The sequence below is a fragment of the Amycolatopsis thailandensis genome (assembly GCF_002234405.1).
GTDB classification, from domain to species: domain Bacteria; phylum Actinomycetota; class Actinomycetes; order Mycobacteriales; family Pseudonocardiaceae; genus Amycolatopsis; species Amycolatopsis thailandensis.
Genome location: NZ_NMQT01000046.1, coordinates 1 through 57,671, shown reverse-complemented (window position 1 = coordinate 57,671; position 57,671 = coordinate 1). Strand labels below are relative to the sequence as shown.

Sequence of the window (57,671 nt, the reverse complement as noted above, 5' to 3'; positions counted from 1 at the left end):
CGGCCGCGTCGATCGCGCAGGTCTACCGGGCGAAGCTGCGCGACGGGCAGGACGTCGTCGTCAAGGTCCAGCGGCCCGGCATACAGGCACTGGTCGAACGGGACCTCGACATCGTCCGCCGGGTCGCGGCCGCGCTCGACCAGCGCGCGGACTGGGCCCGCTCGCTCGGCGTCGTCGACCTCGCCGAGGGATTCGCCGACGCCCTGGTCGAAGAGCTCGATTTCCGCACCGAGGCCAGGAACATCGAAGCGGTCGCCGCGGCCTACCCCGGTACCGAGATCGCGCTTCCGACCGTCCACAAAGCACTGTCCACCGAACGCGTGCTGGTGATGCGGCGCCTCGACGGCAAACCGCTCGCCGCCGCCAAGGAGCAGGTCCCGGTCGCGGAACGGGCGAACCTCGCGCGGTCGATGCTGCGCTGTGTGCTCGGCCAGGTGATGGGCAGCGGCGTCTTCCACGCCGACCCGCATCCCGGCAACGTCCTGCTGCTCACCGACGGCAGGCTGGGCTTGCTCGACTTCGGCTCCGTCGGACGGCTCGACTCGGGTCTGCGCGCCGGGTTGCAGAACCTCATCCTCGCCCTCGACCGCGGCGACCCGGCCGCGTTGCGCGACGGCCTGCTGGAGATCGTCGACCGGCCGGACGAGATCGAGGAGCGGCGGCTGGAGCGGGCGCTGGGTGCCTTGGTGGCCAAGCACTTCAACCACGGGCAGGCCCCGGATCTGGACATGTTCACCGACCTGTTCCGGGTGATCGCCGACTTCCGGCTCAGCGTGCCCCCGCCGATCGCCGCGGTGTTCCGCGCCCTGGCCACTTTGGAGGGAACTCTCGCCGCGCTGGCGCCGGGGTTCAACATCGTCGTCGAATCCCGTGCCTACGCCGCCGAGCAGGTCGGCGCCGGGTTGCGGCCGGAATCGCTGCGCTCCACGGCCACCAACGAACTGATGGCGCTCCTGCCGGTGCTGCGCCGCCTGCCCCGCCGCGTCGACCGGATCGGCGACGCGCTGGAGCAGGGCAGGCTTTCGGTCAACGTCCGGCTGTTCTCCGACGAACGCGACCGCGACGTGGTCACCGGGCTGGTGCACGAGGTCCTGCTGGCGTTCGTCGGCGCGGCCACCGGGCTGATGGCCGTGCTGTTGCTGGGCAGCGCGACCGGCCCGGAGGTGCTGCCGGGGGTCACGCTGCATCAGCTGTTCGGCTACAACCTGCTGGTGGTCAGCGCGCTGGTGGGATTGCGGCTGCTCTTCGTCGTTTTCCGGCGGACCGGACAACGGTCACGATCGTCCCGATGACGCCGAGGACGACGAGCCCGGCTCCGCCGAACATCAGCAGACGCGAAGTACGGAACCCGGTGTCGGACACGGGATCTCCCGGAAGCCCGGCCTCGACGAAAGCGGTGGTCTGCGGAAAGGGCTCGGCGGAGAAAGGGCTCCCCAGTCCGACGACGATTCCGCTCAGCTTCGCCAGGGGAACGGCGCCGTTGCCGGGCTCCTCGGTGTAGATACGCGAGTCCCGGGAATTGTTCCGCAGGTCACCGGCGACGAACACCGTGCCCGGCGGCACCTGGACGCTGAACGGCCGGTATTCCTTGCGGCCGTACCCGTTGTCGTCCTCGGTGTACGGCTCCTTGACCGGCTTCCCGTTCACGGTGATCAGGTTGTCCTTCGTACAGCAGACGACCTGATCACCACCGATGCCGATCACCCGCTTGACGGCCCGGCCCTCGCCGGGTCCCGCGTCCGGGAACGCCGAAAGGTCCATGAGGACGACCGCGCCGCGCGGAATCTCGGGGAGTTCCGCCCAGCGATACAGCACGACCTCGCCCGGCTGGATCGTGGGCGTCATCGCTTCGCCGGGGACACTCACCATCCGATAGCCCATCAGGGTCCAGAACCCGTATCCCCCGATGCCCACGCCGACGATCGCCACGAGGATCATCACGAGCAGGAGCGGGGAGAATCTTCGCTTCGGCCCGGGTCTGTCGGCGGGCGGAGCGGGGAAGTCCGTTTCGGTCACAGCGCACGATAGCGCCGGTGACCGACAGTTTTCCGGCGAACGCTCAACCTCGGGGCGCGTACATGATGACGCCGACCCCGGCCAGGCAGATCAAAGCGCCGATCACGTCGTAGCGGTCCGGCCGGTAGCCGTCGGCGACCATTCCCCAAGCCAGCGAACCCGCGACGAAGACGCCACCGTACGCGGCGAGGATGCGCCCGAAGTTCGCGTCGGGTTGCAGTGTCGCGACGAAGCCGTAGAGGCCGAGCGCGACGACGCCCGCGCCGATCCAGAGGTAGCCGCGGTGTTCCCGGACGCCCTGCCAGATCAGCCAGGCGCCGCCGATCTCCAGGAGGGCGGCGAGCGCGAAGAGCGCGATGGACCGGATCATCCGAGCAGTTCCTGAATCGCCTGGCGCGCGTCGTGCACCTGCGACTTCACCGTGCCGACCGGGGCTTCCAGCTCTTCGGCGATCTCGGCGTAGGTCAGCTGGGAGATGTCGCGCAGGATGAACGGGCGGTGTTTGAGCGAGCGGTACGTGCTGAGCGCGCTGTTGGACACGACGCCATGCAACCAGGTGCCGAACTTCGACCGCCACTCGAACGCGGGCAACTTCGCCGCGACCTTGTCCAGGACCTCCTGGCACACTTCCTCTGCGCCCTGGTGGCGGGGCAGGAACCGTCCACATCGGCGCAATACCTCTGGCGCGATCCGGCGAAGCATTCTGTCCAGTGCAGCGGCGTCGACCCCGGTCAGCTGACCTACGACTGATCACAGCGACGCCGTATAGATCATTATACGCCGCAATTCGCATTCAGTGGACCAAATGCGAGATGACCGAGGGGTGCGGGGCTCGGCTGGAGTCCGTGAAGGCCTCCTTCACTACCTTCAGGGTAGGCAAGGAGCCCTTCACGGACTTCGTCGCGGCCACCGCAACGACTGCCGACGGTAGTGCTCAAGTACATGAAGGCCCCCTTGCTTGCGCCTAAGTACGTGAAGGGGGCCTTCACGTACTTCGCCACCCTCCCGAACGCCATGAACGGTCCTTTCCTTGCGAAATTCGCAAGGAAAGGACCGTTCATGGCGCGCGTGAGCGCAAAAGCTGGGATCAGACGGTGAAGCCGAGGGCGCGCAGCTGTTCGCGGCCGTCCTCGGTGATCTTCTCCGGGCCCCACGGCGGCATCCAGACCCAGTTGATCCGGAAGTCCTTGACCAGTCCCGTTCCCCCGCCGACGAGCGCGGCACCGGTCTGGTCCTCGATGACGTCGGTGAGCGGGCAGGCCGCGGACGTCAGGGTCATGTCGATGGTGGCCGTGTTGTCCGGCTCGACGTGGATGCCGTAGACGAGCCCGAGGTCGACGACGTTGATGCCGAGTTCGGGGTCGACGACGTCGCGCATCGCCTCTTCGACGTCCTCGACCTTCGCCACGTCGGCGGTGTCCGGGGCGGCGGCGGTCTCGGCGTCGAGGTCGGCGGCCGTGCGCCCCTCGCGGGTTTCGGTCTGCTGTTCGGTCATGCCGTCTCAACTCCGTTGGTCGTGCGGGCGACGGCGTCCTTGAACGCCATCCATCCGAGCAGGGCGCATTTGACGCGGGCCGGGTACTTGGCCACGCCGGCGAAGGCGATGCCGTCCTCCAGCACGTCCTCGTCGGGTTCGATCTGGCCCTTGCCCTGCATCAGCTCGACGAAGGCGTCCATGGTGGTGAACGCCTCCTCCACGGTGTGCCCGACGACGAGATCCGTCAAGACCGACGTGGAGGCCTGGCTGATCGAGCAGCCCTGACCGTCGTAGGAGACGTCGGCGACCTTCCCGTCGTCGACCTTCACCCGCAGTGTCACCTCGTCGCCGCAGGTCGGGTTGACCTGGAACGACTCACCGTCGAACGGCTCGCGCAGGCCGCGGCCGTGCGGGTTCTTGTAGTGGTCCAGGATGATCTCCTGGTACATGCTCTCCAGGTTCATCACGCCACCCCGAAGAACTTCTGCGCCTCGCGCACACCGTTCACCAAAGCGTCCACTTCGGACAGGGTGTTGTAGACGTAGAACGACGCGCGCACGGTCGCCGGGACCGAGCAGGCCCGGTGCAGCGGCCACGCGCAGTGGTGCCCGACGCGGACGGCGACGCCGAGGCTGTCCAGCACCTGGCCCGAGTCGTGCGGGTGGACGCCGTCGATGACGAACGACACCAGTCCGCCGCGGTCGGCCATGTCGGTGGGGCCGATGATCCGCACGCCGGGGATCTCGCCGAGTCCGGTCAGCGCGGCCTCGGTGAGGAGGTGTTCGTGCGCGGCGACCCGGTCCATGCCGATCGCCGACAGGTAGTCGGCGGCCGCGCCGAGGCCGACGGCCTGCGACGTCATCGGGGTGCCCGCCTCGAACCGCTGCGGCGGCGCGGCGAACGTGGTCTGCTCCATGCGGACCATCTCGATCATCGAACCGCCGGTCAGGAACGGCGGCATCGCTTCGAGCAGCTCGCGACGTCCGTAGAGGACACCGATGCCGTACGGGCCGACCATCTTGTGCCCGGCGAAAGCGGCGAAGTCGACGTCCAGCTTGTGGAGGTCCACCGGGAAGTGCGGCACCGACTGGCAGGCGTCCAGCACGACCAGCGCGCCGACCTTGCGGGCCTTCTTCACCAGGAACTCGACCGGGTTGATCGTGCCGAGCACGTTGGACTGGTGCGTGAACGCGAGCACCTTGGTCCGCTCGGTGATCAGCTCGTCCACATTGGACAGATCGAGACGACCGTCCGCGGTGACGGAGAACCACTTCAGCGTCGCGCCGGTGCGCTGGCAGAGCTGCTGCCACGGCACCAGGTTCGCGTGGTGCTCCATCTCGGTGATGACGATCTCGTCGCCGGGTCCGATCTTGAACCGCTCGGCCTCGGGACCGGCCGTGGCGGCGTTGCTCATCGCGTAGGCGACGAGGTTGATGCCCTCGGTGGCGTTCTTGGTGAACACCAGCTCGTGCGGGGAGGCGCCGACGAACTCCGCGATCCGCACGCGGGCGGACTCGTAGGCGTCGGTCGCCTCCTCGGCGAGCTGGTGCGCGCCGCGGTGCACCGCGGCGTTCGAGGTCTCCAGGAACCGGCGCTCGGCTTCGAGCACCTGCGCCGGTTTCTGGGACGTCGCACCGGAATCCAGATACACCAAGGGTTTCCCGTCCCGCACCGTGCGGGTCAGGATCGGGAAGTCGGCCCTGATGGCCGCTACGTCCAGCGGTACAGAGTTAGCCGTGGTGGTGGTCATCGGGCCAACTCCTCTCGGTGTAGTCGTGAAGTTCAGTGATCAGACAGCGGCGGTCTCGGCGGAGCCGGTGTACTTGACGTACCCGTTCTCCTCGAGCTCGTCCGCGAGTTCACGGCCGCCGGACTCGACGATCTTGCCGCCGGCGAACACGTGCACGAAGTCGGGCGTGATGTGCCGCAGGATCCGCGTGTAGTGCGTGATCAGCATGACGCCCGCGTCGTTGTTGGCCTTGAACTCGTTGACGCCCTCGGACACGACGCGCAGCGCGTCGACGTCGAGGCCGGAGTCGGTCTCGTCGAGGATGGCGATCTTCGGCTTGAGCAGCGCCAGCTGCAGGATCTCGTGGCGCTTCTTCTCGCCGCCGGAGAAGCCCTCGTTCACCGAACGCTCGGCGAACTCGGACGAGATCTCCAGCTTGCCCATCTCCTCCTTGACCTCCTTGACCCAGTGGCGCAGCTTGGGGGCCTCGCCACGGACCGCGGTGGCCGCGGTGCGGAGGAAGTTGGACATGGACACGCCCGGCACCTCGACCGGGTACTGCATGGCGAGGAACAGGCCCGCGCGGGCGCGCTCGTCGACGCTCATCTCCAGCACGTCCTCACCGTCGAGCAGGACCTGCCCGGAGGTGACTTCGTACTTGGGGTGGCCGGCGATGGCGTACGACAGCGTGGACTTGCCCGAACCGTTGGGGCCCATGATCGCGTGGGTCTCGCCCGACTTGATGGTCAGGTTGACGCCCTTGAGGATCTCCTTGGGGCCCTCCTCGGTCGTGACCGAGGCGTGCAGATCCTTGATTTCCAGCGTAGGCATTTCTTTCCTAAAGTCTGATGTGGACGGACGAGGGCTTAGACGCCCACGGCTTCGAGCTCGGCTTCGATCGCGGCTTCGAGACGCTCGCGCACCTCGGGAACGCCGATCTTGACCAGGATCTCGTGGAAGAACCCGCGCACGACCAACCGGCGCGCGGCGTCTTCGCCGATTCCGCGCGACTGGAGGTAGAACAACTGCTCGTCGTCGAACCTTCCCGTCGCGCTCGCGTGGCCGGCGCCTTCGATCTCGCCGGTCTCGATCTCCAGGTTCGGGATCGAGTCCGCCCGCGCGCCCGGCGTCAGCACCAGGTTGCGGTTGAGCTCGTAGGTGTCGGTCGCTTCGGCGGCCGCGCGGATCAGCACGTCGCCGACCCACACGGTGTGCGCGCCGTCGCCCTGCAACGCGCCCTTGTACATCACCCGCGACTTGCAGTTCGGCACCGCGTGGTCGACGAAGAGCCGGTGCTCCTGGTGCTGCCCTTCGTCCGCGAAGTACAGGCCGAGCATTTCGACGTCGCCGCCCTTGTCGGCGAAGGTCGCCGTCGGCGAGACGCGGACCAGGTCACCGCCCAGCGTGATCACGATGTGCTTGAGCGTGGCGTCGCGGCCGAGCTTGAGGTGCTGCTCGGAGACGTGCACCGCGTCGTCGGCCCAGTCCTGGACGCTGACCACGGTCACGTTCGCCGAATCGCCGATGACGAACTCGACGTTGTCGGCGTAGGTGCCGGAGCCGACGTGATCGAGGACGATGACGGCCTCGGAGAACTGCTCGGCGCGGACCTGCACGTGCCCGTAGGCGACCTCGCCCTCGCCGGGGCCGGTGATCTTCACCGTCGACGGCTTCGACGTCTTCGTCTCCTTGGGCACCGTGATGACGGTGGCCTCGGTGAACGAGGAGTAGGCCTGCGCGGCGATCCGGTCGCTCGGGACACCCGCGACGCCGAGGCGCTCGTCGTCCCGGCCGACCTTCTCGATCTTCAGTTCAGGGGCGGCGTCGGCGTCCACGGTGGCCGAACCCGAAGCGGTGGCGGACCCGTCGTGCAGGCCGCGCAGCCGCTTCATCGGCGTGAAACGCCAGTTCTCCTCGCGACCGCCGGGGACCTCGAAGGCCTCGACGTCGTGCGAGGTGAAGCGCTCCGCGCGAGAGGTGGCCGGGATGACCACCCCTTCGCGCATCGCTTCGGAAACGTTGTTCTCGGTAACCGACATGACTAGCCGACGGACCCTTCCATCTGAAGCTCGATCAGGCGGTTCAGCTCGAGCGCGTACTCCATCGGCAGCTCACGCGCGATGGGCTCGACGAACCCGCGCACGATCATCGCCATGGCCTCGGCCTCGTCGAGACCGCGCGACATGAGGTAGAACATCTGGTCTTCGCTGACCTTCGAGACGGTCGCCTCGTGGCCCATCGACACCTCGTCGTTGCGGATGTCGACGTACGGGTACGTGTCCGACCGCGAGATCGTGTCGACCAGCAGCGCGTCACAGACCACGCTGGACCGTGAGTGGTGCGCCCGCTTCGCGACCTTGACCAGGCCGCGGTAGGAGGTGCGGCCACCGCCGCGCGCCACCGACTTCGACACGATGGTCGAGGAGGTGTGCGGCGCCAGGTGCTCCATCTTCGCGCCGGCGTCCTGGTGCTGGCCCTCGCCCGCGAACGCGACCGAGAGGACCTCGCCCTTGGCGTGCTCGCCCATGAGGAACACGGACGGGTACTTCATCGTGACCTTGGAACCGATGTTGCCGTCGATCCACTCCATGGTCGCGCCCTCTTCGCACTTGGCGCGCTTGGTGACCAGGTTGTAGACGTTGTTCGACCAGTTCTGGATGGTCGTGTACCGGCAGCGGGCGCCCTTCTTCACGATGATCTCCACGACCGCCGAGTGCAGCGAGTCGGACTGGTAGATCGGCGCGGTGCAACCCTCGACGTAGTGCACGTAGGCGTCTTCGTCGACGATGATCAGGGTCCGCTCGAACTGACCCATGTTCTCGGTGTTGATCCGGAAGTAGGCCTGCAGCGGGATGTCCACCTTGACGCCCTTGGGGACGTAGATGAACGAGCCGCCGGACCACACCGCGGTGTTCAGCGCGGAGAACTTGTTGTCCCCGGCCGGGATCACGGAGCCGAAGTACTCCTTGAAGATCTCCGGGTGCTCCTTGAGCGCGGTGTCGGTGTCCAGGAACAGGACGCCCTGCGCCTCCAGATCCTCACGGATCGAGTGGTAGACGACCTCGGACTCGTACTGCGCGGCGACACCGGCGACGAGGCGCTGCTTCTCCGCCTCGGGGATGCCGAGCTTGTCGTACGTGTTCTTGATGTCCTCGGGCAGGTCTTCCCAGGAAGTGGCCTGCTTCTCACTGGACCGCACGAAGTACTTGATGTTGTCGAAGTCGATCCCGGAGAGGTCCGCACCCCAGTTGGGCATGGGCTTCAGATCGAAGAGCTTGAGCGCCTTCAGTCGCGCTTCGCGCATCCACTCCGGCTCCGACTTCTTCGAGGAGATGTCGGTGACGACGTCCTCGTTCAGTCCTCGGCGGGCGCTGGCGCCCGCCTCGTCGGAGTCCGCCCAGCCGAACGCGTACTTGCCAAGGGACTCGATGGTCTCTTCCTGGCTCATGGGCGCGGTGGTGGGAGTGCGCTGCTCGGCAGCGGCAGTCATGCGGGTTTCCCTCCATTCGGGATCCGTGCTGTGCGCCCTGGGGAGGGCGCCGTGCTTCCCGGCGCGGGTGTGGCCGGGTGACCCGCCGAAACGACGGGTACGTGGGTGGTGCACACGTTGTCACCGCGTGCGATGGTCGCCAGTCGTTGCACGTGAGTACCCAGAAGTTCCGCGAAAGCCTCTGTCTCGGCTTCACACAACTGAGGGAACTCGGCGGCGACGTGGGCGACCGGGCAATGGTGCTGGCAGAGCTGTTCGCCGACACCGACCTGACGGGTCGACGCAGCGTAACCCTCCCTGGTCAGCGCCGCAGCGAGGGCCTCGGCGCGGGTGGCAGGGTCGGTGTGCTTGGTGATCGCGTCCTGGTGCGGGCCGACCAGCGAAGCGACACGGGCCTCCGCGAAGGCCTTCACGGCGTCTTCCCCGGCGTGTTCGGAGAGGAACCGGATGGCCGAGGACGCGAGGTCGTCGTAGGCGTGCCCGAACCGGGCGCGGCCGGCTTCGGTGAGCAGGAAGTTCTTGGCGGGACGTCCTCGGCCGCGGGGGCCGCGGCGAGGCGCGTCCCGGGTTTCGGCTTCGCCGTCGGCGAGCAGCGCGTCGAGATGACGGCGGACGGCGGCCGCGCTGATGCCCAGCTGATCGGCCACCTCGACGGCGGTCATCGGCCCCTGTTCCAGCAGCAAGCGGGCCACTTCGTGCCTGGTCCGCCCCTCGGGACCGACCTGCGCGGGGACAGGCTGGACCTCGGCGCGGGGCATGTCGCCACCGGCCTCGTCCTGCGTCCCCGTCTTTTTCACAACACAAGTGTGACGTATTTCCGGGGAGACGGCAAAGAGGGGTGCCTCACGGAGTGGCGTGGGTCACTCTCAGGCCACTCCGGGGGCTGAAGGACGCTTTCGCCGCATGCGATGAGACGAAAGCGTCCTTCACCGCATCGCACGCGGCGAAGGGCCCCTTCAGCCCTCGGTAACCACGTACCCGCTCGGTCTGTTCCCTCCGGTCGCTACCCTTCGTGCGTGGCAGTGGGCGATCACCCGGCAGGGCGGGACACGGACGAAGCAGGCCCGGAGAAGTACCCGGCCGCGGGATCGGTGGCGACGCTCTCCCCCGGCCACCCCCGCGAACCGGAGCCGCTCGACGACAAGGAACTGCGCGGGCTGAACGTCGTCCGCCGGTTCGGCGCGGTCGGTTCGCTGTTCCTCGCCCTCGGCTCGCTCGGCGCGGGCGCCGCGCCGGTGATCAACCCGGTGCAGGAGATCCCGGTCCTGCGGCTGTTCACCCGCATCCCCATGGTCTCGCTCGCGATGGGCCTGGCGGGGATGGCGATCATCGTGCTCAGCTGGCTGCTGCTCGGCCGGTTCGCGCAGCCCGCGCGCCGCCGCCTCGCCACCCAGGGCCAGCTCGCCCGCACCATCGCGCTCTGGTGCGCGCCGCTGCTGTTCATCCCGCCGCTGTTCTCCCGCGACGTCTACAGCTATCTCGCGCAGAGCGAGATCGTGGCCCGCGGGATGGACCCGTACTCCCTCGGCCCGGCCGAGGCGCTCGGCGTCTCCGACCCGCTGACCTCGGGCGTCTCCAACATGTGGCGCGAGACCCCGGCGCCCTACGGCCCGCTGCTGCTGCGTCTCGGCGGCTGGCTCGCCCCGCTGAGCAGCGGGAACATCGTCACCGGCGTGCTGCTGCAACGCGGGCTCGCGCTGATCGGCGTCATCCTGATCATCTGGGCGCTGCCCCGGCTGGCCAAGCGGTTCGGCGTGCAACCGGCCACCGCGCTGTGGCTCGGCGCGGCGAACCCGCTGCTGATCTTCCACTTCGTCGCGGGCGCCCACAACGACGCGCTGGCCATCGGGCTCATGGTGGCCGGGCTGGAGGTCGGCCTCCAGCGGATGCCGGTGCGGTTCAAGAACGACGAGCCTCCCCCGCTGGCCAAGGGCGAACTGCTGTACATCGGGCTCGGGGTCACGCTCATCACCCTCGGCGTCGCGGTGAAACTGAACGCGATCCTGGCGCTTCCGTTCTTCACGGTGATGGTGGCCAGACGCTGGCACGGCCGGATCAAGGACCTGCTCACCGCGGCGATACCGATGGCACTGCTGTTCGGCGTGGTGCTGGTGGCGGTCTGTTACGGCACCGGCCTCGGCTTCGGCTGGGTCGGCGCGCTCGGGACGCCGGGGCTGGTCCGCTCGTGGATCTCCCCGACGTCGGAACTCGCGGCGCTCGGCGGTGTCCTCGGCATCGCGCTCGGCCTCGGCAACCACACCAACGCGATGGTGCCGATCCTCGGCGCGCTCGGCTATCTCGTCGCCGGCGCGGTGACGGTCAAGTTCCTGTGGGACAGCTTCAAATGGCGCTACCGGCCGATCATCGGCCTCGGTGTCTCGCTGGGCGCGGTGATGGTGCTGCACGTGGCGCTGCAGCCCTGGTACCTGTTGTGGGCGATCATCCCGCTCGCCGCGGCGGCGGGGACCTCGCGGTTCCGCATCGCCGCGACGATCGTCACCGCCGTCCTGCCGTTCCTGCTGCCGACGACGGGAAGCACCTTCGAGGGCCGGGGTTTCGTCCTGCCGTTCGCGTGGGCCGCCGCCGGGGTCGTCACTCTTCTGGGGCTGTTCGTCGTCCACCGCCTCTCACCACTGCTGCTGTCCAAGCCGGTCCCGGAGCATTCGCTCCCGGCGTGAGGCCGTATCGTGACCTGTCGTGAACGCCCCCGCCGTCGAGATCACCGGGCTGGTGAAACGCTACGGATCCACCACCGCGGTCGATGGACTCGATCTGCGGATGGACCGCGGCACCCTGCTCGCACTGCTCGGCCCGAACGGGGCCGGCAAGACCACCACCGTCGAGATCTGCGAAGGCTTCCTGCGGCCTGACGGCGGCGAAGTCCGTGTCCTGGGCATGGATCCGACGCGCGACGGCTCGGCTTTGCGGCCGCGGATCGGCGTCATGCCCCAGGGCGGCGGCGCGTATCCCGGCGTCCGCGCCGACGAGATGCTCGGACTGGTCGCCGCGTGCGCGGCGAATCCGCTCGACCCGGCCTGGCTGCTGGACGTCCTCGGTCTTTCGGGAGCGCGCAAGACGCCGTTCAAACGGCTTTCCGGCGGACAGCAGCAGCGGCTCTCGCTCGCCTGCGCGCTCGTCGGCAGGCCGGAGTTGCTCTTCCTCGACGAGCCGACGGCGGGGATGGACCCGCAGGCCCGCCGCCTGGTCTGGGACCTGCTCGAAGCGCTGCGCGCCGACGGGGTCAGCGTGCTGCTCACCACGCATCTGATGGAAGAGGCCGAAACGCTGGCCGACACCGTGGTGATCGTGGACCACGGCAAGGTCGTCGTCGAAGGCTCCCCGCGGTCGCTGACCGTCGAAGCCGGCGAGGCCGCGCAACTGCGTTTCAAGGCCCGCACCAAACTCGACACCGGCCTGCTGACCGCGGCGCTGCCAGAAGGCCACCTCGTGCACGAGTCGGCACCGGGGACCTATCTCGTCGAGGGCGCGATCGACCCCCAGGTGGTGTCGACGGTGACGGCGTGGTGCGCGCAGCAGGGCGTCATGCCGGAGGAACTACAGGTCGGCAGGCGCACGCTGGAAGAGGTCTTCCTGGAGCTGACCGGACGGGAACTGCGCGCATGACGACCCTGCCCACACCGCGCTTCACCGCGGGCACGTTCACCCCGGCCCCCGGCCGCGGCTCGCTCGGCAAGATGCTGCGCACGCACGCGAAGGTCGAGGCGAGCCTGACCCTGCGCCACGGCGAGCAGATCCTGCTGACCCTGCTCATCCCGCTCGCGCTGCTGATCGGCTTGTCGCTGCTGGACATCCTGCCGTCGTCGCAACTCGGCGATTCGTCCAAAGTGGACTGGATCACGCCGAGGATCCTGGCGCTGGCGGTGATGTCGTCCGCGTTCACCGGGCAGGCCATCGCGCTGGGCTTCGACCGCCGGTACGGCGTCCTCAAACGACTTTCCGCCACGGCGCTGCCCCGCTGGCTGCTCATCGCGGGCCGGGTGGCCGCCGCGCTGGTGGTGGTCGCGTTGCAGGCGGTGATCCTCGGCGTCGTGGCCGCGCTGCTGGGCTGGTCGCCCTCGCTCGGCGGGATCCTCGGCGCCATCCCGTTCCTGATCGTCGGCACGCTCGCGTTCGGCGCGCTGGGCCTGCTGCTCGGCGGGGCACTGCGCGCGGAGGCCGTGCTGGCGCTGGCGAACATCGTCTGGTTCGTGCTGCTGCTCGCCGGCGGCATCCTGCTGGCGCCGTCGACGATGCCGTCCGGGCTCGCGACGGTCGTCGAGCTGCTGCCGTCGGGCGCGCTCGCCGAAGGCCTGCGTTCGGTGCTGCTGGACGGTTCGTTCGGCTGGGGCCCGTTCGCGGTCCTCGTCGGCTGGGGCGTCGTCGCGGGCGCGCTGGCGAGCAAGACCACCAAGCTCACCTGAGGCCCGCGACACAGCCCGCGTAGCCGGTGGAAGGCTCTCAGGAAGGGCGTTCTAGCATCGGGCGGTGCCGTTCCAGAGCCTTGTAGCGCGTCTGCCGTATCCCTCGTCCGCGGTCCAGCGGGCGGTCGCGATAGCGGCGGTGATCGCCCAGGCGGGGATCGGCGTCACCGGCTCGGTCGTCCGCGTCACCGGCTCGGGTCTCGGCTGCCCGACCTGGCCGCAGTGCGTCGAGGGCAGCATCGTCCCGGTGGCACACCCCGAGTTCGACGCGCTCACCCAGTGGATCGAGTTCAGCAACCGGATGCTGACCGGCGTCGTCATCGCCGTCGCCGCGCTGTGCGTGATCACCGCGTGGCGCGTGCAGATCGAGCACCCGAGCCGCCGCCGTCTGGTGAAGCTGGCCTGGACGATGCCCGCCGGCGTGATGCTGCAGGCCGTCGTCGGCGGGATCACCGTGCTCGCCAAACTCGAATGGTGGACCGTCGCGCTCCACTTCCTGGCCTCCACCCCCCTGGTCTGGCTCGCGGTCCTGCTGCTGCGCGCCTTCAACGAGGGTGACGAGCCCGCCCGCTGGCTGATCCCGGACGCGGGCCGCAAGACGCTGATCGTGCTCGCCGCGACGATGTGGGCCGTCCTCGTGGCGGGGACCACCGTGACCGGCGCGGGACCGCACGGCGGCGACCCCGGCACCCACCGGTTCCAGGCTCCGATCGAGACGCTCACCCAGATCCACGGTGGTCTGCTGGTGGTCTATTTGATCGTGCTGGCCGTCTTCGGGCTCCAGCTGATGCGGGGCGAGACGCCGAAGCAGCTGTGGCAGCGGTACACCATCGTGTGGGTCATCGCGCTCGCCCAGGGCGTCCTGGGCTCGGTGCAGTACGCCCTGGGTGTGCCGGAGGCGCTGGTCTCGTTCCACGTCCTCGGTTCCGCGCTGGTAATCATTTCGACGGCGGCGCTGTGGTGCGGCTCACGCGATCGCGGTCCCGTCTCCTCGGCCACAGCGCCGGAACGCGAACTCGCCACCTCGAACTGACCCCGCGGCAAACCGGACGTAACCCCCAGGCGGCATGCTCGCCAGACGGTGCCCTTACGCTGCGCACGGTGCCCCACACGGGGGGACCACCGAGTCGAGGCACGAGGTGTCGCATGACCGCCAGCACCGAGCCGGACGCACCGGCCAGTCAGTCCAAGCCCCTGATCTCCCATCGCCGAGGTTCCGGGGAGATGCTGATACTCAAGACCTTCCTGCTGGTCCCGTTCGTCGCGCTGCTCGCCGCCGTGCCGATCGTGTGGGGCTGGGGCATGACCTGGGTGGATCTCGCGCTGGCTGCGGTGTTCTACACCCTGGGGACGCTCGGGGTGACCGTCGGCTACCACCGCTACTTCACCCATGGCGCCTTCAAGGCCGGGCGGCCGCTGCGGATCGCGCTCGCCATCGCCGGGAGTTTCGCGGTGCAGGGGTCGGTCATCTTCTGGGTGGCCAGCCACCGTCGCCACCACGCCTTCGCCGACCGCGAAGGCGACCCGCACTCCCCCTGGCTGTTCGGGACGTCGCCGACGGCGCTGCTGCGCGGGTTCTGGCACGCGCACATGGGCTGGATGTTCAGCCGTGAGGTGACCAACTACGAACGCTTCGCACCGGATCTGGTGGCCGACAAGGATCTTCGCGTGGTGAACCGCTACTTCTGGCTGTGGATCACGCTCAGCCTCGCGCTGCCCGCGATCCTCGGCGGGCTGATCAGCTGGTCCTGGTGGGGCGTGGTGACCGGGTTCTTCTGGGCCGGGCTGGTCCGCATCGCGTTCCTGCACCACGTCAGCTGGTCGGTGAATTCGATCTGCCACCTGATCGGGGAACGCCCGTTCGCGAGCCGTGACAAGGCGGCGAACTTCTGGCCGCTGGCGATCCTTTCCATGGGCGAGTCGTGGCACAACTCCCACCACGCCGACCCGACCTGCGCGCGGCACGGTGTCCTGCGCGGACAGGTCGACGTGTCGGCGCGGGTGATCTGGCTGTTCGAGAAGTTCGGCTGGGCACGGGACGTGCGGTGGCCGAAGCCGGAGCGGCTGGCCGCGAAACTCGCCAAACCCGCCTGACGCTCCCCCCCCCCGTCGATGTCATGAGGGGTCCCCATAGGACGAAAAGTGTCCGATGGGGACCCCTCATGACACGCGCGCGTCAGGCGAGTTGTTGCCGCACAGCGGAGGCGAAGCGCCAAGCGGCGGCCGCATCGGTCTGCCGGAAACCGAGCGAAGGCTCGACGAGCTCCAGTTCCAGCAGCAGCGGCCGTCCGTCCGGCCCGGCGACGAGGTCCACACGGGCGTAGAGCAGTTCCGCGCGCAGGATGCCGAGCAGCGCCGCCGTCGCGTCCAACGCGTCTTCGGCCAGCGCGCGGAAACCCGCGGCAGGCTGTACCGGCGCGAGGTTTTCCGTCACGTACAGCCCGGATTCGTCGAGTTCCCGCCCGAGCATCGCGGCCTTCGAGAACGCGTGCGAGTACACGCCGCCGAAGTACACCAGCGCGATCTCGCCGTCACTGTCCACACTGGACTGGTACGGCTGGAGCAGCACGGTGTTCCCGTCCGCCTGCAACCCGGTCAGGTGCGCGGCGGCCGCGTCGCCCGCGGTGAACCGGCCGGCGCCGCGCGAACCCGCGCCGATGGCGGGCTTCAGCACGAACTCGCCCTTGGGCCAGCCCGGAGCCTTGTCGTCCGGCGCGATCAGCGTCGTCGGCACGACCGCGACCCCGGCGTCGCCGAGTTCGGCCAGATAGGACTTGTCGGTGTTCCAGCGCACGACTTCCGCCGAATTGGACAACGACGGCACGGATTCGGTCCAGGACAGGAACTCGTCGTGGCGCTCGGCGTAATCCCAGGTGGCGCGCAGCACGACGATGTCCGCGGCGCCGAAGTCGACCGTCGTGTCGTCCCAGGCGGCCCAGCGGGTCTTGAAGCCGAGGTCGGCCAGCGCCTCGGGAACGGCGTGCTCGTCGCCGTCGCCCTCCGGCAGCGTGGAACAGGCGACGAAGATCGCGGAGCCGCTCACTTCCCCGCCATCCGGCGGCGGTGCTCGGCGCCGATCTTGGTGGCCTTCACGGTCTCGCTGTCCCATTCGGCGGGTTCGAGGTCTTCGACGGCCTCGACCAGCGCCTCGCCGGCCTCCACGGACGCGACGACGACGTCACCGAGCGCACCGTCGGCACCCACGAGCACGACCCGCGCGCCGATCCGGCCGATGTTCTCCACCACCGCGCGCGACGGCTTCCCGTGCCGCTTCACGAAGTCGCGGGCGGCCGCGACCTGGCGCGACGTGGGGGCGGCGGTCTCGGTCTTCTCTTCGGTCTCAGCCACGCGCCGAGCTTAACCGCGAAAGGCCCGGGACGCGGAATAACCGTGGCGTCGGCCATAGTTGTCCCGGTCGGAAGGACCTTGAACTAGGAGGACGTATGCCCGCGGCAGTGCAGATCCGGCGAACCGGTGGTCCCGAAGTCCTTGAACTGGCCCAAGTCGAGGTCGGCGAACCCGGTTCCGGCGAACTGCTCGTGGACGTCGCGGCGGCGGGCGTCAACTACATCGACACCTACCACCGCGAGGGCATCTACCCGGTCGACACCCCGTTCGTCCTGGGCATGGAGGGTGCGGGCACGGTGGCCGCGGTCGGCGCGGACGTGACCGGTTTCACCGTCGGCGACCGGGTCGCCTGGCAGGGTTCGCTGGGCAGCTACGCCCAGCGCCGTCTGCTCCCCGCCACCATCGCGGTGAAGATCCCGGAAGGCGTTTCCGAGGAGACCGCCGCGGCCACGATGCTCCAGGGGATCACGGCGCACGCGCTGATCGCCTCGACCTACGAGGTCAAGGCCGGTGACGACGTGCTGATCCACGCCGCGGCGGGCGGCATGGGCCTGCTGCTGGTCCAGCTGGCCAAGGCCCGCGGCGCGCGGGTCATCGGCACCGTCTCCACCGACGAGAAGGCCGGACTCGCCAAGCAGGCGGGCGCGGACGACGTCGTCCGCTACGACCAGGTCGACTTCGCCAAGGCCGTCCGCGACCTCACCGGCGGCAAGGGTGTCGACGTGGTCTACGACGGCGTCGGCAAGTCCACTGTGGACGGCAGCCTGGCGAGCCTGAAGATCCGCGGCCTGCTCGCCCTCTACGGCGCGGCCAGTGGCCCGGTCCCGCCGATCGACCCGCAGCAGCTCAACCGCAGCGGATCGGTGTACCTCACCCGCCCGACCTCAGCGCACTACGTGCTCACCCGCGAGGAACTGGAGTGGCGAGTGAACGAACTGTTCGCCGCCGTTCAGGACGGCTCGCTGAACATCCGGATCGGCGGCCGCTACCCGCTGGCCGACGCCCGTCAGGCGCACGAAGACCTTCAGGGGCGGCGCACCACCGGCAAGCTCCTGCTGATCCCGTGACGGCGCCTTGGCCCGAAGACGTCCGGCTCACGGGCGAGGGGCTCGTCCTGCGGGAGTGGATCGAAGACGACGTCGCGTACCTGCCGGGACTGTTCGACAATCCCGCTGTCGCGCGGTTCACTCCGCTGCCGTCGCCGTTCGACGAGGTGGCGGCGAAGGAGCACTTGGAAAAGGCCCGGCTCCGCCGTGCGGACGGCTCGGGACGGCGGCTCGCCATCACGACCGACGGCGATGAGCCACTCGGCGAGGTGGTGGTGTTCCTGCAGGAAGAGGGCCACGTCGAGCTCGGCTACGCGGTCGGCCCGGCCCACCGCGGGCAAGATCTCGCGGCGCGGTCTCTGCGGGTGCTCACCGCTTACGCGCTGGAACTCGGGCTCGGGCCGCTCCGGCTGAAGATCGACGCGGGGAACGCGGCGAGCGAGGCTGTCGCGCGCCGGGTCGGCTATGCCCTGACGGACGCGCCTCCGGAGCCGAAGGTCGAAAAGGGACTGGAGATCACCCTGCTCACCTGGGAATACGCCGGCTCGTAGCAAAAGTCCGTGAAGGCCTCCTTCCCTACTCTGAAGGTAGGGAAGGAGGCCTTCACGGACTCTCAGCCGACAGACCGCACCCAGATCGCCCGCAGGCGGAACTCGTCCTGCTCGGCGTGTTCGACGGTGAGTTCCACCTCGCCGTCGACCTGGAGCTGCCGGAACTCACCGGGCGGGACACCGGTCACCGTCGAGTAGTGGACCCAGATGGGATCGGCGAAGTCGGCCGACTCGACGACTCCCCAGCCGTCGTCCACCAGCCAGGAGCGGACCCGGCCCCGGTGAACGCGTCCGTCGGAAGTCCCCATCAGCCCTTGTCGGTCGGGACGCTCACCGCGTCGGTGACGAACACCAGGGTCTCGTTCGGCGCGATGCCGCGGCCGCCCTCGCCGTAGCCGAGGTCCGGCGGGATGATCAGCAGCCGCCGCGCGCCCTGCTTGATCCCTTCGAGACCCTGGTCCCAGCCCTTGATGACCATGCCGGCGCCGAGGGTCAGGTCGAACGGCTCGCCCCGGTCGAAAGAGCTGTCCAGCTTCTGCTTGTTGGACCAGGTGACCAGCGAGTAGTTCATCTTCAGGTTGGCGCCGGCCTTGGCGCCCTCACCGGTGCCGGGCTCGAGGTCCTTGGTGATGAGCTTCTTCGGCGGGTCGCAGTCGTCCGGGATGGTGATGGTCGGCGCCTCGCCGAACTTCCCGGTGGTCTTCACGTCCTCCGCCGTGCACTCCTTGCCCGTCGGGGCCTTCGAGGCCGGGGCCGACGTCGAGGCCGACGCGGGGGCCGCGCCGGACGACTGGACCGAACCTGCGGTGTTCTCTTTCTCGCCACAGGCCGCCAGGGCGAGTACGCCCGCGCCGATGACCACGATCTTGCCGAATGTGCGCATGCGGCCGACCTTAGCCAAGACCCTCCAACGCGGGAACAACCTCACCGGTCTGCACTACGCCCATCCGACGGGTCGCCCTGGTCAGGGCCACATAAAGGTCGTTGAGCCCGCGCGGGGACCCGGCGACGACCTCGTCCGGGGCGACCAGCACCACCGAATCGAACTCCAGGCCCTTCGCCCGCTCGACAGGCATCACCGAGACCCGGTCACCCGTCTCGCCCAGCGCCTCGGAGAGCGAAGTGATCAGTGACGCCGGGCACAGCACGGCGACCGTCCCACCGTCCACAGCGGACAGTTCGGCGTCGACGATCCCCGGCAGTTCCCCGGTGAGGCCGGCAGGCGCCACGGAACGCAGCCAAGGCTCGAAACCCGTCTCCCGCACCGAAACCGGCGCTTCCAGTTCCGGATCGACGTCGGCGAGCACCCGGGCCGCGACGGCCATGATCTCCGCCGGGGTCCGGTAGTTCACGGTCAGCTCTTCGAGCCGCCAGCGATCGGCGACGTACGGCGACAGCACCTCGCCCCACGACCGCGCGCCGCCGGAAGCACCGGTCTGGGCGACGTCGCCGACCAGCGTCATCGACCGGTTCGGCGACCGGCGCATCAGCAGCCGCCAGTCCATCGCGGTCAGTTCCTGCGCCTCGTCGACGATCACGTGCCCGAACGTCCAGGTCCGGTCCTGGGCGGCCCGCTGCGCCGCGGTCATCTCGCTGCGGCGATGCTGGCGCTCGGCGAACAGTTCCGCGTCGAGGACGTCGCCGACCCGCAGCAGTTCCTCGTCGATGATCTCCTTGTCCTGTTCGAGGATGTCGAGCACGCCTTCCGCGTACGCGCGGTCTTCCCGCTCACGGCGGGCACGCTCGGCACGGGCGTCGGTGTCGTCTTCGCCGAGCAGCTCGGCGAGCTCGTCGAGCAACGGGACGTCCGACGGGCTCCACTGCGCGTCTGTCGGGCTGTGGAGATGCTCACGATCGGTTTCGGACAAGGCTTTCCCTGCCGCGCTGCGCAACCGTTCGCGGTCGGCGAACAGCTCGTCGAGCACGATCTCGGGAGTGAGCTGGGGCCACAGGCCGTCGATCGCGGCGGCCACGTTCTTGTCCGCGGCGACCTCGGCCCGGATGTCCTGGACGTCGCGCGCGTCGAGCAGGTCCTCCCCCAGTTTCCGGGCGGCCTGGCGGGTCAGCGCGTCGAGCAGGTCGGACACGAAGATTCGGCGGGCGAGGTTGTGCGGACGGCGCGACCGGCGGGCCCGGGTCCGCGCCTCGGTGCAGGTCTTGCGGTCGAGCATGAGGATCTCGCGCTCGAATTCGATCTCCAGCACCGGTTCCGGGACGCGCTGACGGTCGCGGACCGCGTTGGCGAGGACGTCGGCCATCACCGGGCGGCCCTTGATCTCGGCGGCCTCGCGGGTGACCGGCCCGGTGGCGTCCAGGCCCGGGTACAGCTGCCCCATCGTGGCCAGCAGCACCCCGGTCTCGCCCAGCGACGGCAGGACCTGCCCGATGTAGCGCAGGAACGTGCTGTTCGGCCCGACCACCAGCACGCCGCGCGTGGTGAGCTGCTGGCGGTGGGTGTAGAGCAGGTACGCCGCGCGGTGCAGCGCGACCGCTGTCTTGCCGGTGCCCGGGCCGCCCTGGACCACCAGGACGCCGTTCGGCGACGCGCGGATGATGCGGTCCTGCTCGGCCTGGATGGTGGCGACGATGTCGCTCATCTCACCCGTGCGACGGCGTTCGAGCGCGGCCAGCAGCGCCGCCTCCCCCGCGAGACCGAGGTCCTGACCCTGGTCGGCGGCGGAGAGGTCGAGGATCTCGTCGTCGACGCCGACGACCTTCCGGCTCAGCGACCGGATGTGCCTGCGCCGCCGGACACCTTCGGGTGAAGCGGCGGTGGCGAGGTAGAAGGGCCGCGCGACCGGCGCGCGCCAGTCGACGAGCAGCGGGCGGTAGTCGTCGTCCTCGTCGAACAGCCCGAGCCGCCCGATGTAGGTGGTCTCTTCGGCGTGATCGGGCAGGAAGTCGAGGCGGCCGAAGCACAGACCCTGCTCGACCGAGCTCAGCTGGGACAGCCTGTCGGTGTACAGCGTCGTGGCGACGTCGCGTTCGGTGCGCGCCTGCGGGGTGCCGCCGGTCTGGCGCAGCGTCTGGTCGAGCCTGCGCTGGGCGTCGACGCGCTCGGCGTCGAGCTTGCGGTAGAGGGTGGTGACGTACTCCTGCTCGAGCGCGACATCCTGCTCGAGCGCGTCGAGTTCCCGGTCCGGGGACACGGACAAAAGCAGCCTGCTTTCGGAGGTGGGACAGGGCCGAAGTGTCTACAACGGCGCCGTCCATCATCTCATTCCCGCTGCCGCACCCCGGGGGTCCGGCGCCCCCTATGCATTTAGTCCTCTGGATGCGGTAGTTGCACGCGCAAGTACCGCATCCAGAGGACTAAATGCGAGAGATCAGAAAGGCAGCCCGATGGCGGGAAGCCCGATCGCCGAGTCCACCGCCAGCGCGACGAACACGATCATCAGGTACGTGTTCGAGCGGTGGAACAGCGACATCGGCTTGGTCTCCTCGCCGCGTCGCACCGCCGCGTTCAGGCTGTGCGCGTAGAAGAGGAACCAGCCACCGGCGAGCAGCGCGAACGTGGTGTAGATCCAGCTCGTCACCGGGACCAGCAGCAGCGTCCACGCCACCATCACCCACGAGTAGATGACGATCTGCCGCGCCACGTGCTGCGGGGTGGCGACCACCGGCAGCATCGGCACGCCGGCGCGCTCGTAGTCGTCGCGGTACTTCATGCCCAGCGCCCAGGTGTGCGGCGGCGTCCAGAAGAAGATGACGCCGAACATCACGAACGCGGGCCATTCGACGGTGCCCGTGACGGCGGCCCAGCCGATGACGACCGGCATGCAGCCCGCCGCGCCGCCCCACACCACGTTCTGTGACGTACGCCGCTTCAGCACGAGGGTGTAGACGAAGATGTAGAACAGGATCGTCGCGATCGCGAGGATCGCCGAGAGCAGGTTCACCGTGAAATAGAGCACGGCGAACGACAGGACCCCGAGCGTGAGACCGAAGATCAGCGCGCCGCGCCGGGGCACCGACTCCTTCACCAGCGGACGCCGTTTGGTGCGGTTCATCACCTTGTCGATGTCCGCGTCGATGACGCAGTTCAAGGCGTTGGCGCTACCGGCGGCCATGGTGCCGCCCACGAGCGTCGCGAGTACCAGCCACGGCGACGGGATTTCCCGTCCGGCCAGGAACATCGCGGGAATCGTGGTGACGAGGAGGAGCTCGATCACCCTGGGCTTCGCCAGGGCGGCGTACGCGCCGACGACCTGGCGGATTGTTCGCCGGCCACCGTGCGGTCGTTCACCGGTCGGATGTACGGCGCTGGTGCTGTCACTGCGTCCGTGCGCAGCGTTCACCAACGACATTTCACTCCCTGCGTCAGTTTTCGGGGCGGGCCCACCAGGCTTCCGGGTGATGTGGCGGCCCCGGATCCCCGTGCTCTGAACCCTTCCCCGATGTTAGACGTGCTGTTTCCAGAGGGTGATCGCGGGTCCTCGACCGGCCGAACCATTAGGCTGGCCGCGGTAGGTCGCGGCGTGCCTCTGCGAACGGCCCGGAGCAGGAATATCGTCCCTTCCGGATCGATTGAGATTAGTAGCGGTACACGTGGGTTACCCACGAGGGAAGAGAAGCCACAACCTGATGACGGGGAGTTCGAGTTCAGTGTCCGAAACCGCCTCTACCAGCGAGAAGAACCCACTCCTCCGGCGCAACGTGCCCGCCGACTGGACCGACATCGACACGCGGGCCGTCGACACCGTTCGGGTGCTCGCCGCGGACGCGGTCGAGAACTGCGGCAGCGGTCACCCCGGCACCGCGATGAGCCTGGCGCCGCTCGCCTACACGCTCTTCCAGCGGACGCTGCGTCATGACCCGGCGGACCCCGAATGGCCCGCGCGTGACCGCTTCATCCTCTCCGCCGGTCACTCGAGCCTCACCCTCTACATCCAGCTGTACCTCGCCGGGTTCGGCCTGGAGCTGGAAGACCTGAAGCAGCTGCGCAAGTGGGACTCGAAGACCCCGGGCCACCCGGAGTACCGCCACACCAAGGGCGTCGAGACCACCACCGGCCCGCTCGGACAGGGCCTGGCCAACGCGGTCGGCATGGCGATGGCGGCCCGCCGCGAGCGCGGCCTGCTGGACCCGGACGCCCCGCAGGGCGAGAGCATCTTCGACCACCACGTCTACGTGATCGCCTCCGACGGTGACATCGAAGAGGGCGTCACCGCCGAGGCCTCCTCGATCGCCGGCCGCCAGGAGCTGGGCAACCTCATCGTCTTCTGGGACGACAACGAGATCTCGATCGAGGACGACACCAAGATCGCGCTGTCCGAGGACGTCGTGAAGCGCTACGAGGCCTACGGGTGGCACACCCAGGTCGTCGAGGGTGGCGAGGACGTCGTCGCGATCGAAGAGGCCATCAAGGCCGCGAAGGCCGAGACCGAGCGCCCGTCGTTCATCGCGCTGAAGACCGTCATCGGGTACCCGGCGCCGAAGAAGATGGGCACCGGCAAGGCCCACGGCGCCGCGCTCGGCGCCGAAGAGGTCGCCGCGGTCAAGGAGTACCTCGGTTTCGACAAGGACCGGGACTTCCAGGTCGACGACGAGGTCATCGCGCACACCCGTGCCGCCGTCGACCGCGGCAAGACCGCCCGCGCCGAATGGCAGGAGAAGTTCGAGGCGTGGGGCGCCGCCAACCCGGAGCGCAAGAAGATCGCGGACCGGATGGCCACCCGCTCGCTGCCCGAGGGCTTCGCGGACAACCTGCCGACGTGGGAGCCGGACGCCAAGGGCATCGCGACCCGCAAGGCCTCCGGTGAGGTGCTCAACGCGCTCGCCGACCCGCTTCCCGAGCTGTGGGGCGGTTCCGCGGACCTCGCGGAGAGCAACAACACCACCATGAAGGGGGCCGACTCGTTCGGCCCGGAGAAGGCTTCCACCGACATGTGGAAGACCAGCCCGTACGGCCGGACGCTGCACTTCGGCATCCGCGAGCACGCGATGGGCTCGATCCTCAACGGCATCGCGCTGCACGGCGGCACCCGTCCCTACGGCGCGACGTTCCTGATCTTCTCCGACTACATGCGCCCGCCCGTGCGGCTGGCCGCGCTGATGAAGGCGCCGGTCACCTACGTGTGGACGCACGACTCGATCGGCCTGGGCGAGGACGGCCCCACCCACCAGCCGATCGAGCAGCTCTCCTCGCTGCGCGCGATCCCCGGCCTCAACGTCGTCCGCCCGGCGGACGCCAACGAGACCGCGTACGCGTGGAAGGCCGTCCTGGAGGACGTCCACCACCCGTCGGGCCTCGCGCTGACCCGGCAGAACGTGCCGGTCCTGGAGGGCACCAGCGCCGAAGGTGTCAAGCGGGGCGGTTACGTCCTCGCCGAAGCGTCCGACGGCAAACCCCAGGTCGTGCTGATCGCGACCGGCTCCGAGGTCCAGCTGGCCGTCGAGGCCCGCAAGACCTTGGAAGCCGACGGCATCACGGCGAGCGTCGTCTCGATGCCGTGTGTCGAGTGGTTCGACGCGCAGGACCAGTCCTACAAGGACTCGGTCATCCCGCCGTCGGTCAAGGCACGCGTCTCCGTCGAAGCCGGGATCGCCCAGTCGTGGCACCGCTTCACCGGTGACGCCGGGGAGAACGTCTCGATCGAGCACTTCGGTGCCTCGGCCGACGCCGGCACTCTGTTCCGCGAGTTCGGTTTCACCGCGGAAGCCGTCGTCGACGCCGCCCGTCGCTCGATCGCCAACACCAAGAACTGAAGGGGAAAGCATGAGCAACGACAAGCTCGCTCAGCTGTCCGAGGCAGGGGTGTCGATCTGGCTCGACGACCTGTCCCGTGAGCGCCTGAACACCGGCAACCTCGCCGACCTGATCCGCGACAAGCACGTCGTGGGCGTGACGACCAACCCGACGATCTTCGCCAACGCGATGTCGAAGGGCGAGGCGTACGACGAGCAGACCAAGGAGCTCGCCGCCCGCGGCGCCGACGTCGAGGCCACCATCCGCGAGCTGACCACCACCGACGTGCGCAACGCCGCGGACCTGTTCCGCGACGTCTACGCCGCCACGAACGGGGTCAACGGCCGGGTGTCCATCGAGGTGGACCCGCGGCTGGCCAAGGACTCCGACAAGACGGTGGCCGAGGCGCAGGACCTGTGGAAGACCGTGGACCGGCCGAACGTGCTGATCAAGATCCCGGCGACCGAAGAGGGCCTCCCGGCGATCACCAAGACCCTGGCCGAGGGCATCAGCGTCAACGTCACGCTGATCTTCTCGGTCGAGCGGTACAAGGCGGTCATCGAGGCCTACTTCGCCGGGCTGGAGCAGGCGAAGGCCAACGGCCACGACCTCAAGGGCATCCACTCGGTCGCGTCGTTCTTCGTGTCCCGTGTGGACAGCGAGATCGACAAGCGGCTCGGCGCCATCGGCACCGACGAGGCCAAGGCCCTGCGCGGTGAGGCCGCCATCGCCAACGCGAGGCTCGCGTACGCGGCGTTCGAGGAGCTTTTCGCTTCGGACCGCTGGAAGAAGCTCGCCGAGGCGGGCGCGAACGCGCAGCGTCCGCTGTGGGCCTCCACCGGCGTGAAGGACCCTGAGTACTCCGACACCCGCTACGTGGACCAGCTCGTCGTCAAGGACACGGTCAACACGATGCCGGAGAAGACCCTCGACGCCGCGGCGGACCACGCCGACGTCACCGGCGACACGGTGACCGGCAAGGGCGCCGACGCGCAGGCCGTCTTCGACAAGCTGAGCGCCGTGGGCATCGACATCACCGACGTGTTCCTGACCCTCGAGAACGAAGGCGTCGAGAAGTTCGAGAAGTCGTGGACCGAGCTTCTCGAGACCGTCACCGGGCAGCTGGAAAAGGCAAAGGACTGATCTGGACCATGGCAGGGGAAACGACCGGCGTCGAAATCGTCGACGCCGCCCTGGCCGGCGAAGCCGCTCCGTTCGCGGAGCGGCTCGTCGCCGACCAGGTCGCATCGAAACTGGCGTCCCAGGACGCCACACTGTGGGGTCCCGAAGCCGAGTCCGAAGCGTCGATCCGTCTCTCGTGGACGACGCTGCACAAGTCCTCGCGGCCGTTGATCGGCGAGATCGAGGCACTGCGGACCGACCTGCGTTCCGAGGGCGTCGACCGCGTCGTCCTCGCGGGCATGGGCGGTTCGTCGCTGGCCCCCGAGGTGATCACCGCGACCGACGGCGTGCCGCTGACGGTCCTCGACACCACCGACCCGGGTCAGGTCGCCGACGCGCTGGCCGGTGACCTGGAGCGCACGGTCATCGTCGTGTCGTCGAAGTCCGGCGGCACCGTCGAGACCGACAGCCACCGCCGGATCTTCGCGAAGGCCTTCGCCGACGCGGGCATCGACGCGGCCCGGCGGATCGTGGTCGTCACCGACCCGGGTTCGCCGTTCGCGGAACTGTCCGAAAAGGAGGGTTACCGCAAGGTCTTCCTCGCCGACCCGAACGTCGGGGGGCGCTACTCGGCGCTGACCGCGTTCGGGCTCGTCCCGGCCGGTCTGGCCGGCGCGGACGTCGCCCGCCTGCTCGACCAGGCCGCCTCGGTGGCGGACTCCCTCGCGGCCGACACCGTGGACAACCCCGCGGTCAAGCTCGCGGCGGCGTGGGCGGCGGCGCACGAAAAGGGCGCCGAGAAGGTCGTCATCGCGGACACGGGTTCCGGCATCAAGGGCTTCGCCGACTGGGCGGAGCAGCTGATCGCCGAGTCCACCGGCAAGCAGGGCACCGGTCTCCTTCCGGTCGCCGTCGAAGGCCCGGACTCCCCCGGTTTCGCCGATGCCAAGGACGACGCCACCCCGGTGGCCGTCGGCCAGGCGGAAGGCGCCGCGAAGATCGCCGTGACCGGCTCGCTCGGCGCGCAGTTCCTGCTGTGGGAGTTCGCGACCGCGTTCGCCGGACGGCTGCTCGGGATCAACCCGTTCGACCAGCCCGACGTCGAGGCCGCCAAGAAGGCCGCGCGTTCGCTGCTCGACAACCCGGACAAGCTCAAGGGCGGCGAGCAGCCGTCCACTGTGGACGGCGCGGTCGAGGTGTTCGGATCGGCGGGAGTCGCCACCGACGGGAAGCTCGCGGACATCCTGCGGGCTTTTTTCGACTCCGCACCGGAAACGGGCTACATCGCGGTGCAGGCGTACCTCGACCGGCTCGACGACGCGTCGACGTCGATCCTGCGCGGCGAGATCGCCAAGCGCACCGGCCGCCAGACCACCTTCGGGTGGGGGCCGCGGTTCCTGCACTCCACCGGGCAGTACCACAAGGGTGGGCACCAGAACGGCGTCTTCCTGCAGATCACCGGCGCCGTCGAAGAAGACCTCGACGTCCCGGACAGGCCGTACACGCTCGGCGTGCTCCAGCACGCGCAGGCGCTCGGCGACGGCCAGGTGCTCGCCGAGCACGGTCGTCCGGTGCTGCGCCTGCACCTCACCGACCGGGCCGCCGGCCTGGCCGAACTGGTCCGCGCGGTACAGGAGGCAGGCGAGTGACCCGGGCCTGGAGCAACCCGCTGCGCGACCCGCGCGACAAGCGGCTGCCGCGGATCGCCGGGCCGTCCAGCCTGGTGATCTTCGGCGTGACCGGTGACCTCGCCCGCAAGAAGCTGATGCCGGCGATCTACGACCTCGCCCACCGCGGGCTGCTGCCCGCCGGGTTCTCGCTGGTCGGATTCGCCCGCCGGGACTGGGAGCACCAGGACTTCGGCGAGCTCGTGCACGACTCGGTCAAGGAGCACGCGCGGACGCCGTTCAAGGAGTCGGTGTGGAACCGGCTCGCCGAAGGCATCCGGTTCGTGCAGGGCACCTTCGACGACGATGACGCCTTCGACAGGCTCGCGCAGACGGTCAAGGACCTCGACGCCGAGCGCGGGACCGGTGGCAACACCGCGTTCTACCTGTCGATCCCGCCGAGCGCGTTCCCGGTGGTGACCAAGCAGCTCGCCCGCTCCGGTCTCGCCGACGCGAGCGACGAGACCTGGCGCCGCGTCGTCATCGAGAAGCCGTTCGGCCGCGACCTCAAGAGCGCCAAGGAGCTCAACGAGATCGTGAACGACGTCTTCCCCGAGGAGTCGGTGTTCCGCATCGACCACTACCTCGGCAAGGAGACGGTGCAGAACCTGCTCGCGCTGCGGTTCGCGAACCAGCTGTTCGAGCCGATCTGGAACGCCAACTACGTGGACCACGTGCAGATCACCATGGCCGAGGACATCGGTCTCGGTGGCCGCGCGGGGTACTACGACGGCATCGGCGCCGCTCGCGACGTCATCCAGAACCACCTGTTGCAGCTCCTCGCGCTGACGGCGATGGAGGAACCGGTCTCGTTCGCTCCGCGCGCTCTCCGCGCGGAGAAGGTCAAGGTGCTCTCGGCGACGAAGCCCCTGGGCCCGCTCGACGAGACCACCGCGCGCGGGCAGTACGCGGGCGGCTGGCAGGGCGGCATGAAGGTGCCGGGTCTGCTGCAGGAAGGCGGCTTCGCGAAGGACTCGACGACAGAGACCTACGCCGCGGTGACGCTGGAGGTGCAGAACCGCCGCTGGGCGGGTGTGCCGTTCTACCTGCGCACCGGCAAGCGGCTCGGCCGCCGGGTCACCGAGATCGCCGTGGTGTTCAAGCGGGCGCCGCATCTGCCGTTCGACTCGACCTCGACCGAGGAACTGGGCCAGAACGCGCTGGTGATCCGGGTGCAGCCCGACGAGGGCATCACGCTGCGGTTCGGGTCGAAGGTGCCGGGGACCACGATGGAGGTCCGCGACGTCACCATGGACTTCGGCTACGGCCACGCGTTCACCGAGTCGTCGCCGGAGGCCTACGAGCGGCTCATCCTGGATGTGCTGCTCGGCGAACCGTCGCTGTTCCCGGTGAACGAAGAGGTCGAACTGTCCTGGGAGATCCTGGACCCGATCCTCGACCACTGGGCCAAGAAGGGCGCGCCCGAGGCGTACCCGCCCGGTTCGTGGGGACCGCCGTCCGCCGACGAAATGCTGGAACGTACCGGCCGGAACTGGAGGCGTCCGTGATCATCGACCTGCCGTCGACCACGACGTCGCAGCTGAACAAGAAACTCGTCGAGATCCGCGAACAGGGCGGGCAGGTCGCGCTCGGCCGGGTGCTGACGCTGGTCATCGTGGCCGACGACGACGACCGGCTCGAAGAGGCGATCGAGGCCGCCAACGAGGCCAGCCGGGAGCACCCCTCGCGGGTGATCGTGGTGGCCAAGGGCGCGCGGACCGCCGCTCCGCGGATCGACGGCCAGATCCGGGTCGGCGGCGACGCCGGCGCGAGCGAGGTCATCGTCCTGCGGCTCTACGGTCCGCTGGCGGCGCAGGGACAGAGCGCGGTCGTGCCGCTGCTGCTGCCGGACGCGCCGATCGTCACCTGGTGGCCGGGCACCGGTCCGAAGGCCCCGGCCAAGGACCCGCTCGGTGAACTGGCACAGCGCCGGATCACCGACTCCGCCGCGGAAAAGGCTCCTATAAGAGCACTCACCACGCGGGCGAAGTCCTATGTGGAGGGTGACACCGATCTGGCGTGGACCCGGCTGACCAGCTGGCGCGCGCAGCTCGTGTCCGCCTTGGACCTCCCGCCGCACGAGAAGGTCACCGGCGCGACCGTGACCGGCGAGGCCGACTCCCCGTCCACCGAGCTGCTCGCCGGCTGGCTGGCCGAGTACCTCAAGGTGCCGGTGAAGCGGGTCAAGAGCTCCGGCGCCGCCGGCATCATCTCGGTGACGCTGGACCGGCGGTCCGGCCCGGTGGAACTGCACCGGCCGGACGGGCGGGTCGGCACGCTGACCCAGCCGGGCCAGCCGACACGCCGCATCGCCCTGCAGCGGCGGGACAACAAGGACTGCCTGATCGAGGAGCTGCGGCGGCTCGACCCGGACGAGATCTACGAGGCTTCGCTGAACGGGCTCGCCAAGATCTCGTCGGGCACCGCGCCCAAGGCCGCCCCGGCGAAGAAGGCGGCTCCGGCGGCGAAGAAGGCACCGGCCGCCAAGAAGGCACCTGCCGCGAAGAGCGCCTCATGAGCAAGACCGAGGTAGTCGTCTACGAGAACCCGGACCTCCTGGCCGCCGCCGCGGCGGCCAGGCTGGTCACCCGGATCGTCGACGTCCAGGCCGCCAAGGGCTCCGCTTCGGTGGTGCTCACCGGCGGCGGCACGGGGATCGCGATCCTGCGCGAGCTGCGCGACTCCAGTGCCCGGGACGCCATCGACTGGTCGCGTCTCGACCTCTACTGGGGCGACGAGCGGTTCGTCCCGGCGGACTCGGACGACCGCAACGAGAAGCAGGCCCGCGAGGCGCTGCTCGACCACGTCCCGCTCGATCCGAAGCGGGTGCACGCCATGGCCCCTTCGGACGGCGAGTTCGGCGACGACGTGGATGCCGCCGCCGCGGCCTACGCGGAGGTCCTGGCTGCCAACGACGCGGCGTTCGACATCATGCTGCTGGGACTCGGCGGGGAGGGGCACACCGCCTCGATCTTCCCGGACAGCCCGGCGGTGCACGAGAAGAAACGCTCGGTCGTCGCGGTGCGCGACTGCCCGAAGCCGCCGCCGACCCGGATCTCGCTGACCCTGCCCGCGATCCGTCGCGCGCAGGACATCTGGCTGGTCACCGGTGGCGACGCGAAGGCGGACGCCGTCTCGCAGGCGCTGGCGGGCGCGGGCGAGGTCGAGATCCCGGTGGCGGGGGCACGCGGCAGCCGTCGCACGCTCTGGCTGCTGGACCGGGGTTCCGCCTCGAAACTCACGAAGGTCTATCAGTCCCCGACAGCCTGACTTCGTAACGCGTGAAGGCCCCCCGGTCCTAGGGGTAAGGCACGGGTGACGTGTTCGGTCGCCGCCCGCCGGCCTCGGGTGCCGCGAAAGCCACTTTCGTAACGTTCAACGTTGCGAAAGTGGCTTTCGCAACATTTCCGGAACTCCAGCTATCACCGGTCCGTGAAGGCCCCCTTCCCTCGGCTGAGCCGAAGGAAGGGGGCCTTCGCGCGCATTCGGCGGTTTCGTGACACCCCCATGGCGGACGTCCGCGGGGCGGCTTCTTCCCTACGCTGAAGGAACCCGAGCTCCTGTCCCCGGCCCACAGTCACCGTCCGAACGCGAAAAGTGACATAGATCAACTCTGACCGGTTTCGTCGTCAGAACCGGACCACTCACCCGTCGAAGTGATCAGCGGACCACCAAGCCGAGTGGTCCGGTGTGGATTCGACCGACCGAACGTTCATGCACTTGTCCGCAGAACGGACAGTGACCGGACAGTCGCTAGCCCGACTGGGGGAAACTTACCGCCCTTGTACATCCACCCGTTAGCATCCGCACATTTGTTCGTTCCTGCGCGTCCCGATCGGGCGAAGAACACGTCTCACCATTCAAGTCCACAAGACGAGTGAGGTCGCCAGCGATGAGCACAGAGGGTCTCTCGATGCCAGGTATCTCGGTGGGCGGCTCCGGAGCGGACGCCGCCGACCGGATGCGCCGTGCCGCCGGGGTCATGTCGTTCGCCAAGATCAAACGTCCGGCGCTGGTCGCGCTGGGCATCGACACGCTCGCGATCTTCCTGGCGGCCCTCGACGTCTGGCTGGTGATCCCCGAGAAGGCCCAGCCGTACTCCATCTACCTGTCCGGCGCCGCGTGCCTCGGCCTCGCCTTCCGCCGCAAGCTGCCGTTCCTCGCGGTGATCGTCACCGTCCCCGGCTTCCTGGCCGGCTGGTCGCAGCTGGCCGCGATGATCGCGCTGGGCTTCCTCGCCACCCGCAAGCAGATGCACTGGCAGACCTGGACCGGGTTCGCGCTCGTTTTCACCTGCCGGTTCGTCCAGTGGCCGCTGGCCGACTTCGTCGAGCTCAGCTGGCGCGAACACGTCCTCGACGGGATCTACGGGGTCATCGTCGCCGGGATGCCGGTGGCCATCGGCCTGCTCATCGGAGCGCGGACCGAGATCTCGCAGAAGCTCGCCGAACTCGCCGCCAGCCGCGACCGCGAACGCCGCTTCCACGCCGACGCCGTCCGCGCGGAGGAGCGCGCCCGCCTCGCGCGGGAGATGCACGACGTCGTCTCGCATCAGATCACGCTGATCGCGATGCAGGCGGGCGCGCTGCAGGCGCAGACCTCCGACGCCCGGTCGCTCGAAACCGCGCAGGTCATCCGGAAGCTGAGCACGAAGACGCTCGAAGAACTGCGCTCGCTCGTGAGCGTGCTCCGCTCGGGCTCCGAAGAAGACGGGCCGCGGCCGGGGATCAACGAACTCGACCGGCTGATCCGCGGCTCGGACGTCCCGGTGCACCTGACCGTCGAGCGGATCCCCGATCTCCTGCCCAGCCAGGTTTCGGCCGCCGCCTACCGGACAGTGCAGGAATGCCTGACCAACGTGCACAAGCACGCACCGGGCGCCACCGCGACCATCCGGATCCAGGGTGAGCACGGTTCGCTCAAGGTCGAAATACGCAACGAGCGCGCTCGGACCCCCGGTGCGGCCCTGCCCTCGGGAGGGCACGGGCTGACCGGTCTGGCCGAACGCGCTCGACTGCTGGGTGGGAGCTTCGAGACCGCCGACACCGAGGACGGCGGGTTCCGGGTGCGTGCCCGGTACCCGCTCGACCGGTGAGGGACCGCTAGATCTCCCGGCGCTGGCGCAACCGCTCCAGCGCCTCGGCGAGAATGGCCTCGCCGTCGGCGTCGGAACGCCGCTCCTTCACGTACGCCAAGTGAGTCTTGTAGGGCTCGGTCCGCGGCGCGGCAGGCGGGTTCTTCTCGTCCTGCCCACCGGGGAGTCCGCAGCGCGGGCAATCCCACTCGTCGGGAATCTCGGCGTCCATCGAGAACGAGGGCTGCGCCTCGTGTCCGTTGGCACACCAGTAGGAAATGCGGCGCCGCGGCGCCGACTCACCCCGCTCCGATTCGCCCGAAGGCCCGGCACCCACACGGGTGCCCCGAATCGCGTTACCGCCAACCATGAATCCTCACACCTATAGGGATCGGCGGCGCGCCCCCCATAGGCACGCCGAAACACCTGGATCGATCAGACCTTGAGCAGGAGCCCGAGGCCGATGATGCTGATCAGCCACACAGCGCCCAGCAGCAGCGTGATCCGGTCGAGGTTCTTCTCGGCCACGCTCGAGCCGGACAGGCTCGACTGCATACCGCCACCGAACAGCGAAGACAGACCACCGCCACGGCCGCGGTGCAGCAGCACCGCTACCACCAGGAAAAAGCTGGAGGCGATCAACAGGATTTGCAGGAACAGCTTCATGTCATCCTCTGCGCTCTTGGAGAATGCAGGAAAACGGTGTGCCACCGGCGGCTCATGACCGCCAGAACACACCGTACTCCTGGACTCGTCCACTGCTGTGTGACGGACCGGATACCCAGGTTACCCGGTAGGTGCCCCGATCAGGGCAGGGGCCCGCCCGCGGCGAGTGCGCAGAGTTTGGTGAACTCCTCACCATCCAGGCTGGCACCACCGACGAGCGCACCATCGATGTTCTCGCACGCGACGAGGTCACTGATGTTGTTGGACTTGGCCGAGCCCCCGTAGAGCACGCGGACCGAGGACGCGACCTCGGCCCCGTACTTCTCGGCGAGGGTGGCGCGGATGGCTCCGCACACCTCCTCGGCGTCCGCCGGGGTCGCGACCTTGCCGGTCCCGATGGCCCAGACCGGCTCGTAGGCGACGACGACGTCCTTGACCTGCTCGGCCTTGAGCCCCTTCAGGCCCTCGACCAGCTGGGCCGTGGTGTGGGCGATGTGCTCGCCGGCCTCGCGGACCTCGAGCTTCTCCCCCACGCACAGGATCGGCGTGATGCCGTGCTTGAGCGCGGCCTTGACCTTCTTGTTGACCAGTTCGTCGGACTCGCCGTGGTACTCACGCCGCTCCGAGTGCCCGACGGTGACGAAGCTGCAACCCAGCTTCGCCAGCATCGGGCCCGACACCTCACCGGTGTAGGCACCGGAGTCGTGCGGCGACAGGTCCTGGGCGCCGTAGGTGAGCGACAGCTTGTCGCCGTCGGTCAGCGTCTGGACGCTGCGGATGTCGGTGAACGGCGGCAGGACCGCGACGTCGACCTTCGCGTAGTACTTCTCCGGCAGGGCGAAGGCGATCTTCTGAACCAGCGCGATGGCTTCGAGGTGGTTCTGGTTCATCTTCCAGTTGCCGGCGATGAGCGGTTTGCGCGCCACTAGTCGTTCTCTCCCAGCACAGCGACTCCGGGCAGTTCCTTGCCCTCCAGGTACTCCAGCGACGCGCCGCCGCCGGTCGAGATGTGCGAGAAGCCGTCCTCGGGGAGGCCGAGCTGCCGCACCGCCGCGGCGGAGTCGCCACCGCCGACCACGGTGAAGGCGTCGCTCTCGACCAGCGCTTCGGCCACGGCACGGGTGCCGCCGGAGAAGGACTCGAACTCGAACACGCCCATCGGGCCGTTCCAGAACACGGTCGCGGCGTCGGCCAGCTTCCCCGCGAACAGCTCGCGGGACTTCGGGCCGATGTCGAGACCCATGCGGTCGGCCGGGATGGCCGTCGCGTCGACGACGTCGAACTCCGCGTCGGCCGCGAAGCCCGTCGCGGCGAGCACGTCCACCGGCAGGATCAGCTCGACACCGCGCTTCTCCGCCTCGGCGAGGAAACCGCGGACCTGGTCCAGCTGGTCCTCCTGAAGCAGCGAGTTGCCGACCTCGTGGCCCTGGGCCTTGAGGAAGGTGTACGCCATGCCGCCGCCGATGAGCAGCCTGTCGACCTTGGTCAGCAGGTTGGCGATGACGCCCAGCTTGTCCGACACCTTCGCGCCGCCGAGGACGACGACGTACGGGCGGGCGAGGTCCTCGGTGAGCTTCTTGAGGACCTCGACCTCGGCGAGCACCAGACCGCCCGCGTACGCCGGAAGCGCACGGGCGATCTCGTAGACCGAGGCCTGCTTGCGGTGCACGACACCGAAGCCGTCGGACACGAACGCGCCGCCCGGGACGAGCGCGGCCAGCTCGGCGGCCAGTTCCTGGCGTTCCGCCTCGACCTTGCTGGTCTCGCGCGCGTCGAAACGCACGTTCTCCAGCAGGGCCACCTGACCGTCGGTCAGGCCCGCGACGGTGGCCTTGGCGGACTCGCCGACCAGGTCACCCGCCAGCGGGACGTCGACGCCGAGCAGCTCGGTGAGCTTCGCGGCGACGGGCGCGAGCGAGAACTTCGGGTCCGGCTCGCCCTTGGGACGGCCGAGGTGCGCCGTGACGACCACCTTCGCGCCCGCCTCCGCGAGGCGCTTGAGGGTCGGCAAGGCCGCGCGGACGCGGCCGTCGTCGGTGATGGTCTCCCCGTCGAGGGGGACGTTCAGGTCGGAACGCACGAGTACGTACCGGCCCGAAACGTCCCCGCTCAGCAGGTCTTCGAGGTTCTTCAGCGCCATCGGTCAGGAAAGCTTGTTGCCGACGAGCTTGACGAGGTCGGCGAGGCGGTTGGAGTAGCCCCACTCGTTGTCGTACCAGCCGATGACCTTGACCTGGTTGCCGATGACCTTGGTCAGCGGCGCGTCGTAGATGCAGGACGCCGGGTCGGTGACGATGTCGGCCGAGACGATCGGGTCGTCGCTGTAGCGCAGGATGCCGGCCAGGGGGCCCTCGGCGGCGGCCTTGTACGCGGCGTTGATCTCCTCGAGGGTCGCGCTCTTGGTGAGCGTGACGGTGAGGTCGGTGGCCGAGCCGGTCGGGATCGGGACGCGCAGCGCGTAACCGTCCAGCTTGCCCTGCAGCTCCGGCAGGACCAGGCCGATGGCCTTGGCGGCACCGGTCGAGGTCGGGACGATGTTCAGCGCGGCGGCGCGGGCGCGGCGCAGGTCCTTGTGCGGCGCGTCCTGCAGGTTCTGGTCCTGCGTGTACGCGTGGATGGTGGTCATCAGGCCCTGCTCGATGCCGAACGAGTCCTGCAGGACCTTGGCCAGCGGGCCGAGGCAGTTCGTGGTGCAGGAGGCGTTCGAGATGATGTTCTGCGAGCCGTCGTACTTGTCGTCGTTGACGCCCAGCACCACGGTCAGGTCCTCGCCCTTGGCGGGCGCGGAGATGATGACCTTCTTCGCGCCGCCGGCCAGGTGCGCCTTGGCGGCGTCGGCGTTGGTGAAGAAGCCGGTCGACTCGACGACGACGTCCACGCCCAGGTCGCCCCAGGGGAGGTTGGCCGGGTCGCGCTCGGCGAGGGCCTTGATCGTCTTGCCGTCGACGACGATGCCCTCGTCGCTGACGCTGACCTCGCCCGGGAAGCGGCCGAGGATGGAGTCGTACTTCAGCAGGTGGGCCATGGTGGCGACGTCGCCGAGGTCGTTGAACGCGACCACCTCGATGTCGTGACCGGCGGCCTGCACGGCCCGGAAGAAGTTGCGGCCGATGCGGCCGAAGCCGTTGACACCTACGCGAACCGTCACTGCTGCCACTCCCTAGAGACTCGTCCGGGATCGCCCCGGTAAGACGTCCTTTACTCGGGCGCAACCCTAGCGTGCGTGCTCGGGTGACCCTCTTTGCCCTGACGAGACTTCCACCACTCGGTGGGTCAGGTCAAGAATCGATTAAGTGCGTCGCTACCAGGACGTCTTGGGAAAACTCTCAGGTTCGTTGTGCTAGCCGTCGCTCCAGCGGGGTCCGCATCCGTGGCGTGACTCGCACCTCTCCGAACCACTCGGCCAGGTGGTTCGCCTCCGTCTCGACAGCCCGTTCGACCTCCGCGCCGACGTCCTCCAGGAGGTGATGGACGACCTCGCCGTCCGGGCGTTGCGCCCAGCCGCCGACGATCCGGCCGTCGGCCCAGACGGTCGGGCCGATGTTGCCGGTGCCGTCGAACAGCGGCGCGCGGTGCGGGCCGAGGTACCAGTCCCGCTCGATCCAGCCCATCGCCGCCGGGTCGAGGGACGGGAGCAGCGCGACCCAGGGCGCGGGCTCCTCGACCGGCTCCAGATCGTCGGCGAGCACCACGCCGGGGACGCCGTCGAGGTCGACCTCGATCGGCTGAACCGCGGCGAGGGCCTTCTTCGTCTGTCCGACCGTCCAGCCCGTCCACCACCGCAGGTCCGCGACGGGCGCCGGCCCGTAGGCGAAGAGCCACCTGCGGGCGAGCTCGGCCCTGGCCTCGTCGGCGTCCCACTCGGCGAAGCCCTGGGGCAGCCAATCCCCCATCGTGGCCCAGTAGTGCTGGCTGCTGATCCAGCTCCCGCGCGGGCGGCCGCGGACGATGCGGCCGTCGACCGCGAGCTGGAACAGGACCCTGCTGGTGACGTTGGCGATCGCCTCGTACGGCTTCCCCTTCGCCATCAGAAGTTGCTGCCTGAGACGTGGCTCGTCCTGGGAGAGCTCTTGTGCCGTGGCGGAACCACGGGCCTTCAGCGCGCGCTCGGTCGCGTCCTCGACCTCGGCCAGCCAGCGGTCCGGCTCGGGCACGTTCTCCGGATGTCCCTGCGTGCCGAGATGCTGTTCGAGCAGGCGGCGCTGCTTCTTGGCGATGTCCGCCGAGCACGCCGCCTGGACCAGCGCCGCGTTCTCGTGGCCGACCACGAAAACGGTGCGGCGCATGCCAAGCATGCGGATCAGCGAACGCTCGTCGTAGAGCGCTCGCTCCACGTCCGCGACGCCTTCGCGCTTGAGCCGGGCCCACGTCGAGAGATGGACCGTCGCCGGGTCCGTGGCGTGCAGCGCGACGACCGCGTCCGCCACGGCGTGCACCGACTCGGCGGGCGTGGCCAGGTGATGGCGCGCGGCGAGGCGGGCGCGGCGCTGCCGGACGTCGATCTTCGGGGTCACGGATCGTTCCTACCACCGGGCCCCGACAAAACCGGTCCCGAGCGGCTGAAGGACGCTTTCCCCGCATGCGACGTGGGGAAAGCGTCCTTCACCGCGTGAGACGCGGGGAAAGTTCCCTTCAGCCCGCCCTGGACCTCACTGCCGCTCGAGCTCGAACACCGGGATGACCCGGCTGGTCTTGCTCTGGTACTCGGCGAACTGCGGCATGACCGCGGACTGCCGCGCGTAGACGTCTTCGCGCTCGGAGCCGGTGAGCACCCGCGCGCGGACCGGGAAGGTCTCGGTGCCGAGCTCGACCTTGGTGTCGGGGTGGGCCACGAGGTTGTGGAACCACGCCGGGTTGTCGTCGGCGCCGCCCTTGCTGGCGAAGATGTAGATCCGGTCGCCCTCCAGGAGCGGGACGAGCGGCGCGATCCGCTCTTTGCCGGACTTCGCGCCGGTGTGGTGGACGAGGACCAGCGGCATGCCCTCGAACATGCCGCCCGCCTTGCCGCCGGTCTCGCGGAACTCGGCGATCACGTTGCGGTTGATCTCGTCGAAGTCGAAATCGATCGTTTCTGCCATGGATCCGATCGTATGGCTCACCGGGTGACCGTATCGATGCCTGAAATAGCCATGGGCATACCCGTTTGTCGCACTATCATCGGTCTCATGGACCTCTTGGCCGAAACCCTCGCCGTGGGCGGTGTCCGGGGCACCGCCGGAGCCCGGATCGAGGGATCCGGGCCGTGGGGCATCCTCTGGCACCGCATCGCCGGCGCGGCCTTCTACGCCATCACCTGCGGGACGGCCTGGCTGGACCTGCCAGGCCATCCACCGCGGCAGCTCATGCCCGGCGACGTCGTCCTGCTGCCGAACGGCCAGGAGCACACTCTGCGCAGCGCCCCGGACGCCCCGGTCATTCCCCAGCTCTGCACGGTGGCGGAGCGGGCACGCAAATGCGGCGGCGTGCTGCGCCTCGGCTCCGGGGACGTGCAGACCCATGTCCTCGGCGCGTCCTACGACTACGACCCGGCGGTGTCCACCCAGGTGCTCGCCACCTTGCCGGACGTCGTGCACATCCGCGCGAACCGCGGCGGCGACGGGCTGGACGACACCGTCCGCCTGCTGTCGCGGGAACTGGCGGGCCCGCAGATCGCCACGGACTTCGTCCTCAACCGGCTCGTCGACATCCTCCTGGTCCAGCTGCTTCGCGTGTGGCGGACCGAGAAACCGGCCGAGGCGCGGGGAACCTGGCTCGGCGTCCTGGGCGACCCGTTGGTGAGCGTGGCGCTGGTCAAGATCCACGAGGATCCGGCGAGGCCGTGGACGACCGACCTGCTCGCGGCGGAACTGGCGACCTCGCGCAGCACGCTGACCCGCCGTTTCCGTGAAACGACCGGCCGGACTCCCGGCGACTACCTGACCCAGTGGCGGATGGACCTCGCCGCGGTCCGGCTCCGCGACACCGACGAAACGGTGGACAGCATCGCCCACTCGGTCGGCTACACGTCGGTGTTCGCGTTCAGCCGGGCTTTCCGGCGCGCCCGGAACGAAGCCCCCGGGCAATACCGCACCTCGGCCCGCGCGGGGCTCAGGACGGTCGGGTGACCGGAACGACGTCCAGAAGTTCTTTCAGACCTTCGAAATCCTGCGGATTGGTGGTGTACAGCGGCATCCGGTGCGCGATGGCCACGCTGGCGATCATCAGGTCGGCCACCCGGCGCCGGGGTGTCCTGCCCATCGCGAGCACGGACGCCGACACCCGGCCGAAGATCCGGGCCGCTTCGGTACCGAAGGGCAGCGGGTCGAACTCCGACTCCACCCGTTGCAGCAGATCCGTGCGCCGGGCCCGTTCGGCCGGGTCGGCGGCATAGTGCGGGCCCGCGGACAGTTCGGCGAGCGTGATCGTGCTGATCGACATCAGGTCCGGCAGCTGGGCATGATCGATCGTCCGGCGCAGGATCAGGATGTTCGTGTCGAGCAGGCCGTGGACCTCAGCGGCCATAGGGATCGTCCGCCTCCCCTTCGAGAGCGTCGTCGAGGTCCGCGCGGAACCTGTCCGGGTCGATGAGCGGAGCGTTCGCCGAGACGGCGGCGAACTGGTCACGGGAAACGGCGTGCCGCCGACACAGCGGGACCAGCTGGGCGATGGGCGAGCCGCTGCGGGTCACGGTGAAGCTTTCACCGTGCTCGACCGCGTCCATGATCTCGCCGGACCGGTTCCGGAGATCACGCTGGGAGATCTCGTGCTGAACGCTCATACGCACATCTTAGCGCCCTGTGCCCCACAGTGCCACTCTGTGCCACACCCCCCTCAGGCCAGCTCTTCCTCCGGCTCGGGCTCCTCGGTAGGCCGCGTGAACAGCCGTGTCGCCGAAAGCCGCGCTACGCCGTCCGGGTCCCCGAGTTCGTCGGTCGCGTTCCGGATCGTCGCGTCGACGGACAGGTACTTGCGGCCCGCCCGCAGATCCGCGTCGTTGCGCAGCCGCACGATCAGCGGGAACTCGCTCAGCGCGCCGGCGTCGAACAGGCCGGTGGTGTAGATCAGCTGGACACCCAGCGCCTCCGCGACCGCGCGCTGCAGCTCCAGCAGATACCCGGCCGACGCGCGGCCGATCGGGTTGTCGAGGAACAGCACGCCGGAATGCCGGTTACGTGCCTTGCCGCGGTTGTTCGCCCGCAGCGCCGCCAGGGTGCAGTACAGGATGATCGCCGCGGTCAGCTGCTGCCCGCCGGAGAACACGTCCCGGATCTCGGAAACCCGCTGCCGTTCGGTCCGCAGCACGGAGTCCGGTTTCAGCATGTCGACCCGGAATCCCTTGGGAGCGGCGGCCTGCACGCCGCGCAGCACGAGCGAAAGCCCGTCCCGCTTGACGTCCCGGCCGTCCGAGGTCTTCCCCACCGCGGCTTCGTCGACGACCTCTCCCAGCTTCTCGGCGAGCACGTTCTCTTCGAGTTCGGTGAAACGGATCCGCAGGAACTCCTGACCCGACCAGTCGCCGAGACCGTCCGGCAGCCGCGAAACCCGTTGCGCCGCGCGGAGAGTGCGCAGCGCGCCGTCGACCATGCCCTGCAGCCGGGTGATGATGCCGCCGCGGTGCCGGTCGATCTGCGCGAGGTCGTCGGTGAGCGTGCGCAGCCGCGGCCGCAGTGCCTCGGCCCATTCCGCGGCGTGGGCGGGCAGCTGGTCGCGGCGAACCGAGATCACCTGCTGGCGCACCGGCGTGGAGAGCTTCTCGAACCGCTTGTCCGTGGCGTACTGCGCGAGCTGATCGGCCGCGGCCCGCACCCGGCGGTCGCCCGCGTCGGCGGCGTCCTGCGCCTCGGTGAGCGCACTGTTGAGCCGGGAGTGCTTGGCCCGCGCGGATTCCACGTCGCCGTCGAACGCCACCTCGTCATCGTCTTTGGAAAGCAGGTGCGCCATGGACTCGGCCAGCAGCCCGAAGCCGGACGCGGACGTCTTCGCGGACTCCAGTGTCGCTTCGGCGGCGGCGCGGCGCTCCTGGAGCTCTTCCCATTTCCGCGCGGCGGCGGACACTTCGAGGCTGGCGTCGTCGATCAGCGCCAAGCCGTGCTCGATGTCCTTCGGCCGCGCGTCGGAGGAGATCGCGGCGAGGGCCGACGGCTGCTCCGGGAGCTGACTCAGCTCGGCCTTGCGGGTCGCGACGAGACCGACGATCTCGGTGCGCTCCTCCTCCAGGACCGCGACCGCGCGGTTCGCCCGCGCTTGCGCGGCCGCCCGCGCCGAAGCGTCGGAACCGTCCGGCGTCTCCAGCAACGTCGAGGCCCGTTCGCGGACGGCGTCGTCCAGCGCTTCGAGGGCCGCCCGCGCGGACGCCTCGACACTCTCGGCCTGATCGAGCTCGGCCCGGAGGTCGCTGCCGACCTCGACCTTCGCGTACGCCTCGGAAGCCGACGCGAAAGTACGCCGCAACGCGTCCACCGGTTCGGCGGGCGCGGGGTCGTCCTCGCTGACGTCACTCGATCCGGGCACCTCGGCCAGTTCCGACTTCGCCGTCGTCGCCGTACGCCGGTGCCCGTCCGCGGTGCGCTGTTCCTCACCGGCCTGCTCACGCAGCCTGGACGCCTTCACCGCGGCTTCGGACGCCGTCGCCTCGGCCCGTTCGGCGGTCTCCGTCGCGCGCTCGACGTCGTCCGTCCACTCGGGGATCTTCGTGGCGCGCGTGGCGAGTGTTTCCAGGCCGCGGGCGCGCTCCCCCGCCTCGGCCGAAGCCGTGCGCAGCTCGGGAACCCGCTCCCGCAACCCGGTCGCCTTCTCACCGAGCCGCTGGAACTCCTTTTCCGCCTGGTCCAGCGCGGTTCGCGCGGTCTCGTGCGCGGCGCGCGCGTTCTGCCGCTGCTCGGCCAGGGTCGCGATGCTGCCGGGCGGGTAGTCCTCGCGCCAGGTCTTGAGTTTCCACGAGAGCGCGCTGTCGTCGGCCAGCGCCGCCGTCAGCGCTTCCAGACGGCGCTGCCGTTCCGCGTGCCGGAGCGCGATCGCCTCGCGCTCGGCGTCGGCGGCCTCCTCGTCGTACATCGCCGGATTGGGCGGCACGAGGAACTCGATGCCCGCCTCACCCGGCAGGCGGTCGGTCGTGGTGGCCTCGGTCGTGGCCACCGGGATGATCGTGCTGGGCAGCAGCCGCCGCTCCGCCAAGACCTTCTCGGCGAGCCGGACCTGCTCCGGCTCGTTGAGCAGGATCCCCGAGACCAGCTGGGGCGCGCGGGCCAGCACGGCCGCCCGCCGCTTCTTGTCCAAAGTGGACAGATAGCGCCAGCCGGACCACGCGTTCATCCCGGCGGCTTCCAGCGCGTCCAGCGCGGCCTGGACCTCTTCGGGAGCGGGCAGGAGGCCGCCGGAACCGAGGGCGTTGAGCGCGCGCTCGTCGACGGATTCCTCCATCCGCAGCGTGGTCTGTTCCTTCTCTGCGGCCGAACCCGCCTCACGCAGGCGTTCCAGCAGCACCGGGAGGTCGGTCTCCAGCGCGACGTCGTCCGCGCCGAGGAGTTCGCTCAGCCGGGGTTCGACGGCGAGCGCGTCGGTGCGCCGGTTGGCCCTGTCGAGTTCCTCGGCCGCGCGCTCCAGCCTGTCCTTTGTGGACCCGGCGAGCCGGTGCGCGTCGTTGACGGTGGCCTGCGCGGACCGCAGATCCTCTGCCACACGTTCGAGTTCCTGCTCACGGCGGACGAGTTCCGCGGCGGTCGTCTCGGCCTCGGTCCGGGCCGCACGCGCCGCCTCGGCGACGTCGGCCCCGGCCTTGAGCGCGCCGGACCGGACGGTTTCCGCGATCTCCTCACGGATCTCGGCGATCCGCGCCCCCAGGCCGCGGGCTTCCGCCCGGCGCGAGGCCGCGAGGTTCGCCGACTCGTCCCGTTCGGCTTGGGCCTTCTCCGCTTCGGCGCGCAGGGCGCCGACGTGGGCTTCGGCCTTCGCGGCCTGCTCGGTCGCGTTCTTGGCCAGCGCCAGCAGACCCCTGGCGAGCGCGGCGGCCGCGGTGTTGCGCGCTTGGAGCGCGGGCTGCGCCTTCTGCTCGCGATTCCCTACTAGTTCCCGGAAATCACGGGCCTTGCGGGCGGCGTTGAGGTGGTTGAGCACGGTGGCGCATTCACGCCAGGCCTCGGCGGCGGTCTTGGCCTCGGCCAGTTCGCCGTCGATCCGCTTCTTGCTCTCCTGAGCCTCGTCGAGCCGCAGTTTCCCGACCAGGCGCCGGAGTTCGGTGACCCCGGCGGTGAGACGGCGATGATCGCCCTCGGCCAGCTTCTCGGCGGACTTCACCTCGTCGACGTGCTGCTCGAGACCGCTCAGCCGCTCGTTCTCCAGCTTGTCGCGGGCGGTGACCTGACCGGCGAGCGTCCGCATCTCGGCGCGGGCCGCGTCGGCGAGTTTCCGCGACGCGGCGGCGACGCCTTCCTCCTCCGCCAGCGGCGTGAGCAGGTCGAGCGCCCCCGCGACGAAATCCCGCTCCGACAACAGATCCCCGCGCTGGGCGAGGTTGTGCGCGTAGGTCGCGACGACCTCGGCGAGGTCCTTCGGCTCCTCTTCCGAGAGGACAGCGCGCAGCAGGAACTCGACGAACGCCTCGTCGGTGCTGAACGCGAAGGCGTCCGCCGCCTCGCCCTCACCGGCGTTCATCGCGCGCTGGTACCGGAAAAGCTCGGTGTCGAGGCCGAGGCCGTCGAGCCGGGACGTCCATTCGTGGTGGCGCCGGGTCCAGAACAGCTCCAGCTCCGGCTCGCCGCCGTGCACCTTGTCGAGCTGGTCGTGGAAGCCGGACATCGTCAGCAGCCTGCCGTCCGACGTCAGCGGCAGTGTGTCGAGATCGAGCGACGGGGTGGGGCGGAAGCAGTACCAGGAGTCGACGAGGTTTTCAGAGTCCGCCGACACGACGTGCCCGCGCCATTCCGACACCTTGCCGGTGATCACGCGGTGACCGGTCTCGACCTGGAGCCACTCCAGCACGACGTGCGAGACGTCCTTGGCGGCGACGAACTTCTCCAGCACCTTGGTGTTGGTCGTGCCGACGACCTGACGGCGGCCGGGCAGCATGACCGAGAAGATCAGCTTGATCAGGACGGATTTGCCACCGCCGTTCTCCAGGAACAGCACGCTCGCCGGCGACGGCCGCCGCGGCGGCCCCTCCCCCGCCAGGTGGATCCCGGCGCTGAACAGCGCGTCCTGCTTGGGCGCGGTGATGGCCGCGCCGACGCCACTGAAGTCCAGCACGACGTCCTGGTACCGCGCGCCCGCCGGACCCACCGAATGCAGGCGAACCCTCGAAAGCTCGTACATCGACTCCCCTTGTTTAAAGCGTGTCCGACGCGGCCGAGCGCAGCGTCCCGCCGCCATTGGCGACCGAGACCACGTTCAGCTCCAGCAGATCGTCGAAAGCCGCGTCGGCGGCGAGTTCGCGCACCTGCACCTGATAGCGCGGTGTCGTGCGGTAGGTCCCGCCCTGTTCCCCGCTGACCTGGACGAGAAAGCCTTGGTCGGCGAGGAAACGCAGCGCCCGCGCGACCATGCCGCGAGTGGTGTCCGACGCCAGCCTGCCGTCCTTGGTCGCCGCCGCGGCCGGACGACGGGCGTAGGCACGCCAGGCCTGTTCGAGTTCGGGCGCGTCGGCCAGCGGGTCGTTGTTCGCCTCGGCCTCCGCCGCGCGCTCGTCGAGGATCCGGCAGGCCTCGCGCACCATCGCGTCCACCTGCTCGACGCTGACGCGGCCGATGTAGGTGTCGTTGGCGAGGTCGTCCGGGCGCGGATAGCCGAGCGCGGCGGTGGCGAGGTGGACGAGCCCGTGCAGCACCTTTTCGGTCTCACGGCGTTCGCGGATCTTGCTCTGCCGCGCGTAACTGTCCATCTTGATCTCGAAGACGGACTCGTCGGTCGCGGCCAGCACGGCACCGGCCTGGAGGTTGACCTCCAGCACCATCAGCCCGAGCCCGGCCGCGACCGCGTGCGTGAGCTGCTTGAACGCCCTGTCCTCGCCGTAGCGCCGGACGAGGTCGCCGTAGACGACGTCCCGAGACGGCAACTGCTTCGGGCGCATGCCGAACGAGACGAGCCGGGCCGCGGATTCGACGTCCCCTGTAGAAATGCCCGTCGTCACGCGACCTCCTCCTCTTCTTCGTGGCGATCGACCCTGGCCGACGAAAGCAGCAGATCCGCTCCGCCGAACTCGGGGTCTTCGAGCAACGTGCCGTCGTCGACGGCCAGCAGCACCTGGCGCTCACCCAGCCGCAGCGCCGCGCCGACCTCGGGACTGTAGGCGTGCACCGCCCGCAACGCGACCAGAGCGGGCAGCCGGGGATCGATCAGCCGGGCCTCTTCGAGCAGCCCGGACAGCCGTCGCGGCACCTCCGGCAGGTCGAGCAGGTCGTCGGCGAGCCGCCACTGCTCGTCGCCGAACTTGTCGGTGACGTCGGCGGGCATCAGCTCGGGTTCGGGGATCTCGCCGACCAGCTGGTCGCGTTCCGGCGCCGGCCGCAGCAGCAGCGACACCAGCGAGGACAGCGACGGCACCGTCGGCGGGGAGATCCCGGCGCCGGCGTGGAAGAACGATTCGGCGGGCGCGACGGCTTGGGCGATCGGCAGGCCCAGCGTCGGCAGCAGGAGCTGGCCGAACAGGTCGATAGTCGCGCGCTGCGGCGGCCCGGAGAACTGCTGGCGGTCCTGTTCGGCGCGGAACACCGCACCGGCGTCGGCGAGCCTCGACTGGAGCCGCGTGTGGCGGCGGATGCAGTCGCCGACGATGTCGACGAGTTCGGCGGCGCGGCGTTTGCGATCGAGGTCCTCGGTCTCGTCCCTCGACGCGGTGATGTTCTTGAGGATCGCGTTCTCGGCGCGGAAACGGGACTCGATATGGGACAGCGCCTGGTCCAGCAGGTCCGGGACCTCGCGCTCCCAGTCGACCGCTCGCACGTCACGCCGGGTGGCGTCGAGTTTGGCGCGCAGGGTCTCGCCGTACTGGACTGTCCGGTAGCGGGCCTGTTCGGCGGCGAGCTTGGCGTCGGCGAGGCGGCCGCGGTTGATCAGGTTCTCCAGTTTGACCTCGGCCGCGATCTGGGCGGACTCGACGTCGGTGTCCAGCGCGCCGACGAGCACGTTGATCGCCTCGTCGGTGGCGCGCAGGTAGACCTCGCCGTCGGGCGCTGCCAGCTCGACCAGCAGCTTGAAGTCGAACTGACGGCGCTGGTAGCCACCACCGGGACCGATGGAGCCATAGACGCGCCGGAACCCGCGATCGGTGGTGCCGACGTTGATCAGGTTGTCCAGCACCCACCGGGCGACCTTGGCGTGCTCGTCCGGCGTCCGGCCCGGCGCCTGGAGCGCGACGAAGGGCAGCAACCGCGTGATCACCTGTTCGTGGTCGGCGCCGGTGTCGAAGTCCATCGACACGGTGACCTGGTCGATCGTGTGCAGGGCGATCTCGGCCATCTGGTAGATCGTGGCGTCCGCCCAGTCCAGCTTCGCCTTGCGCGCGTCGAGGTCGTGCAAGGGCGCGGTGCAGGCCAGCGCCTTGAGGCGGCGGGTCAGCCCCTCGTCGGCCAGCCCCATCCCGGTCAGCTCGTCGTCTCGCACAGCAGGCCAGGCTAGTCGCCGCCCCCGACACCCCGCACGGGTGACCGGGGTGCCCGGCCCTCCGGGCGGCGGTAGCGTCTGGTTCATGCGTGAAATGAGCCGGGACGAATGGTGGGCCTTCGCGAGCGAGGGCACGCGGACGGGCATGCTCGGCCTGGTCCGCGCGAACGGTGCGGCGATCGTGACGCCGGTGTGGTTCCTGCTGAACGAGGGCCCCGACGGGGACGAGCTGATCTTCACCACCGGTACCGACACCCTCAAGGGGAAAGCGCTGCGGCGCGACCCGCGGCTCTCGCTGGCCGTCGACGACCAGAAGCCGCCGTACTCGTATGTGCAGTTCACCGCCGAAGCCGTGTTGCACAGCGACTACGACGAGATGCTCGAATGGGCGACCAGGCTCGGTGGCCGGTACATGGGCGCGGATAAGGCCGAGGCCTACGGCAAGCGCAACGCCGTACCCGAGGAGTCCTTGGTGCGGGCCAAAATCGTGAAGGTGATCGCGCGGGCCGACATCGCCGGCTGACGCTCCCCTCTCTCCGTCGCATTCAGTCCTCTGGATGCGGTACTTGCGCGTGCAACTACCGCATCCAGAGGACTGAATGCGTTCTATTGAGAGGCAAGGCGAAGGTGGCGAGTTGTGAAAGCCACGTTCGCAACCTTGAACGTTGCGAACGTGGCTTTCACAACTCGCCACCTAGCCTCAGCTGATCACCCCGGGCGCCGGTCCGTGAAGGCCTCCTTGAGGGACCCTGGGTCCCTCAAGGAGGCCTTCACGGACTAGGACACGGTTGCCTTTCCCCTCAATAGAGCTGCCGCGTGTCCCGCTGATCGCGACGCCGGGCAACACGCTCCGTGAGTGTCTTCGTCGACTATTGACACGAAGCACCCGCTGGTGTGTGATCTGAACCATAGATAGGAAAGTTTCCTAACTAAAACATTCCCTCGCCGGGTCCAGCCCCGGTCCGCCGTTGCACCTCCCGTCCCCCACTTCACGCATGGAGGCTCCAGTGGCACCCCGACCACCGTGGCGCGCGCTTGTGACGTGTGCCGCCGCGACGGCGATGACCTTCGCCGTCCTGCCGGCCTTCCCCGCCGGCGCGGCACCGACAGACCACGAATCCGAAGCCGCGACGATCTCCCAGGGCGCCGTCGAGAAGAACCACGCGGGCTATTCCGGCACCGGGTTCGTGAACTTCGACAACGTCGTCGGCAGCTATGTCGAGTACACGGTGAACGCCGCGCAGGCCGGAACCCAGACACTGACTTTCCGCTATGCCAACGGAACCACGGTCGACAGGCCGGTCTCGCTGAGCGTCAACGGCACGTCCGCCGGGACACTGTCCTTCCCCGGCACCGGCGCGTGGACCACCTGGAAGACCGTCACCAAAGACGTCGCGCTCGCCGCCGGGGCCAACAAGATCCGCACCACCGCGACGACCGCGGAAGGCGGTCCCAACGCGGACAAGCTCACCGCGAGCGGAGTGTCCGACGCCGAAGCGCCGACCCCGCCCAAGAACCTGGCCGCCAAGGACGTCAAGGCCCGGAGCGCCACCTTCACCTGGGAGGCCGCGACCGACAACGTCGGCGTGGTCCGCTACGACGTCATGCGCGGCGGCAACGTCCTCAAGAGTGTCGACGGGAACACGCTCACCGCGACCGTCGACAACCTGCAGCCGAACACGGCCTACGACATCTCGGTCGGCGCCTTCGACACGGCCGGAAACCCTTCACAGCAAAGCAATGTCGTACAGTTCACGACGCCGTCCAGCGGGGACACCACCCCGCCGACCGTGCCGGGGAACCTGCGCTCGACGTCGGTGACCGCGAACAGCGTCTCCTTGGCGTGGAACGCTTCCACGGACGACAGCGGCACCATCGCCGGCTATGACGTCTATCAGGGCACCGCGAAGGTCGCCACGACGCCGTCGCTCGACGCCACGATCACCGGGCTGACGGCGAACACGTCGTACACGTTCACGGTGAAGGCCCGCGACCTCGACGGCAACGCCTCCGCCGCGAGCACCGCGTTGACCACCAAGACGAGCGGGAACGCGGGTGGCGGGATCCCGGAGTACGACAAGGACGTCACGAAGGTCGACCTCGCCTGGTCGGTCGGCTTCCTGCCGGACGGCAGCGCGCTGGCGACCGAACGGGACCGGTTCGAGATCCTGCGGATCACGCCGTCGGGCGAGAAGACCACGGTCGGCAAGGTTCCCGGCGCGGTCGGCACCAACGGCGAGGGCGGCCTGCTCGGTATCGCGATCTCACCGAACTACGCCACCGATCACGCGATCTACCTCTACCACACGGCTTCCGACGACAACCGGATCGTGAAGATGACCTACGACAACGGAAAACTGTCGTCGACGTCGACGCCGGTGCTCACCGGCATCGCGAAGAACCGTTACCACAACGGCGGACGGATCCGCTTCGGCCCGGACGGCAAGCTCTACGTCACCGCCGGCGACGGGCAGAACAAGGACACCGCGCAGAACAAGGGTTCGCTCAACGGGAAGATCCTGCGGGTCAACCCCGACGGTTCGGCGCCGAACGACAACCCGTTCTTCTCCACCGGCGGCAACGCCCGCTACGTCTGGAGCTTCGGGCACCGCAACCCGCAGGGGCTGGCGTGGGACTCGCGCGGCCAGCTGTGGGCCTCGGAGTTCGGCGACGGCAAGCTGGACGAGCTCAACCTGATCCAGAAGGGCGGCAACTTCGGCTGGCCCCAGTGCGAAGGCACCGACGGCAGCTGCGGCGGCACTGTCGCGCCGAAGAAGACCTGGCCGACCAGTTCCGGCGGGCCGAGCGGGATCGAGATCGTCAACGACTGGATCTACGTCGCGGCCGTCACGAGCGAGCAGCTCTTCGCCACCCAGATCAACGCGGCGGGCAACGGCGTCGGTTCGGTGCAGTCGCTGTTCTCCGGCCGTTGGGGCAGGCTCCGCTCGGTCACCAAAACCCCGGACGGCGGCCTGTGGGTCACCTCGACCAACGCGGACAAGAACGGCGGTACGCCGAGCGGGATCGACAACGTGGTGGTGCGGCTGAAGTTCCCCGGCGGAGCCCAGCCGGGAGCGTTCAAGCTGGCCAGTTCCGCGTTCGCCGACAACGCCTCCATCCCGGACAAGTACACCTGCGCCGGTGACGGCACCGCGGGTCAGGACACTTCCCCGCCGCTGGCGTGGGGTGCCGGGACCACCGGCGCCAAGGGATACGCGATCGTCTTCGCCGACGTGGCCGACAACGGCAACAAACTGCACTGGGCGATCTGGGACGTCCCGGCGTCCGCGGCGTCGCTGCCCGAAGGCCTGGGAACGGGCTACACCGTCCCGAACCAGAACGGCGCGAAGCAGAAGGCCATGGGCAGCGGGGCGAACACGCAGAAGTACTTCGGCCCCTGCCCCGGCGGTTCCAGCCATCCCTACACGTTCACGCTCTACGCGCTGAACACGGCGACCGTGCCGGGCTTGTCCTCGTCCTCGACGATGGCGCAGATCGAGACGGCGATCAAGAACGCCTCGACGGCCAACGTCAAACTGCGCGGCAACTCCAAAGCCGCGTCCTGAGTCACGGCCGGGGTGTCCGGAGCGGCGCCGGGCACCCCGACCGTATCCAGTGTGAACTGGAGAGACGCCACCTCGTCCGGGATTTCCCGGCGGGGTGGCGTTTTCAGTAGGCTTCACCGGGTGAAGGACTGGACGTTCTGCCCGCGCTGCGGCGACCGGACGAGGCTCGCCGGCGAAGGCGAGGACACGCACGCCGAGTGCCCCGCCTGTGGCTTCACCAAGTACGACAACCCGCTGCCGACCACGGTTGGTCTCATCCTCGACGGCGACCGGATCCTGTTGCTGCGCAGGGAACACGAACCCCGGAAGGGCAGCTGGGACACCGTCGGGGGCTTCCTCGCCGGCGCCGAGACAGCGGAGGAGAACCTCGTCCGCGAAGGACTCGAAGAGATCGGCTGCGAGCTCCGGAACCTGCGCTTCGCCGGGTCATACTCGTCGGTCTACGGCGACACCGGCCTGAAGACGATCGGCCTCGCCTTCACCTGCGAGCTCCCGCCGGACGCGGAAATCGTGCTGTCGGAAGAGAATTCCGAATACGCCTGGTTCCCGTTGGCCGAACGCCCGCCGCTCGCCTTCGCCGACTGCGAGGCCGCGGCCGCCGCGCTCACCAGCCGAACAGGTTCCGCATGATCCGCGAGCAGCGTTCGGTCATCGCCGCCGCGTCCTGATCCGGCTGGTCGATCCACCAGCTGATCAGCGAATCGACCACCCCGGTCCACACCTGCGCGATCGCCTCGATGTCGCGGTCGTCGTCCAGCCCTCGCGAGTGCATCAGCTGGGCGGCACCGACCAGCGCGAACCCGTCGAGCCGGTAGCGATAGTCGACCGCGACCCCGGCGATCTCCCCGGTCGAGGGCACCGTAGGGTCACGGAGCAGCTTCCACGCGTACCGGTCGTTGTCGAACGTCCGGAAAATCGCCGAGAGCACCGCGAGCGGCATCCGCTCGGGCGGTTCACCCTCCTCCGCCATCGTCTCGGCGACCCCTTCGGTCAGCCTGTCCCCCGCCCGGTGCAGGCACGCGAGGTACAGCCCGTCCTTCGAACCGAAGTACTGGTACAGCAAGGGTTTCGTGACGCCGACCCGGCGGGCGATCTCCACCATCGACGCCCCGGCGTACCCGTTCTTGCCGAATTCCTCCGTCCCGGCGCGCACGATCTGGGTTTCCCGCTCTTCGCGGGGCACCCCCTTCGTGCCGACGGCCCTTGCTTCTGTCACGGCCGGTATCTTACCCTGAGGTAAATGACCCTAGGGTAAGTTACCTGAAGGTCAGATAACCGGGGGCGAGACAGGGAGAGGTGCGGTGGCGGATTTTCTTGCCCATCTGAGTGACCCGGTGCTGATGGCGACGCCGGTGTTCCTGCTGTTCGTCGCGATCGAGATCCTCGCGCTGCACGTGCTGGGCCACGACGACAACGTCATCGGCTACAGCGTCAAGGACACCCGGACCAGCATGTCCATGGGCGCGGTGGCGGTGGTGATCAACGGGGTCTTCCGCATCGTGATGCTGTTCGTGTTCGCCACGCTCTACGAACTGGCGCCGGTGAAGTTCAGCCCGCACGACTGGTGGACCTGGGTCCTGATGCTGCTGGGTCAGGAGATCGTCTTCTACGCCTACCACCGGGCGAGTCACCGCGTCCGGCTCATGTGGGCAGGCCACCAGGTCCACCATTCGAGTGAGCACTACAACTTCTCGACAGCGTTGCGGCAGAAGTGGACCCCGTACTTCCAGCTGCCGTTCTGGTCGATCCTCGCCTTCGCCGGCATCCCGCCGTGGATGATCCTCACCGGACTGTCGATCGATCTCGTCTACCAGTTCTTCGTGCACACCGAGAAGATCCGGAAGCTGCCGCGCTGGTTCGAGTACGTGTTCAACACGCCTTCACACCATCGTGTGCACCACGGCAGCGACAAGGAATACCTGGACGCGAACTACGGCGGCATCCTGATCATCTGGGACCGGATGTTCGGCAGCTTCGTGCCCGAGGGCAAGCGCCCGACCTACGGGCTGACCAAGAACGTCGAGTCCCACAACCTGCTCAAGGTCGGCTTCCACGAATACGGCTCGATCCTGCGCGACGTCCGCGCGGCCGGGTCGTGGCGGGACAAACTCGGCTACGTGTTCGGGCCGCCGGGCTGGCAACCCGCGAAGGAGCTGAGCCTAAGCGGTCCTCCGCAACGAGGGTGAGTTGTCGGGCCGGAGGCTTTCCAGCGGCGGCCGCTGCGTAAGGGCGACGTCGGTGAGCACGAGTTCCCGCTCGACGGCCTCCCCCGCTCCACGCCGGAACTGGGCGAGCGATGTCGACGGCGGCGCCGCGGAGATCACCCGGCCGCCGCGTTCCAGCCGGTCCATCAGGGTCAGCATGATCTGTGCGGCCATCCGCCCCAGAGCCTGGGTGCCCTGGTGACGATGGGTCCGGTAGCCGAGGTCGACCTGCGCTAGCGCGTCGAGCCCGTGCAGGTCGAGCAGGTCGATCAAGTGACCGACCTCGACGCCGTAGTGGGTGACGAACGGGATGCCTTCGAGCACCGCACGCCGCCCTGCGTATTCACCGGCGAGCGGCTGGACGAACCCGGCGAGTTCCGGCCAGTACATGTTGAGCAGCGGTCGGGCGACGAGTTCGGTGACGCGGCCGCCGCCGTCGGGTTCGGTACCCGCCTTCCCGACGAGCGAGCGGTGGTAGAAGCCCTTGACGTAGGCGATCGCCGGGTCGGTCAGCAGCGGCCCCAGCAGGCCGGTCACGTAGTCGGCGGTGAAGTCGCGGAGATCGCCGTCGACGAAGACGACGAGGTCGCCGGTGGTCTCGGCGACCCCTTTCCAGAGCGCTTCTCCCTTGCCCGGCAGGCTTTCCAGCTCCGGGAACACCGCGTCCTGCGCGACGACGTCCGCTCCGGCCGCCAGGGCGACCTTGGCGGTGGCGTCGGTGGAATGGCTGTCCACCACCAGGATCTCGTCCACCAGGGGGAAGCGTTCGACGAGTTCGCGCCGGATGGTGCCGACGATCGCGCCGACGGTCTCTTCCTCGTCGCGGGCCGGGATCACCACCGAAACCCGCGTCCCCTGTTTGGCGGCGACCAGGTCCGCCGCCCACCAGTCGCCCGCCCGGCTGCTGCGCCGGGTGAGCCACGCGTCAACCTCCGCCGATACCCGCATGGCTTCCCCTTCCCTCGAAGATCACCTCATCGGTGAGCTTCGAGGGAGGCTGTTTCCATCCGTCGTCACCGCGGAAACCGCCGCGTTACGCCTGCGGGGCGCAGGTTAACGACCAGAGCGGGACAGTGCGGCGGAGAGGACCTCGCCGGTCCGGCGCTTGGCGAGGTAGAACGCCGCCTCGTGCGGTTTCGCCCCGTTGTCGACGGTGTAGCCACTGTCCAGGACGCCGTCGGCTCCGGGGAACAGCGGGCCGAGGTCCGGTTTCGCGGCGACGAGATCGTCCCGGTCGGCCAGGTTCACCCAGCTCGCGACGCCGGGCGGGACGGACGGCGGTTGCGGGCGGGTCCGTTCGTAGACCACCGTGCGCAGGCCCAGCGGCGAACCCAGGGTGAGCAACAGTGGCAGCGGGCGGCCGTGCAGATGGGCGGCTTCGTAGGCGACGACCGAGCCGAGCGAATGCCCGATGATCGCTTCGGTCTCCGGGCCGATGTGCTCGGCGACGCGGTCCTGCACCTGTTTCCGGATCGTCTCGTCGGTGAGGTACAGCGTCACCTGCTTGAGTGCCTTGACCACCACGCGCTCGGCGAACGCCACCCCGAGCCTGGCGAACGGCCGCAGCCGCATCAGCGCGTTCAGCACCGGCCGGGCGGCCGCGCGGACCCCTTGAACCTCGTCGGAAGTCCCGCCGAGGTGGACCAGATCGGTTCGCGCTCGTTCCCGATCGCTTTCGCGGGACGAACGGGAGGCCGCGTTCCGGAGCCACTCCCCCGCCAGCGCCTCCGCGAGCTCCCACTCTTCGACGGTCAGCTCGTCGGCACCACCCTGCTGGCCGTCGCGAAGGAAGAGGTCACCGTAGAAGGCCATGCGCGCGTCGCCGGGCCGGGAGTCGCGCCACAGGGTGTCGGCCAGCGCGGGATCACCGGCGAGCCGGACCCCGCCCGCCAGGCTCGGCAGCCATTCCGCCTCGAGGGTGTCCGCGGACTTCTGCTCCTGGGCGATGCCGTGCACGAGGACGATCCGGGCCATGGCGCACAGTATCGCCGAAGTGCTTGCCGGTGCACCGCCGATGAGACAAAGTGATCTCCGTGGGAGAGCGGAGGTCGTTGGTCGTCGCGTCGCAATGCGATTCGCTGAACCTTCTTTCGTTCCTCCCCGACGTCGGACACGACGTTTCGACGGCCTTGCTCGATCCCGGCATCGGCGGCTGTGTCCCCGCGCTCGCGGACGGCCGGGGACTGCTCGTCGACCCGACGATGGTGGAACTCGACGACGCGCTGGTGGAGGCGTTCGAACGCGCGTCGGAGGACGAGGCGACCCTTTTCCTGTCGCTCGTCGGGCACGGCGAGTACGCCGACGACGACTTCTACTTCCTCACCAAGGAAACCAGCCTGCCGGTGGACAGCCGGACGTCGTTCCTGTTCGCCCAGCGGATCAAGGAACTGCTCGGTCACTACTCGACGCTCGACGGTCTGGTCATCCTGCTCGACACCTGCCACGCGGGGATCGGCGCGGTCCAGGCGGGCAGACGCTGGTTGCGGATCGTCGGCGAAGCGGGCAGGCGGTTCGACCTGCTCACCGCGTCCGACGATCGGGTCGCCGCGAACGGCTGTTTCAGCCGTTCCCTGGTCACCGTGCTGCGTTCGGGGCACACGAGTTTCGGCGAGCACGTCCGCTGCGCGGATCTCAAACGGGTCATCACCGGGTTGTGCCCGGCACAGACCGCCGTCCATCTCGGCTTCGACGGCACCCGCGAGATCATCGGCGCGGATCAAGGCCTGTGGCTCGCGCTCAACTCCTCCCCCGCGTGGCGTCGTTCGCCGCTGGCCGGCAATCCCGCGGCTCCGGACATCGAGCGACTGACCGAGAACTACCGGCAGAAACCGGAACTCGGGGAGACCGTCGGGCATCTGCTCACCGGGGCCCGCCTGGTCGCGATCGCCGGAGAGGCCGGTGCCGGGAAATCGGCGACGCTGGCCGCGCTCGCCCGCCCTTCGGTGGCCGGATCCTATGTGCCGCCGGACTTCCTGCACGCCGTGCTGTTCGCCACCCGCGGGCAGACCGCCGAACAGCTCGCCCGGGAACTGGCCCGTCAGCTGCGGCACACGATCCCGTGGTTCGCCGAGTCCCGCGAGGCGTTCCTGAACGGTCTCGACGACAGCGCGCGGAACGGCGCAAGCGCTTTCGATCTGGCGATCCTCGGACCGCTTCGGACGGTCACTCCACAGTGGACGGACAGTCCGGTGCGGATCGCGGTGGACGGGCTCGACGAGCTCGACACGGTCGTCGCCTCGCGCCTGACCGGCTTCCTGCGCGGCCTGTCCGCCGATCCGGACCTGTCGTGGGTGAAGACGGTGGTGGCGACGCGGACTCCGGAGAAGCTGCCGTCCGCGACCGTGGTGCGCCTGATCTCCACGCCCGCCGTGGATCCGGCGATCCGGCCGATGGAACGAACCCGCCCCGGACCACGACCGTCGCACGACTTACCGGGCGGGGGTAACGGCGACTCACCGACGTCCCCGAAACTCACCCCGGCGACGCTGATCGTCGACGTCCCCGGCCGGGCTCCCGTCCACCACGAACTGTCCTACGGGTTCACGACGCTCGGCCGCAGCCGTCGCGCCACCCTCCAGCTCGGTGACTCGCGGGTTTCCCGGATGCACTGCGAAATCCGGTGGGACGGAACGACGGCGTGGCTGACCGACCTCGATTCCGCCAACGGCACCTTCGTCGACAAGCGACGGGTCCTGAACGCCGAGCTGGCGCATCGAGACGTGGTCCGGGTCGGCGACTCGACGGTCACCTTCATCAGCGTCGGCCAGGAAGAGGAATGGCCCGAGGCCGACGAGGACACCGGCTCGCTGCCCGCACCCCGGCCCGCACGGGCGGTCCTGCTGGACCTGCTGTGCCTCGCGGCCGGCCGCGGTCCGATCCCGATCTCAATCCTGACCGAGGCGAGCGCCCTGAGCGGCGGCCCGGACAAGGTGGTGCACGTCCGCGACGTCCTCGCCGGTCTCCGCACCGCCGTCCGCCGGACTCAGCCGGGTCTGCCGTCCGAAACCGTGCTGTGGACCGGCCCCCTGCCCGAGGTGACCCCGAACCTGCACGCCCGTCTGGCGGTCGCGATGTCGGAAATCGAACCGGCGACCGGGGACGACGAGCCGACGCCGGAACAGGCGTACGCGGCCACCAACGAAGCCGAGTTCCTCTGGCTCGCGGGTCTGCACGAGGACGCGCTCGCTTCCGTGGAGCGGCGGGCGTCCGGCATTCCGGTGGAGAACCGGGAGACCTGGGCGATGTGGGCGCGGCGGGCGGAGCGGGAACTCGGGGAGACGCATCGGATCACGCTGCGCTGCGAGGCCCGGCACGCGACTTGGACAGGCAAAGCGGGTGACCTGGCGGGAGCACTCGCACTGTTCGAGGCGCTGTCCCCGATCGCCGTCGACACGTTGGGCGCGGGTGACGAGGACGTACTGAGCATTCGCAACAACGTCGGTCATCTGCTCGGCGAACTGGGACGCCCGGAGGATTCTCGGGCCGCTTTCGAAGCCCTGGTCCGGGACGCGACCGGCGCGCTGGGCCCGAGCCATCGGGAGACCCTGCACGCCCGGCATCTCCTCGCGGTCGCGACCGGCAAGACCGGCGACGGCGCGGAATCCTTGCGGTTGAGCCGAGAGCTGCTGCCAAGAGCCAAGAACGCGCTGGGCGACGACGCGATCGTCATGCACGTCCGGCACAACATCGCTTTCTGGAGCGCACTGACCGAGGGCGCTCCTCCGGCGGTTCAGGAGTACGAACAGCTGTTGACCGAAGCCCGGGAACGGCTGGGCGACAGGCATCCCGACGTCCTCGATCTCCGATTCGGTCAGGCACTGGTTCGCGCCGAAGCGGGCCAGGTCACCGAAGCACTCTCGGAGTGGGCTCTGCTCTTGGAGGACTCCCTCGAGATCCGGGGCGAACGGCATCCGGAGACGGAGAAGGTCCGGGAACAGCTGGCGCACTGGCGTCCGCGGGAAGCTTGACCCACGCAATTAGTCCTCTGGATGCGGTACTTGCGCGTGCAACGACCGCATCCAGAGGACTAAATGC

General features: G+C 69.1%; 52 protein-coding genes (1 of these 52 running past the window's edge). 21 read left to right on the top strand and 31 right to left on the bottom strand.

Features of this window, described 5'->3' with window-relative positions; genetic code table 11:
* On the top strand, positions 1–1,292 hold the 3' portion of the coding sequence (locus tag CFP71_RS14000; protein ID WP_093934282.1) for an ABC1 kinase family protein. 673 nt of this gene lie to the left of the window's left edge; 1,292 of the gene's 1,965 nt are visible here — the last part of the coding sequence; its start codon lies beyond the left edge, outside the window; its stop codon occupies positions 1,290–1,292.
* On the opposite strand, the gene lepB is transcribed toward CFP71_RS14000, so the two are convergent.
* The 10 genes from lepB to CFP71_RS13950 all read right to left on the bottom strand — a co-directional run bounded on the left by lepB (position 1,216) and on the right by CFP71_RS13950 (position 9,509).
* Positions 1,216–2,016 carry a signal peptidase I gene (gene lepB, locus CFP71_RS13995; RefSeq protein WP_093934281.1) on the bottom strand — a complete coding sequence of 267 codons (801 nt, stop codon included), beginning with the start codon at positions 2,014–2,016 and terminating at the stop codon, positions 1,216–1,218. The two genes, CFP71_RS14000 and lepB, sit on opposite strands and share 77 nt — an antisense overlap.
* Before the next feature lie 43 nt (positions 2,017–2,059).
* Positions 2,060–2,386, bottom strand: a complete 327-nt coding sequence (locus tag CFP71_RS13990; protein WP_020637161.1) for a YnfA family protein — start codon at positions 2,384–2,386, stop codon at positions 2,060–2,062.
* Positions 2,383–2,691, bottom strand: coding sequence for an RNA polymerase sigma factor (locus CFP71_RS13985; protein ID WP_244199667.1), 309 nt, complete (start codon positions 2,689–2,691; stop codon positions 2,383–2,385). Before CFP71_RS13985 ends, CFP71_RS13990 begins: the two co-directional genes overlap by 4 nt.
* A 412-nt stretch (positions 2,692–3,103) precedes the next feature.
* A complete protein-coding gene (locus CFP71_RS13980; protein WP_007029706.1) occupies positions 3,104–3,511 on the bottom strand; it encodes a metal-sulfur cluster assembly factor in 408 nt (135 codons plus the stop codon).
* Complete coding sequence (gene sufU, locus CFP71_RS13975) at positions 3,508–3,957, bottom strand: Fe-S cluster assembly sulfur transfer protein SufU (RefSeq protein WP_093934279.1); 450 nt, start codon at positions 3,955–3,957, stop codon at positions 3,508–3,510. Before sufU ends, CFP71_RS13980 begins: the two co-directional genes overlap by 4 nt.
* Positions 3,957–5,243, bottom strand: coding sequence for a cysteine desulfurase (locus CFP71_RS13970; RefSeq protein WP_093934278.1), 1,287 nt, complete (start codon positions 5,241–5,243; stop codon positions 3,957–3,959). Before CFP71_RS13970 ends, sufU begins: the two co-directional genes overlap by 1 nt.
* 39 nt (positions 5,244–5,282) lie before the next feature.
* Complete coding sequence (gene sufC, locus CFP71_RS13965) at positions 5,283–6,053, bottom strand: Fe-S cluster assembly ATPase SufC (RefSeq protein ID WP_007029703.1); 771 nt, start codon at positions 6,051–6,053, stop codon at positions 5,283–5,285.
* A gap of 35 nt (positions 6,054–6,088) precedes the next feature.
* A complete protein-coding gene (gene sufD, locus CFP71_RS13960; RefSeq protein ID WP_093934277.1) occupies positions 6,089–7,261 on the bottom strand; it encodes a Fe-S cluster assembly protein SufD in 1,173 nt (390 codons plus the stop codon).
* 2 nt (positions 7,262–7,263) lie between these two features.
* Entirely contained in the window at positions 7,264–8,670 is a 1,407-nt protein-coding gene (sufB, locus tag CFP71_RS13955; protein ID WP_425266616.1) for a Fe-S cluster assembly protein SufB, read from the bottom strand.
* Positions 8,671–8,708: 38 nt separating this feature from the next.
* Positions 8,709–9,509 carry a helix-turn-helix transcriptional regulator gene (locus CFP71_RS13950; protein ID WP_425266615.1) on the bottom strand — a complete coding sequence of 267 codons (801 nt, stop codon included), beginning with the start codon at positions 9,507–9,509 and terminating at the stop codon, positions 8,709–8,711.
* Between the two features lie 294 nt (positions 9,510–9,803).
* Here CFP71_RS13950 and mptB point away from each other — a divergent pair, with 294 nt between their 5' ends.
* The 5 genes from mptB (at position 9,804) to CFP71_RS13925 (ending at position 15,227) form a co-directional block, all read left to right on the top strand.
* Entirely contained in the window at positions 9,804–11,390 is a 1,587-nt protein-coding gene (mptB, locus tag CFP71_RS13945) for a polyprenol phosphomannose-dependent alpha 1,6 mannosyltransferase MptB (RefSeq protein ID WP_093934275.1), read from the top strand.
* Between the two features lie 19 nt (positions 11,391–11,409).
* Positions 11,410–12,336: an ABC transporter ATP-binding protein gene (locus tag CFP71_RS13940; RefSeq protein ID WP_093934274.1), complete on the top strand. Its 927-nt coding sequence runs from the start codon at positions 11,410–11,412 to the stop codon at positions 12,334–12,336.
* Entirely contained in the window at positions 12,333–13,133 is an 801-nt protein-coding gene (locus tag CFP71_RS13935; protein ID WP_093934273.1) for an ABC transporter permease, read from the top strand. Before CFP71_RS13940 ends, CFP71_RS13935 begins: the two co-directional genes overlap by 4 nt.
* Before the next feature lie 64 nt (positions 13,134–13,197).
* A complete protein-coding gene (locus CFP71_RS13930) occupies positions 13,198–14,166 on the top strand; it encodes a COX15/CtaA family protein (protein WP_093934272.1) in 969 nt (322 codons plus the stop codon).
* A gap of 113 nt (positions 14,167–14,279) precedes the next feature.
* A complete protein-coding gene (locus CFP71_RS13925) occupies positions 14,280–15,227 on the top strand; it encodes an acyl-CoA desaturase (protein WP_093934271.1) in 948 nt (315 codons plus the stop codon).
* 82 nt (positions 15,228–15,309) lie between these two features.
* On the opposite strand, the gene CFP71_RS13920 is transcribed toward CFP71_RS13925, so the two are convergent.
* Entirely contained in the window at positions 15,310–16,176 is an 867-nt protein-coding gene (locus tag CFP71_RS13920) for an ATP-grasp domain-containing protein (RefSeq protein WP_093934270.1), read from the bottom strand.
* Entirely contained in the window at positions 16,173–16,481 is a 309-nt protein-coding gene (locus CFP71_RS13915) for a hypothetical protein (protein WP_037344035.1), read from the bottom strand. Before CFP71_RS13915 ends, CFP71_RS13920 begins: the two co-directional genes overlap by 4 nt.
* Before the next feature lie 95 nt (positions 16,482–16,576).
* Here CFP71_RS13915 and CFP71_RS13910 point away from each other — a divergent pair, with 95 nt between their 5' ends.
* Complete coding sequence (locus CFP71_RS13910) at positions 16,577–17,548, top strand: quinone oxidoreductase family protein (RefSeq protein WP_093934269.1); 972 nt, start codon at positions 16,577–16,579, stop codon at positions 17,546–17,548.
* Positions 17,545–18,078: a GNAT family N-acetyltransferase gene (locus CFP71_RS13905; RefSeq protein ID WP_093934268.1), complete on the top strand. Its 534-nt coding sequence runs from the start codon at positions 17,545–17,547 to the stop codon at positions 18,076–18,078. The genes CFP71_RS13910 and CFP71_RS13905 overlap by 4 nt, the downstream gene beginning before the upstream one ends.
* A 62-nt stretch (positions 18,079–18,140) precedes the next feature.
* Here CFP71_RS13905 and CFP71_RS13900 read toward each other — a convergent pair whose 3' ends face one another.
* From CFP71_RS13900 to CFP71_RS13885, 4 genes are all read right to left on the bottom strand, one after another.
* Entirely contained in the window at positions 18,141–18,386 is a 246-nt protein-coding gene (locus tag CFP71_RS13900) for a cold shock domain-containing protein (protein ID WP_093934267.1), read from the bottom strand.
* Positions 18,386–18,961, bottom strand: a complete 576-nt coding sequence (locus CFP71_RS13895) for an FKBP-type peptidyl-prolyl cis-trans isomerase (protein ID WP_093934266.1) — start codon at positions 18,959–18,961, stop codon at positions 18,386–18,388. Before CFP71_RS13895 ends, CFP71_RS13900 begins: the two co-directional genes overlap by 1 nt.
* 10 nt (positions 18,962–18,971) lie before the next feature.
* Complete coding sequence (locus CFP71_RS13890; RefSeq protein ID WP_093934296.1) at positions 18,972–21,227, bottom strand: HelD family protein; 2,256 nt, start codon at positions 21,225–21,227, stop codon at positions 18,972–18,974.
* A gap of 177 nt (positions 21,228–21,404) precedes the next feature.
* Positions 21,405–22,385, bottom strand: a complete 981-nt coding sequence (locus tag CFP71_RS13885) for a heme o synthase (RefSeq protein ID WP_093934265.1) — start codon at positions 22,383–22,385, stop codon at positions 21,405–21,407.
* Positions 22,386–22,683: 298 nt separating this feature from the next.
* Between CFP71_RS13885 and tkt the strand changes: the two genes are divergently transcribed.
* The 7 genes from tkt to CFP71_RS13850 all read left to right on the top strand — a co-directional run bounded on the left by tkt (position 22,684) and on the right by CFP71_RS13850 (position 32,650).
* Positions 22,684–24,786 carry a transketolase gene (gene tkt, locus CFP71_RS13880; RefSeq protein WP_093934264.1) on the top strand — a complete coding sequence of 701 codons (2,103 nt, stop codon included), beginning with the start codon at positions 22,684–22,686 and terminating at the stop codon, positions 24,784–24,786.
* 10 nt (positions 24,787–24,796) lie between these two features.
* Positions 24,797–25,909 (top strand): transaldolase, encoded by a 1,113-nt coding sequence (tal, locus tag CFP71_RS13875; RefSeq protein WP_093934263.1) that lies wholly within the window; start codon positions 24,797–24,799, stop codon positions 25,907–25,909.
* Positions 25,910–25,917: 8 nt separating this feature from the next.
* A complete protein-coding gene (locus CFP71_RS13870) occupies positions 25,918–27,537 on the top strand; it encodes a glucose-6-phosphate isomerase (RefSeq protein WP_093934262.1) in 1,620 nt (539 codons plus the stop codon).
* Positions 27,534–29,063 carry a glucose-6-phosphate dehydrogenase gene (zwf, locus tag CFP71_RS13865; RefSeq protein WP_093934261.1) on the top strand — a complete coding sequence of 510 codons (1,530 nt, stop codon included), beginning with the start codon at positions 27,534–27,536 and terminating at the stop codon, positions 29,061–29,063. The genes CFP71_RS13870 and zwf overlap by 4 nt, the downstream gene beginning before the upstream one ends.
* Positions 29,060–30,073 carry a glucose-6-phosphate dehydrogenase assembly protein OpcA gene (gene opcA, locus CFP71_RS13860; protein WP_093934260.1) on the top strand — a complete coding sequence of 338 codons (1,014 nt, stop codon included), beginning with the start codon at positions 29,060–29,062 and terminating at the stop codon, positions 30,071–30,073. The genes zwf and opcA overlap by 4 nt, the downstream gene beginning before the upstream one ends.
* Complete coding sequence (gene pgl, locus CFP71_RS13855) at positions 30,070–30,825, top strand: 6-phosphogluconolactonase (protein ID WP_093934259.1); 756 nt, start codon at positions 30,070–30,072, stop codon at positions 30,823–30,825. Before opcA ends, pgl begins: the two co-directional genes overlap by 4 nt.
* A 622-nt stretch (positions 30,826–31,447) precedes the next feature.
* Positions 31,448–32,650, top strand: a complete 1,203-nt coding sequence (locus CFP71_RS13850) for a sensor histidine kinase (RefSeq protein WP_167406117.1) — start codon at positions 31,448–31,450, stop codon at positions 32,648–32,650.
* Positions 32,651–32,657: 7 nt separating this feature from the next.
* Here CFP71_RS13850 and CFP71_RS13845 read toward each other — a convergent pair whose 3' ends face one another.
* From CFP71_RS13845 to CFP71_RS13815, 7 genes are all read right to left on the bottom strand, one after another.
* The gene (locus tag CFP71_RS13845; RefSeq protein WP_034311760.1) at positions 32,658–32,999 is read right to left on the bottom strand and encodes an RNA polymerase-binding protein RbpA; all 342 of its coding nucleotides are present in this window, start codon (positions 32,997–32,999) and stop codon (positions 32,658–32,660) included.
* 65 nt (positions 33,000–33,064) lie between these two features.
* Positions 33,065–33,295: a preprotein translocase subunit SecG gene (gene secG / locus CFP71_RS13840; RefSeq protein WP_005152283.1), complete on the bottom strand. Its 231-nt coding sequence runs from the start codon at positions 33,293–33,295 to the stop codon at positions 33,065–33,067.
* A 140-nt stretch (positions 33,296–33,435) separates the two neighbouring features.
* On the bottom strand, positions 33,436–34,221 hold the full coding sequence (gene tpiA, locus CFP71_RS13835; RefSeq protein ID WP_093934258.1) for a triose-phosphate isomerase: 786 nt from the start codon (positions 34,219–34,221) through the stop codon (positions 33,436–33,438).
* Entirely contained in the window at positions 34,221–35,429 is a 1,209-nt protein-coding gene (locus tag CFP71_RS13830) for a phosphoglycerate kinase (RefSeq protein ID WP_279629220.1), read from the bottom strand. The genes tpiA and CFP71_RS13830 overlap by 1 nt, the downstream gene beginning before the upstream one ends.
* Before the next feature lie 9 nt (positions 35,430–35,438).
* Positions 35,439–36,443 carry a type I glyceraldehyde-3-phosphate dehydrogenase gene (gap, locus tag CFP71_RS13825; protein WP_093934256.1) on the bottom strand — a complete coding sequence of 335 codons (1,005 nt, stop codon included), beginning with the start codon at positions 36,441–36,443 and terminating at the stop codon, positions 35,439–35,441.
* Between the two features lie 178 nt (positions 36,444–36,621).
* Complete coding sequence (locus CFP71_RS13820; protein ID WP_093934255.1) at positions 36,622–37,809, bottom strand: winged helix DNA-binding domain-containing protein; 1,188 nt, start codon at positions 37,807–37,809, stop codon at positions 36,622–36,624.
* A 135-nt stretch (positions 37,810–37,944) separates the two neighbouring features.
* The gene (locus CFP71_RS13815) at positions 37,945–38,373 is read right to left on the bottom strand and encodes a nitroreductase family deazaflavin-dependent oxidoreductase (protein WP_093934254.1); all 429 of its coding nucleotides are present in this window, start codon (positions 38,371–38,373) and stop codon (positions 37,945–37,947) included.
* Between the two features lie 87 nt (positions 38,374–38,460).
* On the opposite strand from CFP71_RS13815, the gene CFP71_RS13810 reads away from it, so the two are divergent.
* Positions 38,461–39,399, top strand: coding sequence for an AraC family transcriptional regulator (locus CFP71_RS13810; protein ID WP_093934253.1), 939 nt, complete (start codon positions 38,461–38,463; stop codon positions 39,397–39,399).
* On the opposite strand, the gene CFP71_RS13805 is transcribed toward CFP71_RS13810, so the two are convergent.
* Genes CFP71_RS13805 through CFP71_RS13785 form a run of 5 tightly spaced genes read right to left on the bottom strand, consistent with a single transcriptional unit; the run spans position 39,383 to position 46,843 of the window.
* Positions 39,383–39,796 (bottom strand): type II toxin-antitoxin system VapC family toxin, encoded by a 414-nt coding sequence (locus tag CFP71_RS13805; RefSeq protein WP_093934252.1) that lies wholly within the window; start codon positions 39,794–39,796, stop codon positions 39,383–39,385. The genes CFP71_RS13810 and CFP71_RS13805 overlap by 17 nt on opposite strands.
* A complete protein-coding gene (locus tag CFP71_RS13800; RefSeq protein ID WP_093934251.1) occupies positions 39,786–40,052 on the bottom strand; it encodes a type II toxin-antitoxin system Phd/YefM family antitoxin in 267 nt (88 codons plus the stop codon). Before CFP71_RS13800 ends, CFP71_RS13805 begins: the two co-directional genes overlap by 11 nt.
* 53 nt (positions 40,053–40,105) lie before the next feature.
* Positions 40,106–44,581, bottom strand: a complete 4,476-nt coding sequence (locus CFP71_RS13795; RefSeq protein WP_093934250.1) for a coiled-coil domain-containing protein — start codon at positions 44,579–44,581, stop codon at positions 40,106–40,108.
* A gap of 13 nt (positions 44,582–44,594) precedes the next feature.
* Positions 44,595–45,335: a hypothetical protein gene (locus tag CFP71_RS13790; protein ID WP_093934294.1), complete on the bottom strand. Its 741-nt coding sequence runs from the start codon at positions 45,333–45,335 to the stop codon at positions 44,595–44,597.
* A gap of 56 nt (positions 45,336–45,391) precedes the next feature.
* The gene (locus CFP71_RS13785) at positions 45,392–46,843 is read right to left on the bottom strand and encodes a hypothetical protein (RefSeq protein WP_093934249.1); all 1,452 of its coding nucleotides are present in this window, start codon (positions 46,841–46,843) and stop codon (positions 45,392–45,394) included.
* 109 nt (positions 46,844–46,952) lie between these two features.
* On the opposite strand from CFP71_RS13785, the gene CFP71_RS13780 reads away from it, so the two are divergent.
* The 3 genes from CFP71_RS13780 to CFP71_RS13770 all read left to right on the top strand — a co-directional run bounded on the left by CFP71_RS13780 (position 46,953) and on the right by CFP71_RS13770 (position 51,063).
* Positions 46,953–47,390, top strand: coding sequence for a PPOX class F420-dependent oxidoreductase (locus CFP71_RS13780; protein WP_093934248.1), 438 nt, complete (start codon positions 46,953–46,955; stop codon positions 47,388–47,390).
* 538 nt (positions 47,391–47,928) lie between these two features.
* A complete protein-coding gene (locus CFP71_RS13775) occupies positions 47,929–50,433 on the top strand; it encodes a PQQ-dependent sugar dehydrogenase (protein ID WP_208635953.1) in 2,505 nt (834 codons plus the stop codon).
* 120 nt (positions 50,434–50,553) lie between these two features.
* Positions 50,554–51,063: an NUDIX domain-containing protein gene (locus tag CFP71_RS13770; protein ID WP_093934246.1), complete on the top strand. Its 510-nt coding sequence runs from the start codon at positions 50,554–50,556 to the stop codon at positions 51,061–51,063.
* On the opposite strand, the gene CFP71_RS13765 is transcribed toward CFP71_RS13770, so the two are convergent.
* Positions 51,038–51,649 (bottom strand): TetR/AcrR family transcriptional regulator, encoded by a 612-nt coding sequence (locus tag CFP71_RS13765; protein ID WP_244199666.1) that lies wholly within the window; start codon positions 51,647–51,649, stop codon positions 51,038–51,040. The genes CFP71_RS13770 and CFP71_RS13765 overlap by 26 nt on opposite strands.
* A gap of 85 nt (positions 51,650–51,734) precedes the next feature.
* Between CFP71_RS13765 and CFP71_RS13760 the strand changes: the two genes are divergently transcribed.
* The gene (locus CFP71_RS13760; RefSeq protein ID WP_093934244.1) at positions 51,735–52,619 is read left to right on the top strand and encodes a sterol desaturase family protein; all 885 of its coding nucleotides are present in this window, start codon (positions 51,735–51,737) and stop codon (positions 52,617–52,619) included.
* Here the strand turns inward: CFP71_RS13760 and CFP71_RS13755 are convergent.
* Both CFP71_RS13755 and CFP71_RS13750 read right to left on the bottom strand, forming a co-directional pair.
* Complete coding sequence (locus CFP71_RS13755; RefSeq protein WP_093934243.1) at positions 52,593–53,585, bottom strand: glucosyl-3-phosphoglycerate synthase; 993 nt, start codon at positions 53,583–53,585, stop codon at positions 52,593–52,595. The genes CFP71_RS13760 and CFP71_RS13755 overlap by 27 nt on opposite strands.
* Before the next feature lie 105 nt (positions 53,586–53,690).
* Entirely contained in the window at positions 53,691–54,611 is a 921-nt protein-coding gene (locus tag CFP71_RS13750; protein ID WP_093934242.1) for a hypothetical protein, read from the bottom strand.
* A gap of 50 nt (positions 54,612–54,661) precedes the next feature.
* Here CFP71_RS13750 and CFP71_RS13745 point away from each other — a divergent pair, with 50 nt between their 5' ends.
* Positions 54,662–57,604, top strand: a complete 2,943-nt coding sequence (locus tag CFP71_RS13745) for an FHA domain-containing protein (protein ID WP_244199665.1) — start codon at positions 54,662–54,664, stop codon at positions 57,602–57,604.
* The last annotated feature ends 67 nt before the right edge of the window (positions 57,605–57,671 follow it).

Coding starts and splice junctions, on each gene's coding strand:
- CFP71_RS13990 (WP_020637161.1), bottom strand. CDS start 2,386: ATGATCCGGTCCATCGCGCTCTTCGCGCTCGCCGCCCTCCTGGAGATC.
- CFP71_RS13980 (WP_007029706.1), bottom strand. CDS start 3,511: ATGACCGAACAGCAGACCGAAACCCGCGAGGGGCGCACGGCCGCCGAC.
- sufU (WP_093934279.1), bottom strand. CDS start 3,957: ATGAACCTGGAGAGCATGTACCAGGAGATCATCCTGGACCACTACAAG.
- CFP71_RS13970 (WP_093934278.1), bottom strand. CDS start 5,243: ATGACCACCACCACGGCTAACTCTGTACCGCTGGACGTAGCGGCCATC.
- sufC (WP_007029703.1), bottom strand. CDS start 6,053: ATGCCTACGCTGGAAATCAAGGATCTGCACGCCTCGGTCACGACCGAG.
- sufD (WP_093934277.1), bottom strand. CDS start 7,261: ATGTCGGTTACCGAGAACAACGTTTCCGAAGCGATGCGCGAAGGGGTG.
- sufB (WP_425266616.1), bottom strand. CDS start 8,670: ATGAGCCAGGAAGAGACCATCGAGTCCCTTGGCAAGTACGCGTTCGGC.
- CFP71_RS13935 (WP_093934273.1), top strand. CDS start 12,333: ATGACGACCCTGCCCACACCGCGCTTCACCGCGGGCACGTTCACCCCG.
- CFP71_RS13925 (WP_093934271.1), top strand. CDS start 14,280: ATGACCGCCAGCACCGAGCCGGACGCACCGGCCAGTCAGTCCAAGCCC.
- CFP71_RS13910 (WP_093934269.1), top strand. CDS start 16,577: ATGCCCGCGGCAGTGCAGATCCGGCGAACCGGTGGTCCCGAAGTCCTT.
- CFP71_RS13900 (WP_093934267.1), bottom strand. CDS start 18,386: ATGGGGACTTCCGACGGACGCGTTCACCGGGGCCGGGTCCGCTCCTGG.
- CFP71_RS13895 (WP_093934266.1), bottom strand. CDS start 18,961: ATGCGCACATTCGGCAAGATCGTGGTCATCGGCGCGGGCGTACTCGCC.
- CFP71_RS13885 (WP_093934265.1), bottom strand. CDS start 22,385: ATGTCGTTGGTGAACGCTGCGCACGGACGCAGTGACAGCACCAGCGCC.
- tal (WP_093934263.1), top strand. CDS start 24,797: ATGAGCAACGACAAGCTCGCTCAGCTGTCCGAGGCAGGGGTGTCGATC.
- CFP71_RS13870 (WP_093934262.1), top strand. CDS start 25,918: ATGGCAGGGGAAACGACCGGCGTCGAAATCGTCGACGCCGCCCTGGCC.
- pgl (WP_093934259.1), top strand. CDS start 30,070: ATGAGCAAGACCGAGGTAGTCGTCTACGAGAACCCGGACCTCCTGGCC.
- CFP71_RS13850 (WP_167406117.1), top strand. CDS start 31,448: ATGAGCACAGAGGGTCTCTCGATGCCAGGTATCTCGGTGGGCGGCTCC.
- CFP71_RS13845 (WP_034311760.1), bottom strand. CDS start 32,999: ATGGTTGGCGGTAACGCGATTCGGGGCACCCGTGTGGGTGCCGGGCCT.
- secG (WP_005152283.1), bottom strand. CDS start 33,295: ATGAAGCTGTTCCTGCAAATCCTGTTGATCGCCTCCAGCTTTTTCCTG.
- CFP71_RS13815 (WP_093934254.1), bottom strand. CDS start 38,373: ATGGCAGAAACGATCGATTTCGACTTCGACGAGATCAACCGCAACGTG.
- CFP71_RS13810 (WP_093934253.1), top strand. CDS start 38,461: ATGGACCTCTTGGCCGAAACCCTCGCCGTGGGCGGTGTCCGGGGCACC.
- CFP71_RS13805 (WP_093934252.1), bottom strand. CDS start 39,796: ATGGCCGCTGAGGTCCACGGCCTGCTCGACACGAACATCCTGATCCTG.
- CFP71_RS13800 (WP_093934251.1), bottom strand. CDS start 40,052: ATGAGCGTTCAGCACGAGATCTCCCAGCGTGATCTCCGGAACCGGTCC.
- CFP71_RS13795 (WP_093934250.1), bottom strand. CDS start 44,581: ATGTACGAGCTTTCGAGGGTTCGCCTGCATTCGGTGGGTCCGGCGGGC.
- CFP71_RS13790 (WP_093934294.1), bottom strand. CDS start 45,335: ATGCGCCCGAAGCAGTTGCCGTCTCGGGACGTCGTCTACGGCGACCTC.
- CFP71_RS13785 (WP_093934249.1), bottom strand. CDS start 46,843: ATGGGGCTGGCCGACGAGGGGCTGACCCGCCGCCTCAAGGCGCTGGCC.
- CFP71_RS13780 (WP_093934248.1), top strand. CDS start 46,953: ATGCGTGAAATGAGCCGGGACGAATGGTGGGCCTTCGCGAGCGAGGGC.
- CFP71_RS13775 (WP_208635953.1), top strand. CDS start 47,929: ATGACCTTCGCCGTCCTGCCGGCCTTCCCCGCCGGCGCGGCACCGACA.
- CFP71_RS13755 (WP_093934243.1), bottom strand. CDS start 53,585: ATGCGGGTATCGGCGGAGGTTGACGCGTGGCTCACCCGGCGCAGCAGC.
- CFP71_RS13750 (WP_093934242.1), bottom strand. CDS start 54,611: ATGGCCCGGATCGTCCTCGTGCACGGCATCGCCCAGGAGCAGAAGTCC.